This is a genomic window from Kytococcus schroeteri, assembly GCF_042433515.1.
GTDB lineage: Bacteria > Actinomycetota > Actinomycetes > Actinomycetales > Dermatophilaceae > Kytococcus > Kytococcus schroeteri.
This window is the reverse complement of the sequence record NZ_JBHLVH010000005.1, coordinates 1-54,850: the sequence shown is the minus strand read 5'-3', so window position 1 is coordinate 54,850 and position 54,850 is coordinate 1. Positions and strand designations below refer to the sequence as shown.

The following is a 54,850-nucleotide window of genomic DNA, read 5'->3' as shown; positions in this document are numbered from 1 at the left end:
GAAGTCCTCAGATCATGCCCGGGACCTCGACCCCTACCCCCAAGCACCCACGCTCAACTCCGAAGAGCCCGTGAAGGTGATCGGCGTCGACGAACACGTCTGGCGTCACACCCACCGCGGCGACAAGTTCGTCACCGTCGTCATCGACCTCACCCCGGTCCGCGACAAGACCGGGCCATCGCGGCTGCTGGCCATGGTGGAGGGCCGCTCCAAGGAAGTGTTCAAGACATGGCTCGCTGCCCGACCCAAGGCCTGGCGCGACGGCCTCGAAGTCGTCGCCATGGACGGGTTCACCGGCTTCAAGACCGCCACCACCGAAGAGCTCCCGCAGGCCGTCGCCGTCATGGATCCCTTCCACGTCGTCCGCCTCGCCGGCGACGCCCCCGACCGCTGCCGGCGCCGGGTCCAGCAAGAACTGCACGGCCACCGCGGCCGCAACACCGACCCGCTCTACAGATCCCGACGCACCCTGCACACCGGCGCCGACCTGCTCACCGACCGCCAGACCCAACGCCTCACCGCCCTCTTCGGGGACGACGACCACGTCCAGGTCGAAGCCACCTGGGGCATCTACCAGCGCATGATCGCCGCCTACCGACACCCCGACCGCACCGCAGGCCGACAGGCCATGAGCAACCTCATCACCAGCCTGACCTCCGGCGTCCCCGCCGCGCTCACCGAGCTCGTCACCCTCGGCCGCACTCTGTCCAAGCGGGCAGAGGACGTCCTGGCCTACTTCGACCGACCCGGCACCAGCAACGGCCCCACCGAAGCCACGAACGGCCGACTCGAACACCTCCGCGGCTCCGCCCTGGGCTTCCGCAACCTCACCAACTACATCACCAGAAGCCTGCTCGAGACAGGCGGATTCAGACCCCAACTACACCCTCGATTGGGATGAGCCGTGAACAACTGCATTTCGCCGAACGGGCGCTCCACCGCGGCGGCCATCTCACGGCCACCCCTCCGGAGAGCGACATCCTCCCGAGGGTCCCAATCTCGCTGGGAGATGCCATCGAGGCGACTGACAACGATGCGCCCACGGCCCTCGACGTTCATCACGGCTTCCGGGGTTCCTCCGGCCATGAAGGGCGCCCCACCCCACCCAGCAGAGCCAGCCCTGCACCGGGCGCGGCACACGTCATCAGCAGCGCAAGAAGCAAACCCTTGGCCGAACGCATCTGAACCCCCCTCAGCGACTCATCGAAATGAACGAGCCGGAGTATCCCCCCGAGGGGGGGACCGTCAAATCCTTGCGCGCCAACGCCCTTGGAGGCAGACCGAGGCAAAGGTGCCCCCGAGGTCACTGCACCGTGCGCTGCCAGAGGGCGGAGTAGGCCTCGAGGAAGGCCGTGTGCACGTGGTGCCAGTGCGGCGAGTCGGGGTCGATGAGGTCCGCGTGGTGGGCGCCCGGCAGCACATGGGTGGGGGCGTCGAAGTCCTCGCTGTGGGCGACGGGCACGGTGGCGTCGTCGGCGCCGTGGACGAGCACGGCATCCACCGGCTGGGCGTCGGCCCAGCGGCGGCGCGGGTCGAGGTGGTCGTAGGCCTCGGACGCCTCGTCCGGCCCGGCGCCCACCCAGTCGGTCACGGCGCCGTGACCGAGGCCCTCGCGCGCGCCGCGCGTGAGATCGGTGACGCCCGCCAGGGAGACGGCCGCCACCTCGGGCCGGCCGGGCTCCATCGCGCGCAGCAGCGCCAAGGTGCCGCCGGCGGAGTGGCCCACCCACACGCCGGCCACGGGCCCCTGCCCGTACCAGCCCTGCTCGGTGAGCAGCTCGTCCACGGCCAGCAGGTCGGCGAGGCTTCCCATCGGGTTGCCCGGCTCACGGCGGTACTCCGGCAGGGCCACGCGGAACCCGTGGTCGGCCAGCACATGGGCGGCGGCCCGCAGGTGGGTGCGGTCGATGCCGGGGCGCCAGAAGCCGCCGTGCACCAGCACCGTGGCAGTGGTGGCCTCCTCGGAACCGAAGGTCTCCACCACCAGGCCGTGGCTGCCGATGTCCGTGCCCGTCGGCGGGGCGTGGTCCTCCAGGCGGGCGATGACCTCGTCCTCGAGCACGGCGGTGTCCTGCGGGTTCTCGGCCATGCCCCGCACGCTAGCGGGGTCCGGCGCTCACCGGGGCCGACCCCGTCCCCCCTCACCCCCTCCGCAACTCGCAGTTGTCAGGTGTCCACTTTGACGCGACACGCCGGGGATCCGCGCACATCGCAGTGATCAGGTGTCGAGATCGCCGGGGCGGGTGGCGCGGAGGCCGGCCGCGAGCGCCGCACCCCAGAGGACGAACAGCGGGTCCCACAGCAGCGCGTGCCCCGCGAGCGCCGGGTCCTGCAGCGTGCCGCCACCGGCCAGACCCGCCCAGGCTCCCAGCATCCCGGCACCGCCCCAGAGGAGCAGCACCCCGGCGCCTGCCCACGAGGCCACCCGGATCCACCGCGGGGCGGGCTGGCTGCGGTGCCCCCACCAGGGCACCACGGCACCGGCAGCCTTCGCGAGGGTGACGGCACCCAGCAGCGCGCGGGTCGAGGCGGCACCCTCCTCCTGCATCTCGACGGCGAAGTCACCCACCGTGTCCAGCAGCCACGTACCACCGAGGGTCCAGAACAGGCTGGCGGCGGCGTGGACCAGCCCGGCCAGCATGGCCGTGGTGAACCACACCCTCCCGTCGCTCATGGGTCCAGCCTGCCGGAGTCGCGCGATCCCGCGCCACAGTCTTCTCGCCGGTCAATCCCGCAGCAGTGGCAGCACGTGGTCGGCCAGCAGCGGGGCCAGGAGCTCGGGGGCGATCTCGGCTTCGAGCGCGCCGGCATCCACCGGGAGCCAACGCAGCTCGTCGATCTCGGCGGCCGCCCGAGGCTCCCCCTCGGGACGGGCGTGGAAGACGGTGCTCTTCAGGAGGCGGCCCGGCTCATTGGCCGCCGGGCCGGAGAAGGCGCCGAGCAGCTGCATCGATGCGGGGTCCACCCGCAGCCCGAGCTCCTCACCCAGCTCCCGCGCCCCGGTCTGCGCCGGCGACTCCCCCGCCTCGGGCTTGCCGCCGGGCAGCATGAAGCGCTCGGTGCCGCGCTTGCGGACGGTGAGGACGCGGCCGGCGCCGTCGCGGACCACCACCCCGGTGACGACGATGGGCGGCTGGTCGGCGGACGTCGCAGTCATGGTCGCGAGGGTAGCGGCGGCGCCCGCTCAGTAACCGGTGCGGCCGTCGACGACCTCGCGCAGCAGGTCCGCATGCCCCAGGTGCCGGGCGTACTCCTCGATGAGATGCGCGTACACCCAGCGCAGGTTCACCGGGTCCCCGTGGCGGGTGCCGGCGACCGGGGCGTCGAGGTCGGTGACCCCCGCACACCAGGCGCGGGCGCGGTCCACCGCATCGGAGAAGGCGGCGACATCCTGTACGGCGGTCGCGGCCCCGGCATCGAGGAAGTCCCCGTCCGGTGAGGCGGGGGTGGAGTAGACGTCCGGCACCTCCGCACCCGCGACGACCTCACCGCACCAGTACAGCTCCACCTCGGTGAGGTGGCGGACGATGCCCGCCAACGACAGCGTCGATGGGGGGACCGCGCGCTGGGCGAGCTGCTCGCCGGTGAGCCCGCCGACCTTGAGCGGCAGGGTCTGTCGGTACAGCTCCACCCACCACTCGAGGTTCTCCCGGTCGCCGGCGAGGAAGGCCTGGTCGGGTCGGGTGTCCGGCGGGTCGGGGGTGGTGGCGGGGAGGTTCGGCGCTGCGGTGGTCATGGGGGGAGGCTCGCCGCTGGGGCACTGCCGGTCAAGCGGGTTTCACGGCGCCTGGGTGATGCCGTGCACGGCGGTGGCCACAGTGCGGGCGGCCAGGGCGTCGACCACCTCGTCCGGTGCGCTGCGCAGCGGGCCGGAGACGACCAGCATCGAGAACCCGTGCACGGCCGACCAGCACGGCGCCTCTGCGCCCTCGCGCAGCTCAGCGGCCAGCGAGCCGTCGGCGACCATGCGGTCGAGGGCATCGGACAGGTGCAGGAAGGGGGTGAGGCCCGAATCGCCAGCGGCCCGGGGGTCGGCGGAGAGCTCGAGGTCCGCCGGCTCGGTGAAGGCCGTGCGGAACAGCCCGGGCTCGGCCCGTGCGGCCTCGATGTAGGTGCGCCCCACGGCCGTGAGGTGAGCCGCCCCATCGGCCTGCGCGGGGAGGCCGGCCCGGGCGGCGTCCATCGCGCGGGCCACGGCCGCCTGGGCCCGGAAGGTGACCTCCTGCACCAGGGCGGCGCGGTCGGCGAAGTGGCGGTAGGCCGCGTTCGCACTCACGCCCACCTGGCGGGTGAGCGCCCGCATCGTCAGTGCCTCCGGACCCTTCTCCCGGGCCACGGCCTCCGCCTGCTCGATGAGGGCGGCGCGCAGGTCGCCGTGGTGGTAGCCCCCGCGCGGGGCGGGGTTCTCACCGGGATCGGATGGGGGGCTTGGCACGGGACTCCTTGATGTGTACGGTGAACACATCCTACATGTGGACACCGTTCACATTCCTCTGAAGGGACCTGCACCATGACCGCACGCACCACCACCCAACGCGCCGGGACGCCCATCTGGCGGGACTTCTGGACCACCAACCCCGACGGCACGGCCGCGTTCTTCCGTGCCCTGTTCTCCCGGGAGGTCGAGCCCGGACTGATCGCCATGGACATCCCCGCTGGTGGCCCGGAGATGGGCGGATACACCACGGCCCAGATCGACGGGCGCCATGTGTTCGGCATCGGCCCGGCACTGCCGTGCGGGGTCGACGTGGCCGCGGTCTTCCTGGCCACCGACGATGCCGACGTCACGCACGCGAAGGCCCTGGAGCTCGGGGCGACCGAGGAGATCGCGCCCACCACGGTGCCGGACCATGGACGCTTCTCGGCGATCGTGGACCCCGCCGGGGCTCTGGTGGCCTTCTACGAGAGCCACGGGATGCTGGGCTACGGCGCGGTCGACGAGCTGGGCTTCCCCTGCTGGCAGGACCTGCTGACCCCGGACGTGGCGGCCGCCGAGGCGTTCTACGGCGAGCTGTTCGGGTTCACCTTCGACCACCAGATGGCGCCCTACTCGGTGGCGCAGCTGGGTCAGGACGGGATCTTCGGCATCGGGCCGTTGGAGGCCGGCGCCGAGGCACTGTGGGTGCAGTACACGCTGGTGCCGCAACTCGACCCGGTGCTGGCGAGGGCGCGGGAACTCGGTGCCGGGCAGGTGGGTGAGGTGATGGAACTCGAGTTCGGTCGCTCGGCGCACCTGACCACCCCGGCGGGTGCGGCGTTCGGGCTGTTCGAGGGCTCGGAGGAGATGCAGCACCAAGTTCCCGAGGGTTGACCCGATCCCCCGCGTGCGCCCGCCGGACCTCCACATGTTCGTCAACCACCGACGGCCCCCTGCAGCGCCTGCCCGGTCGTAGTGCCGGCATGCACCATGTCGACACCGAGGCGCCAGTGCACCACCTCACCAACCCGGTGGCTTTCACTGGTCCACGACGAGGACCCTTCGGACTGGCTCACCACGTCGGGGGGCTCGTTCGCCACATCGGGACATCCGGCGGCCCACGCCCGACTGGCGCCCATCACCCGAAGATCAGACACATTGAGCCGTGGCGAGGATCCCTCCCATTGACGGCAACAAGCAGCTCGAGCGCGCGTCCTCCTTGTCGGCCATCGCCGCCATGTCCGAACCCACCAGCCGCGCCTACTTCTGCCGAAAGCGCGCCCAGGGCAAGACGCACGACGCCTCCCCGATCTGCCTGGCTCGACGTCGGCGCGATATCCCGCACGCCATGCTCCGAGACGGCATCACCCGGCGCAGCCGCTTGGCGAATCCCATAGTGACACCCCCCTTGACACTCCCGCACTCCCCAAGTATCTTGAAACTCTCGGGATCATCCCATACGTAACTTCTGCGCATCCTTCGCGAACGTCACCCTCCCGGGATCGCCGTTCCCAATGTTGTCTGCAACCTAAGGTTGCCTGCAACTTTTTCGAAAGGATGCTTCATGTTGCGTTCCCTGTCCACGATCACCGTGATCTCCTTAGCGTTGGCCGCACCCACCGCTGCTGCACCCACCGCTGACACACCGACCCAGCCATCTGGAATGGGGGCCGCCGAGTTGGCCACCCTTGTCACGCAAATCAACGAGAGCCAAGTTGCCGACGGGAGCATCCAGACGATCGGCGCATACTCTACCGCCGACGCCGAGACCAATGCGCAGTCCGTAAGGGCCGAGGCGAACAGGGTCGACGCCATGTATGACGCCATGCAGGAGGACGGTAGCCTCCTGGTCGTGAAGACGCAGTCGGCTGCCGTCTCCACCACCGCGCTCGAGGGCGGTCGCCTTGTCACGCTGCACACGGTCCGCACCCTGAACACTGGAACGACGTGGGAGGAGATGGAAACCTTCGTTATCGTCGACGAGGCCACGCAAGGCGTTCCGGCAGGTACGTTCTTTGCCGTCTCCCCTGAGATCGTCCGAACGGACCCCTCAGTAGCTTCCATGGCAGATTCACTCGGCATCGACTACACCGACGAGTCAGTAGAACCGTCCGACACCGAGTTGCCCCCTCTGCCGCCGGCCTTGCAGGTTCCTTCATCCTCGACGCGTCCCACCGGGGGCACCGCGGCGGGCATCTACACCGGATACTCGAACGTAGCCAACAACACCACCGTGCGCGACTACGGTCGCCGGCACGCCCTCTCCAGGAACAGCGCCTACAAGCCGTTCTCGAACGACTGCACCAGTTTCATCTCGCAAGCCCTTAAGGCAGGCGGGTGGCGGACCCGAAACGGGTGGTACAGAGACGACACGACGTGGTACTACTCTGGCGGCCTCGCGGTCAAGGCAAGTTGGACTTGGGCAGGCGCAGAGAACTTCTACCGCTTTGCCCGCAACAAGTCTGGCCAGGCAGGGCGACTCCCCAACGTCTATGACCTGCGCAATGGTGACATCCTGCAGTACAAGGAAGGTGGGTCGGCCAACATGAACCACACCATGGTGGTCACAAAGATCGATAACGGGGTCCCACTGCTCTCGTACCACACCACCGACACCCTCAACAAGCCCTTCACCGCCATGGGTAAGTCGGGACGCACATGGTTCGCCACCGCTGTCTGATCCGCATTACACTGATCGCGGCCCTGACAGCAGCCTCCATCACGGGGTGCTCCCAGGGCACGTGCGGGAGCGGGCGGGAGACGCCCACCGAGGTGGTCTCGGCCCTGTTGAAGGAAACCGGCCCCGAAGCCACTGTGGACTCGGTCTGTGAGTTCTCCGGGGAGGGCTTCGAGCCCAAGACCAGCAACTGGTTGAACGCCGTGCGCGAGAAGGCTGGAGGCGCTGACGCCGCCTCCGAGCTCACGGTCCGCGAGCTGACCGGGGAGCAGATGGCCCGCAACCACCAGGTGCAGGTCAGCACCGCCGACGGCCCCGTCGCGACGGTCACCGTGTGGGACGTGAGCGAGGACGGGGACCGTTACGTCGTGCAGCCCCACGACGAGGACATCCCCCGCTGAGCGGCGACCCTATCGACCGACGAGGCCCGGCCCCACCAGGGAGACCGGGCCTCGTTGGCCACGGTCACCGCGTCAGGCCGTGGCGGTCTTCAGCGCGCGGCCGGTGGCGGTGTCGGCCAGCGTGAGCTCCGCGGGGGTGCCGGTGAAGACCACCTCGCCGCCCTGGCGACCGGCGCCGGGGCCCACGTCGATCACGTGGTCGGCCTGGCTCACAACGTCCAGATTGTGCTCGATGGCGATGACGGTGGCCCCGCCCTTCACCAAGCCCTGCAGCATGTCCACCAGCTTCGCGGTGTCGGCCATGTGCAGGCCCGAGCTCGGCTCGTCGAGCACGAAGATGTCCGACTCCTTGAGCTGCGCGGCCAGCTTGAGGCGCTGGCGCTCACCACCGGAGAGGGTGGGCAGCGGTTGGCCGAGGCGGATGTAACCCAGGCCCACGTCCAGCATCCGCGTGATGAGGGTCCTGGCCTTGCCGCTGGTGAAGACCTTGGCGGCCTCCTCCACGGAGAGGTCGAAGACGTCGGCGATGGACAGGCCCTGGTACTCGTACTCCAGCACATCCTCGCGGAAGCGACGCCCGCCGCACACCTCGCACGGGGTCGGCGCGGCATTCTGCAGGGCGATCTCGGGGTAGATCACGCCGGCGCCCTTGCACTCGGGGCAGGCGCCCTCGGAGTTCGGGCTGAACAGCGCCGGCTTCACCCCGTTGGCCTTGGCGAACTCGCTGCGGATGGGGTCGAGCAGGCCCGTGTACGTGGCCGGGTTGGAACGGCGCGAGCCCTTGATGGGCGACTGGTCGATCACCAGCACGTCGCCCCGCTTGCCCAGGCTGCCGTGGATGAGCGAGCTCTTGCCCGAACCCGCCACACCGGTCACAGCCACGAGAACGCCGGTCGGCACGTCGACGTCGACGCCCTTGAGGTTGTTCGTGGTCGCGCCGCGGATCTCCAACGCGCCCTTCGGGGTGCGCACGTCGTCGCGGAGGGTGGGGCGGTGCTCGAGGTGCTGGGCGGTCACCGAGTCGCTGCCGGCCAGGCCCTCGAAGGGGCCGGCGTAGACCACCTCGCCACCGGCCGTTCCCGATCCGGGGCCGATGTCGATGACGTGGTCGGCGGCGGTGATGACCGCGGGCTTGTGCTCCACCACCAGCACGGTGTTGCCCGCATCGCGCAGGGAGCGCAGCAGACCCACCATCTGCTCGATGTCGTGCGGGTGCAGGCCCACGGTGGGCTCGTCGAAGACGTAGCTGATGTCCGTGAGCGACGAGCCCAGGTGGCGCACCATCTTGATGCGCTGCGCCTCCCCACCAGAGAGGGTGGACGACGCGCGGTCCAGGGAGAGGTAGCCCAAGCCGATCTCCGTCATCGCCTGCAGCATGCCGGTGAGCTTGGCGAGGGTGGGCTTGAGGCTCGGCTCGTCGAGGCCGGCGACCCACTGGGCGAGCTCGTCCACCTGCATCGCGCTCACCTCGGGCAGGGTCCTGCCGTGCACGGTGGCGGTGCGGGCGGCCTCGTTGAGGCGCGTGCCGTGGCACTCCGGGCAGGCGGCGGTGGTGGAGATCCTGTCGCGGTAGGCCTTGATGTGGGCCTGCTTGGGCTCGCGGTCGCCGAACCACGTGCGGCGGATGCGCACGATCAGACCCTCGTAGGTCATGTTGATGTCGCCGATCTTGACCTTGGTGGCGTCCTGGTACATCAGCCAGTCCCACTCCTTCTGGGAGTAGTCGCCCACCTTCTTGGCCGGGTCCAGGCCGCCGGACTCCGCGTAGTTGCGCCAGCCCCAGGAGTCCACCGGGTAGCCCGGCACGAGGATCGCACCGTCGTCCAGGGAGAGGTCGCGGTCCACGATGAGGTCCTCGTCGAGGCTGGCGACGGTGCCCAGCCCCTCGCACTCGGGGCACATGCCGCCGATCACCTCGAAGGTGGCCTTCTCGCCCTTCTTGGTCTCGCCCTTGGCGTTCTTCTTGTCCACCTTGAGGATTCCCGACCCCGAGGAGCTGGCGACGTTGAAGCTGAACGCCTGCGAGCCACCCACGTGGGGCTCGGAGAGGTGGCTCCAGACGATGCGGAGCATCGCGGCAGCATCGGTGGCGGTGCCGACGGTGGAGCGCGCGTTGGTGCCGATGCGCTCCTGGTCGACGATGACGGCGGCGCTGAGGTTCTCGAGGGAGTCGACGTCCGGGCGGGGGTTGGACGGCATGAACTGCTGCACGAACGAGGGGTACGTCTCGTCGATGAGGCGGCGAGACTCGGCCGCGAGCGTGCCGAAGACCAGGGAGGACTTGCCCGAGCCGGACAGGCCCGTGACCACGGTGAAGCGGCGCTTGGGGATGTCGACGTCGACGTCCTTGAGGTTGTTCACACGGGCGCCGCGCACCCGGATGGTGTCGTGGCGGTCGGCGGCGTGGGCGGACTGCTGGTCCTGGGTCACGGGGCGAGCCTATGACCCCGCGGGGACAACCTCGGGCGGCGTTGTGGGGCAGGGGTTTTGAGGAGGGCTCCAGTGTTGCTGGCAGGGCGGGTCAGGGGTTGGGGACGAGTTCGGTGACCAGGGTGGTGGGGGTGAGGGTGGCGGGGTCGCCCTTCACGGTGACCTCGATGCCGAGGGGGCGCCAGGGGCCGTTGTCCAGGGAGTAGCGGTCGGTGTAGGTGGCGGTGATGCGGGGGTGGAGGGTGCCGGCCTTGGTGTAGGTGTGGGTGATGTTGCCGTCGGGGTACTCGCCGCCGGTGTCGACGGTGGGGCCGTGCTGGTCGCCGTCGCCGAAGTGGTAGGTGACGTTCTTGAGCTCGGGGAGGATTTTCAGGTCGTGGCCGAGCATCTGTGATGGGGGGATGGTGCGGGTCTCGTTCGGCTCGTAGCCGGCCTTGGCGAAGGTGGTGGTGAAGTAGACGGGTTTGTTGACCAGGGGGTCAGTGCGGGGCGGGTCCCAGGTGGGGACGGGCAGGGCGAACTTCGTGACCTTGAAGGCCTTGGCGATGCGCTTGTCGGCCACCTCACCGGACCGGCCCGGGACGGCCTCGGGGAAGCAGGTGTCGTCCAGGTGGGACCACGGCTCGACCTCGGAGTCGCCCTCCGTGCGCATGACGCGCTGGGAGACCATGTAGAGCAGGCCACCAGAGGGTGTGCCGGCGCATCCGTGGTGGGTCTGGCCGCAGTCGTACCCGTCCCACGGGCCAGGTGGTTGGCCGCACGAGGGGAACACGACGTACTCGTAGTACAGCTTCGGCGGCTTCCCCGGTGCGGGTGGGGCACCACGGGGTGGCACCGCGTCCGCCAGCGCCTCCGCCTCCTCCACGGTCAGGCCGACACCGAAGCCGTCGTCGAAGTCTTCACAATCGATCTGGTGATCACAATCCGATCCGGCTGTGGCCATGAAGACGATCGAGGAAAGCACGTCAGGCACCCTCGGCGTGCCGCTGCAGGGGCATGTCCACGATGTGCCAACCGTCTTGGAACACCAGGCGCATGCTGAATCCAGAGTTCCGACTCCGGGGAACTGATTCAACAACGGCTCCAGACTCATCCACGTAGTCGGTCTTGAGCTGATCGAACCGCACCCCGACCATCCACTTCTTTCCCCCCAGCGGCGTGACACGGGCCGTGGGGCGAATCTTCATCGGGGAACTCGTGGCTCGGTGCCCCTCGGCCGCCGACTCACGCACCGTGGACTCAAGCTGGGCACAGGTTCCACAGGACGTCTCGGAGAACTCCTCGAGCACTCCCGCCTTGGGGTGCTGATAAAGGTGGTTGAGCGTTTTCAGGTACCAGATCCCGAAGGCCTCGGCACCCTCGGCGGTGTTCTCCTTCGCCGCGGCCGGCATCACCGGCGGAGCCGGAGTCTCACCGTCGGACGTGTTGGGCGCCGGCGACGTCGGCGCACCCGACCCGCCGGACGGCGACGCATCACTCGAGCCACCCCCACTCGGCTCGGGCGAGCCCGGCGCCGTCGCGTCGCTCGGTGACGACATCGGCGCGGAGGTCTCCACCGCATCAGGCGTGGTCGACGACGAGCCACCCCCCTCCGCATCGGAGGAGCACGCCCCCACCAACAGGGCCCCGCACACGGCGAGCACGGCGGTCTTCACGGGCAGCGAGCGAGCGGGCATGAGGGGTCTCCCGGTGCGACGAAGGGCAACACCGGCACCTTGGCACAGCGCACCACCCCACCGGCAGGGTTTTCCACAGGATCCCGATAACGATTCCCCCAAGACACGTCGACGGCCCACGCGCGCCACGTGTCCACAGGTGCACCCCTTCCACTCCCACCACCAGCCACTCGTCCACATGTTCGATCACTGTTGCACCTTGCTTGGATCATCTGTACGATGATGACTGTCGTCGAGGTGGACCAGACACGAAGGGAGGGGACATGGCCACACCGATCGAACTCGCAGGGCCCGCGCCCCTCGAAGCGCTCGAAGCCGCCTTCGAGGCAGCCCGCACCGCGGACGAGGCCGTGATGCGGGCCCTGGCAGAACTGGGCACCACCGGGGTGGATCTCGAACGCGCGCAGCTCGCCTGGGTGGTGGAGCAGAGCACCGTGCTGGCGAACCGCGGCGACCGCATCCGCACGCGCAGCATGGACGTGGTGCGCGGAGCGCGAGAGTCCGGACGGTCGGTGCACACCGACGACGGCCAGTTCGCCGGGCGCGCGGCCCAGAGGGACGCGCGCGACGCGAGTCGCGACCGCAAGCTCGCACACGCCCTCGGCAACGCGATGCCGGGTGGCCCGCTGCCCCACCCGGGTGCCGGCCTCGTGCCGGTCCAGAGCCCTGGTGTCCACGGGGCGGGCGCGACCCCGGACCGCTCCGCCGCGGTGCCCGGGCCAACGGATGCTGCACCCGCTGCGCGCTACCCACTGCTCGCGGACGCCTTCGACCAGGGACTGCTCAGCCACCGTCACGCCGTGATCGTGGTGGACGCACTCGACGGGCTCCCCGAAGGAACGCCCGAGGCTGACATGGCTCGTCTGGAGGCGCACCTCGTGGCCCTGGCCCAGCGCCGGTCTCCCAGCAGGTTGCGGGTCGAGGCCCGCCGGGCACCGGAGGTGCTGGGGATCGACGTGCGTCGGGTGGACGAGCACGAGAACACACAGGTCCTCGCGGAGGAGACAGCCGCGCTGGACGCCGCGTCGTTCTGGATGAAGGACAACCAGGACGGCACGTGGTTCGGCCAGTTCGTGCTGCCTGAGCTGCAGGCCCACATGCTCAAGAAGGCCCTGGAGTGCCTGGCCTCGCCGCGTCGACGCAACCGCCCCCAGAGCACTACCGGCGGTGCTGCGACCAGTGCAGCCAGCGGGAGCACCGGGGACGGCGGGTCGCGCCACCGGGAGCTGGAACGACGCAACGAGCAGGGGCGCGCCCTGGCCGAGCTCGTCGACCACCTGCCCACCGACCATCTGGGCACCAAGACCAACGCCATCCTGCTGGTGCGCACGGACCTCGAGACCCTGCGCGGCGAGACCGACCGGGCCGGCGTCACCGAGTCCGGCGCGGTCGTCTCCGCCGAGCAGGTGCGACGGCTGGCCAGCCAGGCCGGGATCGTGCCGGCAGTGATGGGAGGAGCCGGGCAGCTGACCGACCTCGGTCAGCAGCGGCGGTTCTTCAGCGAGGTGCAGCGTTCGGCGTTGGCGTTGAAGTACTCCCACTGCGCGGAGGAGGACTGTGACCGGCCCTTCGCCTGGACGGAGATCCATCACGCCGACCCGTGGGCACCCGTCCGGGGACCGAGCGGGCAGGTGCTCCGTCCGGGTGGCGGACCGACGGACCTCGCCAACGGGATCCCGCTGTGCGGCAGACATCACCGGCTGCTGGACGACAGACGACGGACCCACACGATCGAACGGGACGAGCACGGCGTGGCCACGGTGCGCTTCGCGTGGCGGACGGAGGGGTCGACATGGTGAGCCGACGGCTGAGGGAGCGGTGCGCCCAGGCGCCGAGCACCACCACGGCCCGCCACCGGAAGGTGCCGGGGACGGGCCGAGGCGGACGCGAGGATCTCCGGGACGCCATGGGGCGGGATCACCGCCCGGCGCACGCGGGTGCCGCGTCAGACGTGGCGGCGCGTGGTCACCACACGGAAACGGTTGCTCACGAACGCGGCGTCCGCGTAGGCGGCGTTCGCGGCCGGGTTGGCCCCCGTGCCGTGGAAGTCGCTGAACGCGGCCGTCTGGTTCACGAAGATCTGGCCCATGAGGTTCTCGCTCAGGGCCACGCCGGCATCCGCAGCGGCCTCGCGGGAGTCGGCCAGAACGCCCTCGTCCGTGGAGTACACGGCCATGGTCATGGCGCCGTGCTCCTGGATGGTGTCGCGCGCGATCTGCAGGGACTGCTCGGTGGACTCGGTGCGGATGACGAAGACCACCGGCCCGAAGCACTCCTGCGTGTAGGCGTCCTGCTTGTCGGCGTCGAGCAGGATGATGCCCGGCGTGCGCACGACCGCGTCGGGGAAGGTGGGGTGCTCGACCTCTCGCGGGGCCAGGACGACCTCGCCGCCGAGGCGATCGGCCAGGCCGGCGAAGTCGTTGGCGCGGGCACGGACGTCGTCGTTGACCGTGGCGCCGAGGATCTCGACGGCCTTGGCGTCCTCCTTGTTGAAGGCCGTGATGGCCTTGCCCAGGGAGGTGGCGAACTCCTCGGCGGTCAGCTCGCCGTCCGGGGTCGCGATGCCGGTGGCCTTGGCGTACACGTTCTGCGGCGCGGTGCACATCTGGCCGGAGTACAGCGAGAACGAGAAGGCCAGGTTGCCGGTGGCTGCGCGCAGGTCGGAGAACGAGTCCACGACGACCGTGTTGATGCCGGCCTTCTCGGTGTAGACGAGCTTGCCCGCCGACGCGGCCTCGGTCTCGAGCCAGTGACCGAAGCCCGGGCCGCCGGTGTAGTCGATGATCCTGACGGCCGGGTCCAGGGCCAGGTCCTTGGCGAGGGTGCCGCCCTGCTCCTCCGGGGCGAGCTGCACCAGGGCCGGGTCGAAGCCGGCCTCGGCCAGCACCTCACGGGCCACCTCCACGGTGATGGCCAGCGGCAGGATCGCCATCGGGTGCGGCTTCACGACCACGGCGTTGCCGGTGGCCAGCGAGGCGAAGATGCCCGGGTAGGCGTTCCAGGTGGGGAAGGTGTTGCAGCCGATGACCAGGCCCACCCCGCGACCGATGACGCGGTAGTCCTTCTGCATGCGGATCGGCTCGCCCTTGGCAGGCTTCTCCCAGACCACCGACTCGGGCACCTTGCGCTGCTCGGCCAGGGCGACCGTCACGGCCTCCAGGGCGCGGTCCAGTGCGTGCGGGCCTCCGGCCTGGAAGGCCATGACGAACGGCTGGCCCGAGGTGTGCATGACCGCGTGGGCCATCTCGAACGGGCGGGCGGCGATGCGGTCGATCACCTCGACACAGACAGCGGCGCGGGCCTCGGCGCCGGCATCGCGCCAGGCCTTCTGCGCAGCCGTGGCGGCCTGCATGGCGGCGGCCACGTCGAGCTGCGGGTAGGTGACGCCCAGCTCCGGGCCGTACGGGGACCTCTCCGCACCCACCCACGCACCGGTGGTCGGCTGCGACGACAGCGACTCGAACGTCGTGCCGAGCGTCTCCTGGTGGGCCTTGAGGCCCGTGGGGGCGGCGTCCTCGCCGTGGACCTTCGGGGAGGGCGACTCGGGGTAACGGCTGTGGAAGGAACGGGCCTCCAGGGCGGCCGTGGCCTCGGACAGGGCCTCGCGGTGCTTCTCCACGAGCGCCTGCGCCGCGGCCGGGACCTGGGGCGGGGTGGTGGAGGAGGGCTGCACGGTCGTCTCAGTCATACCCGTAGCGTAGTGACGTGGCACACGTCCGGTGACCGGTGTCAGCCGCTGCACGACAGACACCACCCCGGCCGCCACGCAGACCACGAGCAGGACGTCCACGACCACACCCACGACCACGACCACGACCACGAGGCGGACATGACCCAGACCCCCCAGCCCTCCGGCACGCCCAGCACCCCCGACGCGCTGCCGCCCGTCGCCGTCGTCGGCGCCGGGTCGATGGGGGCCGGCATCGCCCAAGTGGCCGCCCAGGCCGGACACGACGTGCACTTGGTGGACGTGCGCCCCGGCGCCGCCGCCGAGGCCGTGGAGCGGTTGACGTCCACCCTCCGCAAGCTCGCAGGCAAGGGCAAGATCACCGCGGACGCTGCTGAGGAGGCCATCGGCCACTTCGTGGTGGGCCCCGCCGCGGACGGGGATCTGACCGCCCTGCCACCGATGGGCCTGGTGATCGAGGCCGCCGTGGAGCGCCTCGACGTGAAGCAGGACATCTTCCGCACGCTCGGTTCCCACCAGCCCGCCGAGACCCTGCTGGCGAGCAACACCTCCAGCCTGGACATCGCCGCCATCGCCGAGGGTGTGGACGAGCCGGGCCGCGTGATCGGCCTGCACTTCTTCAACCCGCCGCCGCTCATGAAGCTCGTGGAGGTGGTGCGCGGCGGGAACTCCTCCCCCCAGGCACTGGACCGCGCCACCGCGCTGGTGCGGTCGTGGGGCAAGACGCCCGTGCGGTGCACGTCCACACCCGGGTTCATCGTCAACCGGGTGGCCCGGCCGTTCTACGGCGAGGCCCAGCGGATGGCGCAGCGCGGCTCGGCCAGCCCGGCCGACCTGGACCTGGCCCTCACGCGGTACGCCGGGTTCGCGATGGGGCCCTTCCGACTGACCGACCTCATCGGGCAGGACGTGAACTACGCGGTCGGAGAGAGCGTCTGGGAGCAGACCGACCGCGACCCGCGTTACGAGCCGACCGCCTACCAGAAGGACCTCGTGGACGCCGGCACGCTCGGCCGCAAGTCCGGCCGCGGCGTCTACGCCTACGGCGAGGACGGCGCACCCCAGGACGCCGAGGGCGACGAGTTCGCGGCCCGCGCGCTGGCCACCGGACCGGTGGAGTCGAACGTCGTGGCCCGCACGCTCTCGATGCTGGTGAACGAGGCCGTCGACCTGGTCCACCGTGGTGAGGCCACCCGCGAGGACGTGGACACCGCCATGAGGCTGGGCACGAACTACCCCAAGGGGCCGTTCGAGTGGCTCGACGAGCTGGGTGCAGCCACCGTGCTGGAGAACCTGCGCGTCATGGACGCCGCGTACCCGGGTGGGCGCTACCGGCCGAGCGAGGCCCTCGTGGCGCTCGTCGAGGGCGCGGTCGAGGACGGCGAGGCGCACACGCAGAAGCAGAACGCGAGGGGAGACGACGCATGACCTGGCACGACGGACTGCGCGACACCGCCACCGACGGCACCGACCTCGCCCACGTGCGCCGCATGTGGGAGACCGACGGGGCGTCGCGGCACATGGGCATCGACGTGCTCGAGGTCGACCGCGTGGACGGCCTGGGCCGCAGTGTGGCCCGGATGACGATCACCGAGTCGATGGTGAACGGCCACGGCACGACGCACGGAGGCATGGTGTTCGTGTTCTGCGACAGCATCTTCGCGCTGACCTGCAACAGCAGCGGGACCACCACGGTGGCGGCCCACTGCGACATCGACTTCCTGGCGCCCACGCGGCTCGGGGACGTGCTCGTGGGCGTGGGGACCGAGCGGTTCACATGGGGTCGCAGCGGCATGACCGACGTCGTGGTCCGCAAGGCTCCCGAGGGACACCCGCTGACGCAGGCCGGTGGGGGCGAAGGGGCAGGGGCGGAGAGTGAGGACGGCACCGGTGGCGTGCCCACGGACCTCGAGGAGTGGCCGGTCGTGGCGGTGTTCACCGGACGGAGCCGGGCACTGCCGGGGCGGTGAGATGAACGGCCCGGTCGGCGAGGAACACCGGCCGGGCCGACGGACGCCCGCGGGCGGTGCGGAGACCACGGGAAGACGGACGCCCGCGAGGCCGACGTCGAGGAGGGCACCGCCTGGACCGGCTGGCACGTGGCCGAGAAGGACCTGTGGGCCCCGGATGCCAAGGCCAACGGCGGCACGAAGTACGAGCCCCTCACCGACGCCGAGCGCGCGAAGATCGCCGACAAGCTGGTCAAGGACACCGAGACCCTCCACGACCGCACCCGGACGATGGACTTCACCGCCGACCAGATCTCCAACGGCGCCAAGGGCCTGCTCGACGAGGTGGCCACCGGCAAGGTGACCGGCGAGGAGGAGATCTGGAGCCACACCGACCTGTACGACTTCCAGGCCAACGTGGACGGCGCGAAGGTGGCCTACGAGAACCTCAAGCCGCTGCTGGAGAAGAAGGACCCGGAGCTCTCGGGCACCATCGCCAAGCGCTTCGACGCCCTGCAGGCCCTGCTCGACGAGCACCGCCAGGGCAAGGACGGCTTCGCCTCGTACACCGACCTCTCCGAGGCCGACGTCAAGAAGTTGTCCGATGCCGTGAACGCCCTGAGCGAGCCCCTCTCGCAGATGACGCCGGCGGTGCTCAAGTGACGCCCGAGGACGACCCGCGCGCCGCGTGGATGGCCGGCGGCTCCTGCCTAGTGGCGCGCAGCATCGCGATGGTCATCGAGACCTGGGACCGTGCCCCGCTGCGCGAGCAGGAGACCATCGTGGGCCGCACGCGCGAGGCCGGGGCGCCGATGTCGGGCGGCGAGGAGTTCACCGAGCCGGACTTCGCCGCCACCGGGCGCGACGAGCGCACCCCCATCGGCCCGCGCATGTGACCGGGGGCACACTGAGGCGATGAGCACCACGCCCCCGAATCCGCCCTCGCCCTCCTCGACCGCCGCCCAGCCCACCGGCCTCCCCCGGGTCGACGAGCGGCCCGACCTCTACGACGAGGCCGAGACCTGGTCGGTGGACCGGATGCGCGCCCACCAGCTGGAGCGCCTGCAGTGGTCGGTGCGGCACGCCTACGAGAACGTGCCGCACTACCGCCGGGCCCTGGACTCCGTCGGCGCCACCCCGGACGACCTCCGCGAGCTCTCGGACCTCGCCAGGCTGCCGTTCACGGCCAAGGCCGACCTGCGCGAGAACTACCCCTTCGGCATGTTCGCCGTGCCCCGCGAGCAGGTGGTGCGCGTGCACGCCTCGTCGGGCACCACCGGCCGCCCCACCGTGGTGGGCTACACCCGCGAGGACCTGGACACCTGGGGCCAGGTGGTGGCCCGCTCGCTGCGCGCCGCCGGCGTGCGCCCCGGTGACATGCTGCAGAACAGCTACGGCTACGGCCTGTTCACCGGCGGCCTGGGCGCCCACTACGGCGCGGAGAAGCTCGGGTGCACCGTGGTGCCCATGTCCGGCGGGCAGACCGAGAAGCAGATCCAGCTCATCCAGGACTTCAGGCCCCGCGCCATCACGGTGACGCCCAGCTACTTCCTGGCCATGCTCGACCAGATGGAGCTCATGCGCATCGACCCGCGCGAGACCTCTCTGGAGATCGGCGTCTTCGGCGCCGAGCCGTGGACCGAGGCGATGCGCCAGGAGATCCAGGAGCGCGCCGGCATGCACGCCACGGACATCTTCGGCCTCTCCGAGGTGATGGGGCCGGGCGTGGCCCAGGAGTGCGTGGAGACCAAGGACGGCCTGCACATCTGGGAGGACCACTTCTACCCCGAGGTGGTCAACCCCCTCACCGGCGAGCCGGTGGCCGAGGGGCAGGTGGGTGAGCTGGTGTTCACCTCGCTCTCCAAGCAGGCGATGCCGGTGCTGCGCTACCGCACGCGCGACCTCACCAAGCTGCTGCCGGGCACGGCCCGCCCGGGCATGCGCCGCATGGAGAAGGTCACCGGCCGCACCGACGACCTGATGATCGTGCGCGGCGTGAACGTGTACCCCACGCAGATCGAGGAGATCGTGCTCGGCATCGAGGGGCTGACGCCGCACTTCCAGTGCATCCTCACCCGTCCGGGGCGCATGGACGAGCTGACGGTCACCATCGAGGCGCAGCCCGACGTGGCGGAGCACCTGTACGACCACCTGGCGGGCGTGGTGCAGCACGAGGTGAAGAACCGCATCGGCACCACGGCCCGCGTGGTGGTGGGCGGCGTGGGCACCATCGAGCGGTCGGTGGGCAAGGCGCGGCGCATCGTGGACCAGCGCAACGGCTGAGACGGGGCGCGCGGGACCCGAGGGGCCAGGGTGCCGAGGGGGGTGGGTGCAGAGGGTGCACCCACCCCGCTGCGATGTGGTGAGGTGGGCCTGTGCTACGGCGCAACTACGAAGCGGCGTAGTATTTGATCGTCAACAGGTCGCTCGGAGATCCCGATCGCACCGGCCGACCCCTTGGGCCCACTACCTCTGCGGGAGCAGACATGGATGCACTCGAACTCGCCCGGTGGCAGTTCGGTATCACCACCGTCTACCACTTCTTCTTCGTCCCCATCACCATCGGCCTGAGCTTCGTCGTCGCGCTCATGCAGACCCTCTGGATCCGCACGCGCCACGAGGACTGGCTCCGCCTCAGCAAGTTCTTCGGCAAGCTCTTCACCATCAACTTCGCGCTCGGCCTGGTCACCGGCATCGTGCAGGAGTTCCAGTTCGGCATGAACTGGTCGGACTACTCCCGCTTCGTCGGCGACATCTTCGGCGCCCCACTGGCCATCGAGGCCCTCCTGGCCTTCTTCCTGGAGTCGACCTTCCTCGGCCTGTGGCTCTTCGGCTGGGGACGCATCCCCGAGGCGCTGCACAACGCGGCCATCTGGCTGGTGCACATCGGCACCCTGCTGAGCGCCTACTTCATCCTGGCCGCCAACTCGTTCATGCAGAACCCGGTGGGCTACCGCAACAACCCGGAGACCGGGCGCGCCGAGCTCGTGGACTTCTGGGCCGTGCTCACCAACCCGGTGCAGCTCGTGACCTTCCCCCACGTGGCCACGGCCGCCTACGCCACCGGCGCCGGCCTCGTGGTCGCCGTGGCCGTGTGGCACCTGTGGCGCAAGAAGTTCCCGGCCGACGAGGGCATGTACCGCAAGGGCGCCCGCCTGGGCGCCTGGATCATGCTCGTCGCCTCGCTCGGCGTGGTCGTCACCGGCGACGTGCAGGGCAAGATCATGACCGACGTGCAGCCCATGAAGATGGCCGCCGCCGAGGCCCTCTACGACACCGAGGACTCCTGCGCCTCCTTCTCGATCCTCACCATCGGCACCCCCGACGGCGAGCACGAGAAGTTCGCCATCACCGTGCCCTGCGTGCTGAGCTTCCTGGCCACCGGCGACGTCGACGGCAAGGTCGAGGGCATCAACCAGCTGCAGGAGGAGTACGCCAAGGTCTATGGCGGCTCCGGCGACCCGCTGCTGGAGGTCCGCGACTACCGGCCCAACATCATGGTGACCTACTGGTCCTTCCGCTACATGATGGGCGCCGGAGCCCTGGGCATGCTCGCCGCGGCCGCCGTGCTGTGGGGCACCCGTGGCGGTCGCTCCCTCACCAGCCGCTGGTGGTACCCGGCCGCCCTGGCCGCCCTGTTCGGGCCGCTGCTGGGCAACAGCTTCGGCTGGATCTTCACCGAGATGGGCCGCCAGCCGTGGGTGGTGTTCGGCCTCATGAACACCGAGGACGGCGTGAGCCCCGGCGTGGGCGTCGCCGAGGTGCTCACCTCGATGGTCGTCTTCACCCTGCTCTACGGCGCGCTGGCCGTCATCGAGGTGAAGCTCATGCTCCGCTACGCCTCCGCCGGCGCCGAGCACGCGGACGCCGGGAAGGCGCAGCGCATGACCGCCGACGACGAACCGCACGTGTTCGCCTACTGAGCCACGAGACCTACGGGAGACACGGAATCGTCATGGAACTGTCCATCATCTGGTTCGTCCTCATCGCCGTCCTGTGGATCGGCTACTTCGTCCTGGAGGGCTTCGACTACGGCGTGGGCATGCTCGTGCCCGTGCTGGGGCGCGATGCCGACCCGGCCACCGCGGAGCGCCGCCGGCGCACCGTCATCAACACCATCGGCCCGCACTGGGACGGCAACGAGGTGTGGCTGCTGACCGCCGGTGGCGCCACCTTCGCGGCCTTCCCGCACTGGTACGCCACCCTGTTCAGCGGGTTCTACCTGCCGCTGCTGCTCATCCTCGTGGGCCTCATCCTGCGCGGCATGGCACTGGAGTACCGCCACAAGGAGGACTCCGACACCTGGCGCTCGCGCTGGGACGTCGCCCTCGTGGTCGGCTCGTTCGTGCCGGCGCTGCTGTGGGGCGTGGCGTTCACCAACATCGTGGTGGGCGTGCCGATCGACGCCGACATGGAGTACACCGGCACCCTGTGGACGCTGCTCAACCCGCTGGCGCTGCTGGGCGGCCTGGCCACGCTGACGGTCTTCCTCACCCACGGCGCGCTGTTCGTGGCGCTGAAGACCACCGGCGACGTGCGGCACGACGCCCGCGGCATCGCCCTCAGGGTGGGGCTGGTGGCGGCCGTGCTCACCGTGGCCTGGACCGTGCTGGTGATGCTGCAGACCGGCAACACCGCCAGCTGGGTGCTGCTGGTGGCCGGTCTGCTGGCCTTCGTGGCCGCCCTGGCCCTGGTGGCCACGGCCCAGAAGCAGGGGCGCGACGCGGCGCACGAGGCCCTGGCCGGCCGGGAGAAGGGCGCCTTCTGGTGCAGCTTCCTGGCCATCGCCCTGGTGGTGGCCGCGCTGTTCACCGCCCTGTTCCCCGACGTGATGCCGTCCACCACGGACGCGGCCTTCTCGCTCACGCACGAGAACGCCTCGGCCACGGACTACACGCTCGGCATCATGACCGTCGTGGCGCTGGTGCTCACCCCGGTGGTGCTGCTCTACCAGGGCTACACCTACTGGGTGTTCCGCAAGCGCATCAGCACCGCGAACATCCCCGACCCGAAGGCCTACGGCACCGAGGCCACCCGCCCCCTCGAGGGAGCCCACCGGGCCTGAGAATGACCCCGTGAAGCCCTTCGACCCGCGACTGCTGCGCCTCCTCCCCACCGCACGGAAGGAGGTCGCAGCAGTCGCGCTTCCCGTGGTGCTGCAGGGCGTGGTGGCCGTGCTGCAGGCGCTGGCCGTGGCGTGGCTGGCCACCTCGGTGGTGGCTGCGGCCTACCGGGGCGCCACCGGGCAGCCGGTGCCGCCCGGCATCGGGCCGGGGGTGGCCGCGCCGTCGCTGGGCCACCTGGGGCCGATGGGGGCGGGCACCGACCTGCTCGTCCCCGCGCTGGCGGTGGCCGGGCTGCTGGCGGCACGCGGCCTGCTGGCCGGGTGGGTGCACCGCCGGGCGGCCGTGGCGGGGGCGCGGGTCACCGGGGCGCTGCGCGAGGCCCTGGCCCGGCGGTGGCTGGACGGCGGGCCGGGGCGCTCGGCCACGCGGCTCACGGCCGGCGTGGGGCAGGTGGAGCCGTACGTGGCCAGCTACCTGCCCTCGCTCGTGGCCGCGGGTGCGGTGCCGGTGCTGGTGGTGGCGGCGCTGGCGTGGGTGGACCTGTCCAGCGCCGTGGTGGTGCTGCTGACGCTGCCGCTGCTGCCGGTGTTCGCGGCCCTCATCGGGCAGGCCACGGCCGCCGAGACCGACCGCCGCTGGCGCGCCCTGGACGCCCTGGCCGGGCACTTCCTGGACGTGATGCGCGGGCTGCCCACGCTGGTGGCCCTGGGCCGGGCGGAGCGGCAGGTGCGCAGCATCGAGGAGGTGGGGCAGGCCCACCGGCGGGCCACGGTGCGCACGCTGCGCACGGCCTTCCTCACCACGGCGGCCATGGAGCTGCTCTCCACCATCTCGGTGGCCATCGTGGCCGTGTTCGTGGGGCTGCGGCTGGCGCACGGCGAGCTGGGTCTGATGGTGGGACTGGCCGCCATCCTGCTGGCGCCGGAGGCGTACTGGCCGGTGCGGCGCGTGGGGGCGGACTTCCACAGCGCGGCCGACGGGGCGCAGACGCTGGAGGAGGTGCTTCCGCTGCTCGAGGGGGACGCGGCCGGGCGCGCGCCGGCGGCCGGGGGTGCGCGCGACGGCGTGCGGGCGGCGGGCGTGCGGTTTGCCCACGCACAGGGTCCCGCCATCGAGCTGCCGGACGGGTGGGGGCTGCCCGGGCGGGGGCTGGTGGCGGTCACCGGTCCGTCGGGCTCGGGCAAGTCGACGCTGCTGTGGCTGCTGGCCGGGCTGCTGGACCCGGCGACCGGACGCGTGGAGGCACCGCGCACGCACCTGGTGACGCAGCGGCCCTTCCTGCCCCGCGGCGACGTGGAGGATGCGCTGCGACTGGTGCCGGCTGCTGCCGCGGCGCCGTGCGAGGAGCTGGCCGCCGTGCTGGATCGGGTGGGCCTGCTCGAGGTGGTGGAGGCGCTGCCGCAGGGGTGGTCCACGCCGCTCGGTGACGACGGGCAGGGGCTCTCCGCCGGCGAGCGCGCCCGGCTGGGGCTGGCCCGTGCGCTGCTCGACGACGCCCCGGTGCTGCTGCTCGACGAGCCGACCGCCCACCTCGACGCCGACACCGCCGCCGTGGTGCACCGCGTGCTGCGCGAGGAGTCCGCCCACCGGCTGGTGGTGGCCGTGACGCACCGCGACGCCCTGGCCGCGGTGGCCGACCTGCAGGTCCGCGTGGCCGACGGGCGCGTGGGCGCCCCCGTGGCCCAGGCGCCGGCGCCCCAGCCCGCCCCGCGCAGAGATCCGTCTGCGGTCCAGAGGTACGCCTCCCGGCCCGGACCTCTGGACCAGAACCGGACATATGCGGGCGCGCAGGCCACGCCGGGCGCGCAGGCCGGCCCGTCCACACCCCCCGGCCGGCCCCGCATCGTGCGGCCGACGCCGCAGCTGTGGCGCGCCGCCCTCGTGGGGGCCCTGTCCTCGATGGCGGGCGTCGCCCTGACGGCCACGTCCGGCTGGCTCATCGTGCGGGCCTGGGAGCAGCCGATCGTCCTGCTGCTCATGGTGGCCATCGTGGGGGTGCGCACCTTCGGCATCGCCCGGCCGGTGCTGCGCTACGCCGAGCGCCTGGACAGCCACGACGTGGCCTTGGACCAGCTGGTGGGCCGCCGCGCGGAGACCTACCGCCGCCTCGTGCCGCTCACCCCCGCCCGCCTGGGCCAGCGTGGCCGCGCCCGGGTGCTCACCGGGGTGGTGGCCGACCTCGACGACGTGGTGATGGCCACCGTCCGCTGGTGGGTGCCGACGGTGGGCGCCCTGGCCACGGGCCTCGTCGCCGCTGCCCTGCTGGCCGTGCCCTCCCCCGTGGTGGGGCTGCTCGTGGCCGCGCAGACCGGGCTGGTGGTGGCCGGCGCCGCGTGGGCGGAGCGCCGCACCGCCGGCACGCAGGCCGCCGAGCTGGCCGCCCGCGAGCGCACCTGGGAGGCCGCCCACACGCTGGCCGACCGCTGCGACGAGGTGCGCGCCATGGGCGCCGGCCCCACCCTGCTGCGCGCCCTCACCGAGGCCGAGGCCGCCGTGGCCCGCCACGTGGGGCGCCGCGCCCTGGCGCAGGGGCTGGTGCGCGCCGGCAGCTGGGTGCTGGCGGGGCTGGTGGTGGCCGTGGCCGCGTGGGGGGCGCCGTCCACCGGGCTCGGCGGGCCGCTCACCGCGCTGCTCGTGCTCACCCCGCTGGCCCTGGCCGACGTGCTGGCCGGCGTGCCCGATGCCGCGAGCGCCCACGCCCGTGCCCGGGTGGCCGCCGACCGTGTGGAGGCCCTGCTGGCGCAGGAGCCGGCCGTGGCGCAGGCGGGGGACGCGCCGGCGAGGACGACGCAGCCCGACCCAACGCAGCCCGACGCGGGCCGACCCGACCCCGCGCAGCCCGTCTCCGCCCGCCCGCACCTCCGTCTGGAGGGCCTCTCCGCCCGCTGGACCCCGCAGGCCGAGGAGACCCTCCGTGGCCTCGACCTGGACCTGCCGCCCGACCGCCGCATCGCCCTGACCGGTCCCAGCGGCTCCGGCAAGTCCACCGCCCTGGCCGTGCTGGCCCGCCACCTGGACCCCTCGGCCGGCCGCTCCACCCAGGACGGCCACGACGTGCTCGACCTGCCCCTGGCCACCACCCGCGCCGCCGTGGCCTTCCAGGACGACTCGCCCCACGTGTTCGCCTCGTCGCTGCGCGAGAACCTGCGTGCCGCCCGCCCGGGTGCCGACGACGCCGTGCTCACCGACGCCCTGCAGCGCGCCGGGCTGGGCCCCTTCCTCGCCGACCTGCCCGACGGCCTGGACACGATGCTGGGCGCCGGCCACCGCGCGGTGAGCGGCGGCGAGCAGGCCCGCATCGGCCTGGCACGGGTGCTGCTGGGCGACCGGCCGGTGGTGCTGCTCGACGAGCCGGTGGCGCACCTGGACGGGCCCACCGCGTCGGCCGTGATGGACGAGCTGGGCGCGGCCACCCGGGATCGCTCCGTGGTGCTGGTGAGCCACCGCGAGGAGGGCCGCGACTGGTGCGACGCCACCGTGCGGCTCGAGCGCGCGGCCGGGTGACGCACCACCCCCTGCCACACCTACGACGGCCGGGCGTACTATGCACAGTCGTGGCCAACCGGCCCGTCGACCACCGGGGAGAGCTGACATGTCGAACACCGCATCGGGTCTGGGCGATCTCGAGCAGGCCATCATGGACCACCTGTGGGACCACGAGGCCCCGCAGCCCACGGGCTTCACCGTGCGCGACGTCCACGAGACGCTCGGCGCCGCCCGCGACATCGCCTACACCACCGTGATGACGGTGATGGACCGCCTGAGCCGCAAGGGCTTCCTCGACCGCACCAAGCAGGGCCGCGCCTACGCCTACAACCCCGCCACCAGCCGCGAGGGCTTCGTGGCCCGACTCATGTCCGAGACCCTCGGTGAGCTGCGCCCCACCGACCGCCGCGCCGCCGTGCTGGCCTTCGTGGACGACGCCGGCGCCGAGGACGTGGACGCCCTCCGCGAGGCCCTGGCCCGCCTGGAGTCCGCCGCCGACTGACCGGCCCAACCTGGACCGCTACGACGCCGTGCACCCCGGGGTGCACGGCGTCGTAGCATGCGTGCGATGTCCCCCACCCTGGTGCTCGCAGCACTGGCCGTGCTGCTCACCCTGGGCACCCCCGTCCTGCTCCCCCTGCTCACCGGCCTCCGCGCCACCCCAGCCGCGGGGCTCCTGCTGTGGCAGGGCAGCGCCGTCGGCGGCCTGGCCTCCATCGTGCTGCTGCCCCTGGTGGCCGCCCACGAGTTCGGTGGCCTGTTCACCACCGACGACGGCGTGCACCCCGGTGTGGTGGTGGGCGCGGCCCTGCTCTCGGCGGTGCTCGTGGCTCGGCTGCTGCTGGCCGCCCACCTGGTGGGCACGGACCTGCGCGCCCTGCGCCGCCGCCACCGCGAGGCCGTGGACCTGCTCGACCCCCGCCACGGCGTGCGCGACCGGCTGCGCGTCATCGACGCCGACGCCCCCGTGGCCTGGTGCCTGCCGGGGCGCCGCGCCCGCATCGTGATGTCGCGCCCGGTGGTGGAGGGGCTGAGCCAGCTCCAGCTGCACGGGGTGTACTGCCACGAGCGCGAGCACCTGCGCCGCCGCCACGACCTGGTGCGCGAGTTCTTCAGCGTCATGGACGCCGCCGTGCCCGCCCCGTTGCGCCACCCGCGGGCCCTGGCCGAGGTGGAGCTGCTGGTGGAGCTGCTCGCCGACCGCGCCGGCGCCCGGGAGGTGGGGGCGGTGACGATGGGGCAGGCGCTGGCCCGCGTGAGCACCGGCAGCGCCTCGGCGGTGGCGCGGATCGACGCCCTCGCCGGGGTGGGGCGCACCCACCCGCTGCGGGCCGCGCTGGTGGCGGTGGCGGCCGGGGCACTGGCGGTGGCCCCCGCACTGGTGGCCGCCGGAACCCTGCTGCCCACCTGAGCGGCTCGCCGGGCCCGGCCCCGGGCCGACGTCTAGGCTGTGGCCATTGATCGCGGCCCCTCCCCGGGTGCCCGTGGTTGCTGACCGAGTGATCGACCCCGAGACGCGTTGGAGGAAACCGCATGGGCGAGTGGGGAGCACTGGAGTGGATCGTCGCCGTCGTGCTGCTGGCACTGGTGGTGGGGATCGTCTGGTTCATGACCCAGGGCGGGGCGGTCCAGGACCGCCTCTCGCGCCGGGGCGAGGACTACCCGGAGATCGACGAGCACGACGGGCTGGACGACTTCGGCCGGGACGCCGACGAGGACGAGCTCGAGGGGGGCGCCCGCCCGGCGGCCCGCCGCACCACGGCGTCCGCCCAGCCGGCGACGTCGGGCACGGCCGGCAGGCGCGGCAAGGGCACCCGGGCCGCCGCCACGGCCGGCACGTCCGGCGCGTCCGGCGCGGCTGCCGACGAGGTGGTGGGGCACGAGCCCACCGACCTGTTCGACCAGGACTCCGACGACGACACCCAGGTGGTGGACATCGCCGACCTGCCGGACACCGCCGACGGCGCGCACGCGCTGGGTGACGACGAGGCCGTCGAGCGTGACGAGGACGAGGACCGCGAGGCCGCCCCGGCCGCCGTGCACACCCTCGAGGACGAGGGCGACGAGTCCGACGCCACGACCGACTCCGAGACCGAGCTGCGCACCGTCGACGGCACGGACACCACCGTGCGCAGCACCACCGTGGACGAGCACACCGACGGCCCGCGCGACGCCGTGGTGCAGGACCCCGACGGCGCCCTGACCGATCTCGACCCGGACGACGAGATCACCGTGGCCGGCGAGCACGACCACGCCGCGGCCCCGCTGGCCGACACCGACCCCGACGACGACCCGAGCGACATCGAGGCCGGCACCAGCACCGACCCGGGCGAGCTGCACAGCATCGAGGCCGAGGACGCCGACGACATCGAGTTCCCGGACTACCGCGAGCCCGGCACCGAGGACGCGCAGGACGAGGAGCTCACCGACTTCGTGGGCCCCGGCGGTGACGACGACACCCTGCCGGCCGACACCACCGGTCAGGACGTGCCCACCACCGCCGGCGGCGACGACGACCTGGTCTCCGACGAGGACGACTGGGACGACGTGCAGCCCACCGACGAGCGCGAGGCCGTGGAGCCCGGCACCGTGGACGCCCCCGAGGCCGACTTCCCCGAGGACGACCAGCTGCCCGACGTGGCCCCGTCCACCTGGGGCACCGAGGACGACGCCGCCGAGGGCGAGGAGCCGGTCGCGGCCGACCCGGAGGACGCCTCCCCGGTGGTGGCCACCTCCACCCAGGAGTGGCTGGGCCGCGGCGAGCTGCCGGCCGGCATGGACGCCGACGAGCTGGACCCGTACTCCGACTGGCAGGAGCGCCGCTGAGGCAGCCCCCGCCCCACCCGCGCCGAGCCCGTGCCCCCGAGGGGGTGCGGGCTCGGCGGCGTTCGGGGGCACCCGGCGGCCCTGCGAGAATGCGGCCATGGTCGATCTCTCCACGCTGCAGCCCGCCCTCGCCCTCGGCCCGCTCGACGGCCGCTACCGCCGCCAGGCCGCCCCGCTGGTGGACCACCTCTCGGAGGCGGCCCTCAACCGGATGCGCCTGCACGTGGAGGTGGAGTGGGTGCTGCACCTGACCGACGCGCGGGTGTTCGACGGCATCGAGCCGTTCACCGACGAGGAGCGCGCGGCCCTGCGCAGCATCGTCACGGACTTCGACGGCGAGGACATCGCGGCGCTGGCGGAGATCGAGAAGGAGACCGTCCACGACGTCAAGGCCGTGGAGTACCACCTCAAGAAGCACCTGGCGGAGGTGCTGGCCGGCCGTGGCGAGGACCAGGTGGCCCGGATGACCGAGCTGGTGCACTTCGCCTGCACCAGCGAGGACGTGAACAACCTGTCCTACGCGCTCATGATCCAGGGGGCCGTCCAGCAGGTGTGGCTGCCCGCCGCATCGGGCGTGGTCGACCAGCTGGCCGCGATGGCGCGCGACCTGCGCGACGTGCCGCTGCTCAGCCGCACCCACGGCCAGACCGCCACCCCCAGCACCATGGGCAAGGAGCTGGCCGTGCTGGCCCACCGCCTGGGCCGTCAGGTGCGCCGCGTGGAGGGTGCCGAGTACCTGGGCAAGATCAACGGCGCCACCGGCACCTACGGCGCGCACACCGTGGCCGTTCCCGGCGCCGACTGGGTGGAACTCTCGCGCACCTTCACCGAGGGGCTCGGTCTGGACTGGAACCCGCTGACCACGCAGATCGAGAGCCACGACTGGCAGGCCGAGGTGTACGCCGACGTCGCGCGCTTCAACCGCGTGCTGCACAACCTCTGCACCGACGTGTGGACCTACATCTCGATGGCGTACTTCGCCCAGGTGCGCGGGCAGGGCACGGTCGGCTCGAGCACGATGCCGCACAAGGTGAACCCGATCCGCTTCGAGAACGCCGAGGCCAACCTGGAGGTGAGCTGCGCGCTGCTCGACGTGCTGGCCTCCACGCTGGTGACCAGCCGCCTGCAGCGTGACCTGACGGACTCCTCCATGCAGCGCAACATCGGTGTGGCGCTGGGCCACTCGATGCTGGCGCTGGACAACGTGCGCAAGGGCCTGGACGGGCTGGACGCGGTGCCGGAGCAGATGGCCGCCGACCTCGACGCCAACTGGGAGGTGCTGGGCGAGCCGGTGCAGTCCACCATGCGCGCGCTGGCCGCCCAGGGCGTGCCCGGCATGGAGCAGCCGTACGAGCGCCTCAAGGAGCTGACCCGCGGCCGCCGCGTGGACGGGGAGGCGATGCGGGACTTCATCCGCGGGCTGGGTCTGCCGGCCGAGGACGAGGCGCGCCTGGTGGAGCTCACCCCGGCGACGTACACGGGCCTGGCCAGCCAGCTGGTGGACCGGCTGGAGACGCCGAGCGAGGCCGCCGGGCGCGAGGGCTGAGCGGCCCACCGCTCAGCCGCGGCGGACGAGGTCCCGGCCGACGCCTCGACGACGCGTCCGCCGCCGGCCGCCGGCCGGCTCGTAGCCGCGGGCCAGCAGGGCGTCGGCGAGCATCTCCGAGGCCCGCACGGCCCGCACCACCACCGGGATGGCGAAGCTCCGCACCGAGAGCGGACGCCCCCGGGCGATGCGGGCCTCGTTGGCCTGCTGCGCCGCATCGACCATGAGCGGCACCGACCGCACGGCCAGCGAGAGCACCAGCGCCCAGTGGTCGGTGTCGACCCCCAGCCGGCGCAGCGGCCGCAGGGCGCGCTCCAGCACGGCGAGCACCTGGGCCACGGGCGTGGTGAGCGAGACCGCCCAGGCCAGCAGCACGGCCGCCCCCACCCGGCCCACGGCCCGCAGGGCGGTCACGCCGTCCACGAGCCACCACTGCACCAGGCCGAGCACCACCAGCAGCACCAGCACCGCCCGCACCGGGCCGCGCAGGGCACTCCACGGCAACCGCGCACTGGCCAGCACCAGCACGGCCACTGCGAGCGCCGTCATCGCCACCGGCCAGGTGCCGACGAGGTACATGCCCACCGTGGCCACGGCCAGGCCGCCGAGCTTCCACGCCGCGGGCAGGCGGTGCAGCCAGGAGTCCCCCGGCACCGCGATGCCGATGCTCACGCCCGCCCCCGCCCGGGCCACGCACGTCCGCTCACGCCATGAGCCGCTCGTAGAACGGCACCGCCACCGCCGGCACGTCGTCGCAGACCACGCGCCCCTCGTCGAGCACCACCACGCGGTCGAAGCCCTCCAGCAGGTCCAGGTGGTGGGTCACCATGACCACCTGCTGCGGCAGGGCCATCAGCTCGGCGCCGATGCGGCGGCGGTTGCGCAGGTCGAGCAGCGTGGTGGGCTCGTCGGCCACCAGCACGCTCGGACCGGCCATGAGCACGGCCGACAGCGCCAGCAGCTGCTTCTGCCCTCCGGAGAGCAGGTGGCAGGGGTGGTCGGCGTGGTCCTGCAGCCCGGCGCGCTGCAGGGCGGCGTCCACCGCATCGGCCCGCTGCTCCGCCGACCACCCGCGGCGCCGCGCGGAGAACTCGAGGTCCTCGCGCACCGTCGGCATGACCACCTGATGGTCGGGATCGCTGAACAGGAAGCCCACGTCACGCCGCACCCGCCGGGCGTGGCGCCGCACGTCGAGCCCGTTGACCAGCACCCGCCCTGCCGTGGGCCGCTCGAGCCCGATGACGCATCGTGCCAGGGTGCTCTTGCCCGACCCGTTGGCCCCGATGAGGGCAATGCGGTGCTCGGTGAGCTCCAGCGAGACACCGTCGAGCACACGACGCCCCTGCCGTTCGAGGGTCACGCCCTCGAACCGGATGCCGCCGCCGGGGGCCACCGGGGTCAGCGGCGCGCCGGGTCGGCCGGCAGCGAGCCGGGCAGCGCACGGGCCACGGCCGAGACCACCACGGCGGCCAGGGCGGCCTTGAGCAGGTCACCGGGCACGAAGACCGCCGCCCCCAGCTGCCAGGCCTTGTCCCACGGCATGCCGGTGGCCACCTGGAGCCACGGCACGCCCACGGCGTAGAACAGCGGCAGCCCGGCCAGACCGGCCACGAACAGCCACAGCCCCACCATGCGCCCGCCGCGGCGCAGGGCCACGCGCGAGAGCAGGCCGATCACCACCGCACCCAGCACGAAGCCCACGAGGTACCCGCCGGTGGGGCCCGTGAGCACGCCCAGTCCGCCGGCACCGCCGCTGCCCACCGGCAGCCCGACGGCGATGAGCGCCAGGTACACCACCACCGCCGCGGCACCCGCCCACGGGCCGAGCGCCAGGGCCGCCACCGTCACGCCGAGGGTCTGCAGGGTCACCGGCACCTGCCCGCCGAAGATCATCAGCCCGGGCACCACCGCCAGCGCGGCGATGAGGGCGGCGAACACGGCCACCTGTGCCCCGGTGCGCACGGCGGACTCGCCACGCCGGTCGTCACGGCCGTCGAGCTCGTCGGGGTCGTCGGGGGCGGTGCGCTGCAGGGCCTCGTCGGGCAGCAGCATGTCGGCCTGGGTGTTCATGGGTCTCCCGTCAGCGTGCGATGCGGGCGACATTCCATCACGCGCCGGGAGCCCCACCCCCGACCAGTACGGTTGCCCCATCATGGCCAGCTCCCCCGCACCCGTCCCCGAGGCCGGGAAGACCCCCGAGGCGGCCCACCACGCCGCGCCCGAGCCCGCCCCCACCACGGCCGGACGCCGTTCCCCGGCACGCCGGGTGCTGGCGGCCGTGCCCGTGGCGGCCCCGGTGGTGCTGGCCCTGACGGCCTGGGCACTGTCCCTGGTGGGCTTCACGCCCAGCGGGTTGGCGGTGTGCGCCCTGCTGGCCTGGTTCGCGGCCCGCCGCCTGGTGCTGCCGGAGCTGCGTTCGTGGCGCTCGGTGCTGTGGCTCCCCGTGGCCGCCGCCCTGGTCTCCGCCGTGCAGGCCGCCGCCGACGTGGCCACCGGCGGTGCCGGCACCGCCCTGGTGGCCACCACGGCCGCCGCGGCACTGGCCGCCGGCGTGCCGTGGCTGGTGTCCCGGGCCCGGGCCGACCTCGTGGTGCGCCTCCTGCACGCCCGGCGCACGCTGGGCGTGGTGGCCACCCGCATCGTGGAGCACGACGGCGCCCGCCGCCGCGTCCGGGTGCCCCGCGCCGACCTGCGCCCCGGCGACGAGGTGCTCGTCCGCGCCGGCGAGGTGGTGCCCGCCGACCTGCGGGTGACCGACGGGGAGGGCATGGTCACCCTGGAGCGCATCACCACCCGCGCCGACGCCCACCCGGTGGTGCCCGGCGACGTGGTGGTGGCCGGCGCCGTGCCGCGCCGCAGTCTGGTGGGCACCGTGGTGCGCGCGGGCGACGACACCGCCATCGCCCGGGTGCTGCGCCCCGCCCTCGACGCCGTGCGTCCCACCGGTGGCCCGGTGCTGCCCGTGCCCGCCGACCCCCAGACCTCCGCGCCCGGGGCGCCCACGCTGCCCATCCACCGCACCACCGACTCCGTGGCCCGCTGGGCGGTGCCGATCGTGCTGGCCGTGGCCGCGGTGGCCGGGCTCGCCCACGGCGTCCCGCACGGCGCCGACGAGGGGGCGGCCGTGGCCACGGCCGTGCTGCTGGCCGCCAGCCCCGCCGCCGCACTGGTGGCCGTCACCGGCGCCCTGCGGGCCGGCCGACTGCGGGGCGCCCTGCTGGGTCTGCGCATGAAGGGCGCCCGCCCGCTGCGCTCGGCCCGCGACATCGACCTCGCGCTGGTGGACCCGTCCTCGGCCATCGCCACCGGGCACCCGCGGCTGGTGGAGGTGCTGCCCATGAAGGGGCTGGACCCCGACGCCGCCCTGCTGGCCGCGGTGTCCGTGGCGCAGGACGCCGACGGCCCCATCCCCCGCGCCCTGGCCAGCGCCGCGCGCGCCCGCAACATGACCCCGCGCACCATCAGCGGGCAGAGCACCGAGGGGGGCCGCCTCTCGGCGCTCATCAAGGGCATGGAGGTGACGGTGGGCGCCGAGGACGCGTTCGAGGCCGTGCCGCCCACCCTGCGCCCGGAGCCCGACGACGACGCGCTGGTGACCTACGTGGGCTGGGGTGGGCGCCCCACCGCGATGCTGCGCTTCCGCGACCGCCTGCGCCCCGGGGCCGCCGACGAGGTGCAGCGCCTGCTGCGCGCCGACGTGGTGCCCCACCTCATGTGCTCCGAGCCGGCCGCCGTCGCCCGCCGCATGGCCGACCGGGTGGGCGTGCACGCCTCGGAGGTGACCGGCGGGCTCGACGACGCCGGCCGCGTGGCCCTGGTGGCCGAGATGCTCGACGAGGGCCACCGGGTGGCGCTGCTGACGCGCGACACCCCCGACCCGGCGGCCGAGCAGGCCGACCTGGTGATCGCCTCCACCTGGTCGGACGCGCACAACCGGGAGCTCGCCCAGGTGGAGACCGTGCGCCCGGAGATGGCCGCCATCGCCGATGCGGTGAGCCTCACCCGGCACACCGGCGCCGTGGTGGGTCAGAACGTGATGCTGGTGGCGGCCTACCACGCCATCGTGCTGGTGCCGGTGGTGGCCGGGTGGGTGGTGGCCCCCGCCGCGGCGCTGTTCTCGCTGGTGCCGCTGGCCGGTGTGCTGGCCGGCAGCCACCGCATCTCGTTGGGTACCGGCAGCGCCGTCTGAGCGGGGGCCTCAGAGCCTGACCAGGGGCACGGTCACGCACTCGCGGTGCGGCCCCGGTCCACTCCACCCGATCCCCGTCGCGGGGGCCTCGAAACCCGGCGCCTCCTGCAGCACGGTGCAGATGTCCGACGCGAGGTCACGCATCCGACCATGCACGACAGCAGCAGCGTCCAAGGGCGCCCGCCCTGGGTCAGTGACCGTTCGGGGGAGCACGTTGGTCAGACCACACTCCGAGTAGCCGTACACCCCGGTCAGTCCGTGCCGCGTGTAGACGACCTGCAGGCAGTCCGCCAGCTCGTCGAGGCGGATGCGGAGGATGTCTACCTCCTCGGCCAGGTGACGCTCCCGTGCGAACGTCCGCAGGAACTCCAGCAGGACGTCGCGGGGGTCAGCGGGCCAGAGTCACAGGCCATCGCCGTCCTCGTCCTCCGCCGGCGGCTCCGCCCGGGAGATCACACCCACCGCCCAGAGGACCGTGCCCCCGACGACCGCCGCCACCGACAGCACCAGCACCGCGTCACCCACCGGGCGCCACCCGCCGTCGGCCAGGTCGAGCAGCGCGCAGACGAGCGCGACGACGGAGAAGGCGAGCAGCAGCCCCAGCGTCACCAGGCCGACCAACCACCAGGTGCGGCGTCCGCCGCCCCGGGGCGGGACGGCCCCCGGCACCACGGTCTCGGGTCCGTCCACGTCGGGGGTCTGCACGGCCTTGCCCAGTCGGCGGCGTGAGCGGGTCGGGTCAGATGGTGACGGGCCCGTTGGCCGTCTCGAAGGTCACCGACATCAGACCCGGGGTGCCGTTCGGGGCCACGAAGTCGAACTCCACGTCCGGCTCCCAGTCGTCACGGTCCACGCCCGGCACACCGGAGAGACCCAGCCACTCGCGCACCCGGTCGGGGTCGCCCGCGAGCTGCAGGCGGGCCAGGCACACGTCGGACTCCCCGCGCTCGGAGGGGTGCAGCTGGCCGTCGTCCCAGCGCAGGAAGAAGGGCAGCTGCGGGTCGGCGATGAGTCCCTTCACGCCGATCTGGCGCCAGGTGAGCTCCGTGCCGTCGGGGCGGTGGCGGTTGCCCATCACCGAGTCGCGGCCGAGGCGCTCCTCCACCGGGGCGAGGTCGTCCATGGCCACCACCCAGCCGAGCCAGCCGCCGCCGGCCTCGCTGCGCGCCTTCACGGCCTGGCCGAAGGGCACCTTGTCGGTCACCGGGTGCTGCAGCGGCTCGACCACCTCGAGGAAGCGGCCACCGGTCAGCGGCAGCACCATGTTGCGGGTGCCGAAGCGGGGGTGGTGCCCGCCGTCGACGACCTCGATGCCGAGCGCCTCACCCAGGCGGGCGGCGGCGGCGTCCAGGCCCTCGGGGCCAGCGGCGAAGGCGACGTGGTCGATGCGCATGGCGACATCGTGCCACGCGGCAGTGGCGCATCACACACCGCCCCGGGGTGCTCAGGCCCCGCGCTGGCGCACCGCCTCGAAGAGCACGATGGCCGCGCTCGTGGCCACGTTGAGCGAGTTGGCGCGTCCCACCATCGGGATGCGCACGCGCACGCCGGCGTCCATCGCCGCCTCGGTGAGCCCGGTCTTCTCGGCGCCCACGGCCACGGCCACCGGGCCGGTGCAGTCCACCTCGGTGTGCAGGCGCTCGGTGTGCGGGGTGGCCGCGAGCAGCTCCACGCCCCGCGCGCGCAGGAAGTCCAACACCTCCGCGGTGGGCGCAGTGGCCACCGGCACGGAGAACACGGTGCCCTTGGAGCCGCGCACCACGTTGGGGTTGCCCCAGTCGGTCACCGGGTCGGCGGCGATGACGGCGTGCACCCCCGCCGCGTCGGCGGTGCGCAGGATGGCGCCCAGGTTGCCGGGCTTCTCCAGCCCCTCGGCCACCAGGTACAGCGCCGGCCCGTCGGGCTCCGGCAGGTCGGCCAGGGCCACGCCGGGGGTGGGCACCACGGCCAGGAAGCCGTCCGGCCCCTCCCGGTAGGCGGCCTTCTCGAACACCGCCCGGCTCAGGGTCACGATGCCGGCGCCCCGCTCGGCGGCGGTGTCCACCACGTGCCGCTGGGCGGCCGGGTCGGCCATGAGCTCGTCGCACAGGTACAACTCGCGGGGCCGCACGCCGGCGGACAGGGCCAGCTCCAGCTCCTCGAAGCCCTCCACCAGCGTGCTGCCGGTCTGCTCGCGCACACGGCGGCGGCGCAGGTCGCGCAGCGCCTTGACGCGCGGGTTGGCCGGGCTGGTCACGTGCAGCGGCGCGCCCCTCATCGGGTCAGGGCCTCCTCCACGCCCTCCAGGGTGCGCAGCACCTGCGCCAGGCCGTGCTCCTCGACGGTGCCGGTCACCTCGTCGGCGGCGGCCTTCACCTCGTCGGGGGCCTGCCCCATCGCCACGCCGCGGGCCGCCCAGTCGAGCATCTCCAGGTCGTTGCGCTGGTCGCCCACGGCCACGGTGTCGCAGGGCTCCACGCCCAGCGCGCGGCGCACCTGCTCCAGCCCGGACGCCTTGGACACGCCCTCGGGCGTGAGGTCCAGCCACGCCGTGTAGCCCACCGACCAGTTGACCCCGTGCAGGCCGATGCGGTCGAGCGCCTCGAGGAACTCCTCCTCGCTGCTGCCCGGGTCGTGGAAGGTCAGGCGCGTCACCGGCTCGGAGCCCAGCTCCTCCCAGGTGGCCAGCGTCAGCTCGCCCTGCAGCGCCTCCTCCGGGAACCCCTCGATGATGCGGTGCCCCACCCCGATGACCTCGGCGGCCACGTAGGCCCCCGGCAGGTGCTGGCGCAGCAGCTCCAGCGCCGGCGCGGGGTCGAAGGTGACCACCTCCAGCAGCTCGTAGCCCTCGTCGGCCGCCGGGTCGATGCGCAGCAGCACCGCCCCGTTGGAGCACACCAGGTAGGTGTCGCGCAGCCCCAGCTCACGGGCCAACGGCAGGGTGGCCCGCAGGGTGCGCCCGGTGGCGACGACCACGGTGTGCCCGGCCGCCGAGGTGGCACGCACGGCATCGCGTACCGGGGGGTGCAGCACGCTGGAGTAGTCGATGGTGGTGCCGTCGAGGTCGAGGCAGACCATCTGCGGGCGCGTGGCCCGCGCCACCACCTCCGGCCCGGCCGACGCCACCGCGGTCCCCACCGGGGCGTCCGTCATCGGGCGACCGGCTCGAGCACCTCGAGGCCGCCCAGGTAGGGCTGCAGGGCGGCCGGCACCCGCACCGAGCCGTCGGGCTGCTGGTGGTTCTCCAGGATGGCCACGAGCCAGCGCGTGGTGGCCAGCGTGCCGTTGAGGGTGGCCACCACCTGGGTGCCCTTGCCTCCGGCGACGCGCTCACGGGTGCGCAGGCGGCGCGCCTGGAAGGTGGTGCAGTTGGAGGTGGACGTGAGCTCACGGTAGGTGCCCTGGGTGGGCACCCACGCCTCGCAGTCGAACTTGCGCGCGGCCGGGCCGCCCAGGTCTCCCGCGGCGACGTCGATGACGCGGTAGGGCAACTCCATCGCGCCGAGCATCTCCTGCTCCAGGGCCAGCAGCTTCTCGTGCTCGGCCTCGGCCTCCTCGGCGGTGCAGTAGATGAACATCTCCAGCTTGTTGAACTGGTGCACGCGGATGATGCCGCGGGTGTCCTTGCCGTGGCTGCCGGCCTCGCGGCGATAGCAGGTGGACCAGCCGGCGTAGCGGCGGGCGCCGTCGGACAGGTCGAGGATCTCGTCGGCGTGGTAGCCGGCCAGGGCCACCTCGGAGGTGCCGGTGAGGTACTGGTCGTCGTCGCGCAGGCGGTAGACCTCGTCCTCGTGGGCGTCGATGAAGCCGGCGCCGGCCATGACGTCGGTGTTCACCAGGGTGGGGGTGATCATCGGCGTGAAGCCGTTCCTGAGCGCCAGGTCGAGGGCCATGTTCATCATGGCGATCTCGAGGCGCGCCCCGATGCCGGTGAGGAAGTAGAAGCGCGCGCCGGAGACCTTGGCGCCGCGCTCCATGTCGATGGCGCCGAGCAGCTCGCCGAGCTCGAGGTGGTCGCGGGGCTCGAAGCCCTCCGCGGCGAAGTCGCGCGGGGTGCCCACGGTCTGCAGGGTGGTGAAGTCGTCCTCGCCACCGGCGGGCACCTGCGGCTTGACGATGTTGCCGATGCTGCGCAGTAGGCGCTGGGCCTCGGCGGCCAGCTCGCCGGCCTCGGCCTCCAGGGCCTTGACGCGCGCGGCCATCTCCTTGCCCTGCGCGGCCAGCTCGGCCTTCTGCTCCGCCGGCGCCTGGGCGATCTGCTTGCCGAAGACCTTCTGCTCGGCCCGCAGCGCCTCGAACTCGGCCTGCTTGGAGCGGGATCGTGCCTCGACCTCCAGGACGCGGTCCACCACGGACTCGTCCTCACCTCGGGTGCGCTGGCTGGCGCGCACGACGTCGGGGTTCTCGCGGAGCTCTCGGATGTCGATCACGATCCCAAGACTACGAGACGCCCGGCGCGTACCGTGGGCACCCGCGAGCAGCCCACCCGACGGACCAGGAGGTCACCGTGAGCAGCACTCCCCGCGGCACGGGATCGACCACCCCCGGGGGTCCTGGCGGCGCCGGTCGGCGCCGGGTCGGGTTCGTCATCAACCCCATCAAGTTCGACGACCTGCAGGGCGCGCGCGAGGAGGCCGACACCATCTGCCGCATCCTCGGCTGGGACGCCCCGCTGTGGCGCGAGACCACCGAGGCGGACCCCGGCGCCGGCCAGGCCCGCGAGCTGCTGGAGGCCGGGTGCGAGCTCGTCGTGCCCATCGGCGGCGACGGCACCGTGCGCAGCGTGGCCAGCCAGCTGGTGGGCACCGAGGTCCCGCTGGGCCTGGTGCCCGGGGGCACCGGCAACCTGCTGGTGCGCAATCTGGACCTGCCCTTCCTCTCCCGCCGGCAGGCCCTGCGCATCGCCCTCACCGGGGACGAGCGCCGTATCGACGTGGGGCAGGTGCGCTGGTGGGACCCCGACGGCGGGGTGCACGAGGACGTCTTCCTGGTGATGGCCGGGGTGGGCATGGACGCCGACGTCATGGAGACCACCGACGACGACGTGAAGAAGCGGATGGGGTGGCTGGCCTACCTGGCCTCCGCGGTGCGCCACGGCGGCGACACACCCGTGCCGGCGCGGTTCCGCGTGGACGACGAGGAGCCTGTCTCCACGGCCGTGCGCAGCGTGGTGTTCGGCAACGTGGGCAAGCTGCAGGGCGGGGTGGCCGTGCTGCCCGAGGCCCGCATCGACGACGGGCAGCTCGACACCTTCGTGGTCTCCCCGCGCGGCGTCACCGGCTGGGCCGGCGTGGTGGCCGCGGTGGCCACCCGCGGGCGCCTCGGCGGTGAGAACGCGAGCTACTGGCAGAGCCGCACCATCGACGTGGAGCTCGGCGAGCCCACGCGCGCCCAGCTGGACGGCGACGGGATCGGGCGGGTGACGCGCATCGCCGGGCGGATCCTGCCCGGGGCGCTCACCGTGCGGGTGCGCGGCAAGGGCGCCACCTCCTGGCGCAGCACGCGCTCCGACCACGCGGAGGGATGGCTGCTCGGCGGCTGAGGGCGCGCCCCCTCCCGGCAGTGCCCCCGCCTGCTCCCGCCCCGGCCACGCCTCCGGGTCTCCCCGTCAGCGGGTCTCGGCGTCAGCGGCGGGCCTGACGCAGCGGCCGCACCGCCTCGGTGGCCGGCGACTCCGCCTCCAGCCCGCGGGCGGCGGCCACGGCCTGCGCCTCCTCGTCGGTGAGCGCGGTGGTGCCGCGGCCCTCGGTGACCGACTTGGCGTAGGTCTGCGAGTGGGCACGGCCGTTGAGGCTGGTGATGACCAGGCCGTCGCCCACGCCGTCGAGCAGCGCCACCGAGAAGGACATGCGGCCCCCCATGTCGCCGAAGGCGTCGTAGCGCACCAGGGCCACCTCGGTGAGGGCGGAGGTGGTGGAGTGCTCGAGGCGCTTGAGGCGCTGGTCGAGATTGTCGGCGTTGCCCGAGAGCTGTCGCAGGGCCTGGTCGAGACCCTCGGTGCGCTCGGTGATCTGGCTGGCACCCCCCTCGAGGCGCTCGACGCGGGCGCCGTGCTCCTCCATCGAGCCGCCGAGGGCCCCCAGGCGCTCGTCCACGGCGGTCACGCGCGTGCCGTGCTCGGAGGTGGTGCGCTCCAGCTGGTCCACGATGTCGGCCACGCCCCCCAGGCCGCGGTCGAGCGTGTCCAGGCGGGACCGGTCGGCGGTCTGCTCCTCGCCGAGGGCGGCGCGGCGGGCCTCCAGCTGCTCCACCTCGGCGGACAGCTCGGCCAGGCGCTCGTGCACCTCGGCCACGGTGCGCCCCACGCGCTCGTCCAGGTCCGAGACCTTGCCGTCCACGCGCTTCTCCATGGCCTCCACGGAGGCGGTCATGCGCTGCAGGTTCTGCGTGGCGTCGCTGTGCACCCGCTTGATGGACCGCGTGTCCGTGGACGCCTGCTGCTGCACCTTGCCGAAGCCCTCGCTGACCCCCTTCATCTCGCCCTTGAGGCGCTCCACCTCAGCACGCATGGCGGACAGGGACTTCTCTTGGCGGGAGGCGGCGCGGTCCAGGGCGCGCTTCAGGGTCACGGAGTCCACTCCGGTGCGCACGGCCGGCGCGGTGTAGCGGCGCGCCTGGCCCTGGCGGCTCGACATCGACCGGCGCTGGGAGCCCCCGCCGCCGGTGGCGCCGGCCAGCACACGGGCCGAGATGAAGCGGTGCCGGCGCAGCGAGCTGACCTGCACGGCCAGCCACAGTCCGACGAGCAGGGCGAGCACCGCGCACACGACGGCGGCGATCAGCAGGGAACTCTGGACGGGCTCTGGCACCCGCACAGGATACGCAGGTGGCCCCGCCGCAGCAGGTGCGCCGGGATGTCGGTGCGTCCGGGCACCATGGGGGCATGAGCACCCCCCGCTTCCCCGTGGCCGCCTTCCTCGAGTCCGACGAACCCCTGGCCGTGGTGCCCCTGGCCGAGGCCGAGGAGGCTGCCGCCGGCGCCCGCATCGCCGACTGGGCGGTGGCGCTGGGCGCGAGCCCCGACGGCAGCTCCGTGCGCACCCTGCAGGCCGGCCTGGCCGAGAGCCTCGACCTGCCCGGCAACGCTGCCACCAACCTGGACGCGCTGGCCGACACGCTGCGCGACCTGCCCGACCGCGCCGAGGGAGGGGCCGGGACCCTGCTGGTCTGGACGCCCGCCGAGGGGCTGGGGCTCGAGGACGACGGGCTGGGCACTCTGCTGCAGCTGCTGCTCGATGTGGTGGACGACATAGGGCGGGCGCGTCTCGCCGTGCTGGTGGCCAGCGACACCGTGGCCCGCCAGATCGAGGAGGACGAGGCGTGAGCCCCCGCATCGGGCCGGGCGGGGTGAGCCACGGCGCGCCGCGGGGACGCGGGCGCTCGCGGCTGCTGCTGCGGTTGGTCTTCCTGCTGGCCATGGCCGCTGCCGTCGTCTGGGGCGGTGGTGGGCTGTTCGGCCGGTCCGGTGACGGAGGTGGATCGGGCGAGGACGGCCACCCGAAGCCTCCCCCGGCCACCGGGTCGGACGGGTCCAGCTCGGCCGACCCGCGGCCGCGGGGACCGGCCAGCAGCACCGCCGGGGCCCCGGGCGCGAGCGGCCTGCCCCGGTGCGTCGAGGGCGAGCTGACCGCCGAGGCACGCGACGTCATCGAGACCATCACCGACGGCGGGGAGTTCGAGTACCCCGGCAAGGACGGCAGCACCTTCGGCAACCGCGAGGGCCTGCTGCCGGACGAGTCCTCCGGCTACTACGCGGAGTACACCGTGCCCACGCCCGGTGAGGACGACCGCGGCGCCCGCCGCATCGTCACCGGCGGGGACACCACCCCCACCAGCCCCGACACCGCACCGGAGCACTGGTACTGGACCGACGACCACTACGAGAGCTTCTGCGAGTTCTCCGCCTGAGCGGCGCCTGACACCGCCCGACACGCGGACGGCCCCACCACGACGATGCGTGGTGGGGCCGTCCTGCGCGTCGGCGCAGGTCAGCGGATGGTGACCTGCCGGCTCGAGAAGCCCTCCCGGGCCCGGCGCTCGTCGTGCGTCAGCGGCGCGTCGTCGCCCAGGCGGGCCTCCAGGCGCGCGGCCAGCTCGCCCAGCGGGGCGTTCCAGGACTGGGGGTCGGCGGCCGGGTCCACCTCGAACACCGGCACCAGCAGGCCCGCACCGCGGAAGGCACCCAGCAGCGTGGACTGCCCGCCGAGGGTGTGCTCGCCGGCCGCCTTGAGGCGGGCCAGGGCGGTGGTGGCCGCGTCCTCGTCGTGCGGCAGCAGCCAGCGCACGTAGGCCCGGTCGCCCATGAGGCACCAGAAGGCCGACTCCACGGCATCGAGACGCTGGGTGGGCACGATGGCCTCGTTGGCGCGCTCCATGGAGAGCTGGCCGGCCTCGTCGAGGGCGTCCTCCTTGCCGGTGAGCCAGAAGTCGAAGCTCTCGTGCAGCTCGGCGGTCATCGTGTCGCTCACGAGCACGTCCTGCAGGCGGGGCGTGTGCGCCATGGCCTGCGGCAGACCCACGGTGGGCTGGCCCGGCTCGTTGGCCAGCGAGGTGAGGATCGCCTGGGCGATGTCGCGGCTCGCGTCACCGGTGGAGGAACCGGTCTGCAGCGCGGAGAGCACGTCGCCCTCGCCGCGGTTCAGGCCCGGCCACGCCAGCGGCAGCACGGTGGCCAGCGTGACCTCGTGCTCGGAGCCGACCTCCAGCGAGGACCACGCCGGCGCCGGAGTGCCCTCGGGCGCCTCGACGGCGGGGACCTTCACGCGGATGGTCGCCGTGGCCGCCGGGAGGATCTCCCGCATGGCCACCCACTCGGTCTCGTTCGGCAGCCCCTTGAACGGACGGGCCTCGAACGGCGCCGGAATCTGCTTCGGTCCCTTGACGTCGCGGTTCTTGCGACGAGATGCCTTACCCATGGGGCCGGAGTCTACGGGCGCGGGTCAGCGCTGGGCGCGGGCGCGGCGCAGCGTGGCGGCGGTGTCCACGCAGGCCAGCGCGGCCTCGGCGCCCTTGTCCTCGCTCGAGCCCTCCAGGCCGGCGCGGTCCAGGGCCTGCTGCTCGTCGTCGCAGGTGAGCACGCCGAAGCCCACCGGGGTGGCGGTGCGCACGGCCACGTCGGTGAGGCCCGTGGTGGCGGCCTGGCAGACGTAGTCGAAGTGCGGGGTGCCGCCGCGGATGACCACGCCCAGGGCCACCACCGCGTCGTGGTGCGGGGCCAGGCGGGCCGCGGCCACCGGCAGTTCGAAGGTGCCCGGCACGCGGATCTCCAGCGGGGTGATGCCCAGGTCGGCCAGCGCCCGACGGCTGCCCTCGAGCAGGCCGCCCATGACCTCCTCGTGCCAGCTGGCGGCCACCACGGCCACGCGCAGCGGCAGGGCGCCGTCCTCGCGGTCGGCGGCCAGCTCGCGGCGCAGGCGGTCGGCGATGGCCTCGGTGGGGGAACCGTGTCCACTCATGGGTGTCTCCTCGGGTTCAAGGGGGGGGGGCGATGGGGGCCGGCGGGGGTCCTGCTGTCCACCGTGGCCTGCCGGCGGGGCGGGGTCCACCCCCGGCAGCGTGGCATGCCTCACCCGGCGGCGGTCCCCGGGGTCAGATCGGCCGGCAGGGTGTGGCCCATGCGGTCGCGCTTGGTGCGCAGGTAGGGCAGGTTCTGGGGCGTCACGCCCACCACGCTGGGACGGGTGGCGACCACGTCCACGCCGAGCTCCCGCAGGGCCTCCACCTTGGCCGGGTTGTTGGTGGTCAGCTCGATGCGGTCGATGCCCAGGTGGGCGAGCATCGCCGCGGCCACGCCGTAGTCGCGGGCGTCCACCGGCAGGCCCAGGGCGTGCTGGGCGTCCACCGTGTCGGCGCCGGCGTCCTGCTGGGCGTAGGCCGCGATCTTGGCCGCCAGCCCGATGCCGCGCCCCTCGTGGCCGCGCAGGTACAGCACCACGCCGCCGCGGGCCTGCGTGTCGGCCAGGGCGTCGGCCAGCTGGGCGCCGCAGTCGCAGCGCAGCGAGCCGAGCGCGTCGCCGGTGAGGCACTCGCTGTGGGCGCGCACCGGCACCGGGGCGGCGGGGTCGCGCAGCGGGCCGGGGGCCACCAGGGCCAGGTGCTCCACCCCGGTGAGGCGGTCGGTGAGGGCGTGCACGGTGAAGTCGCCGTGGGCGGTGGGCAGCTGCGCGGTGGCCACGGCGTCCAGGCGGTCGTGCACGGCGCGCCAGGCGGCCAGGGCCTCGATGGTGAGCACCGGCAGGTCGTGCTCGGCGGCCAGGGCGCGCACGGCCTCGGAGCGCATCATCGTGCCGTCGTCGTGCACCAGCTCGGCGATGACGCCCACCGGCTCCAGCCCGGCCAGGCGGCACAGGTCCACCGCGGCCTCGGTGTGGCCGGCCCGCTCCAGGACCCCACCGTCCCGGGCGCGCAGCGGCACCACGTGCCCGGGGCGGACGAGGTCGGCGGCCGTGCTCCCGGCATCAGCCAGGACGTGCAGGGTGCGGGTGCGGTCCGTGGCGCTGATGCCGGTGGTCACGCCCTCGGCGGCGTCCACGGTGACGGTGTACGCGGTGCGGAAGGGGTCGGCGTTGTCGCGCACCATGAGCGGCAGCTCGAGGGCGTCGGCGCGCGCGGCCGTCATCGGGGCGCACACGTAGCCCGAGGAGTGGCGGACGGTCCACGCCATCCACTCCGGGGTCAGCCGCTCGGCGGCGAGGATGACGTCGCCCTCGTTCTCGCGATCCTCGTCGTCCAGCACCAGCACGGGGCGGCCGGCGCGCAGGGCCTCCAGGGCGGCGGCCAGCTGGGGGGTGAGGGTCTGGTCCCGGGTCATCGCGTGGCTCCCACCATCTTCTCGACGTACTTGGCCACCACGTCCACCTCCACGTTCACGGTGGTGCCCACGGGCGCGTCGCCCAGCGTGGTGCGGGTGAGGGTCTCGGGGATGAGGCTGACCTCCAGCCAGGGGGCGGACGCCCCGGCATCGGACAGGTCGCTCACCGTGAGCGAGACGCCGTCGAGCGTCACCGACCCCTTGTGCACCACGTAGCGCGCCAGCTCGGCCGGCACGCCCACGCGCACCACCTCCCAGCGGTCGCCCGGGGTGCGGGCCAGCACCTCGCCCACACCGTCCACGTGCCCCTGCACGATGTGGCCACCCAGCCGTCCCCCGGCCCGCACCGCGCGCTCCAGGTTGACCGGGCTGCCCACCTCCAGGGCTCCGAGCGAGCTGTGGGTGAGGGTCTCGGGCATGACGTCGGCGGTGAACCAGCCGGGCGCGCCGTCGGGCCCGCCCGACCCGCCGCCCAGCTCCACCACGGTGAGGCACACACCGTTCACCGCGATGGAGTCGCCGTGCCCCGCGTCGCTGGTGACCACGGCGCCGGACACCCGCAGGCGGATGTCGTCGCCCGCCGGTTCGACGGCCTCGACGCGGCCGATCTCCTCGATGATGCCGGTGAACATCAGGCGTCTCCTTCGGTCGGGTTCGGGTCGGTGGGGGTCAGGGTGAGGCGGACGTCGTCGCCCAGGCGGGCCACGTCCTCCAGATGCCAGCGCAGGGCCTCCTCGACGGTGCCGATGCCGAGTTCGGCCACGAGCGGGGCGCCCGCACCCAGCAGTGCGGGGGCCAGGTAGGTCACGAGGCGGTCCACCAGCCCGGCGCGCAGGAAGGCCGCACCCAGGGTGGGGCCGCCCTCCAGCCAGACGTGGTGCACGCCGCGCTCGCGGAGGGCCGCGAGCACCTCGGCGGGGTCGTGGGTCGCGAGCAGCAGGGTCTCGGCGGCGTCGTCGAGCACCCGGGCCGGTGCGGGGAGCTGCCGAGTGCCCACCACCACGCGCAGCGGCTGGCGGTCCACCTGCTCGCCCTCGGGCAGACGCACGGTGAGCCGGGGGTCGTCGGCGAGCGCGGTGCCCGTGCCCACCACCACCGCCCCGGCCTGCGCGCGCTGGCGGTGCACGTCCCGGCGGGCGTCGGGGCCGGTGATCCACTGGCTCGTGCCGTCGGCGGCGGCCACGCGGCCGTCCAGGGTGGCGGCCAGCTTGAGCGTCACCACCGGGCGCCCGAGGTGCGCCGAGGCGGTGAACCACCGGTTGAGCGCCTCGGCCTCGTCGGCCAGCACGCCGGTGGTGACCTCGAGGCCGGCGGCACGGAGGCGATCGGCGCCCCCGGCGGCCAACGGGGTCGGGTCCGGTTGGGCGACGACGACGCGGGCCACCCCGGCCTCACACAGCGCCTCGGCGCACGGGCCGGTGCGGCCGGTGTGGTTGCACGGCTCCAGGGTGACCACGGCGGTGGCGCCGCCGACGTCCAGGCCGCGCTGCTCCGCATCGGACAGGGCGGCGACCTCCGCGTGCGGGGTGCCGGCGCCGCGGTGCCACCCCTCGCCCAGGGTGCGGCCGGCGGCGTCGAGCAGTACGCAGCCCACGCGGGGGTTGGGGTCGGTGGCCGGTCCACGGGCCGCCAGCTCCAGGGCGCGGCGCATCGCGGGCTCCCAGGCGGTGGACTCGGCGGGGCGGGCGGTCACGGCGGTTCCTCACTGCGGTCACGGCGGCGGGCGGTCCGGTCGGACGGCCCGGGTGAACCGGGGGAACGGGCGTGGGCCCGGAGGAGTCGGCAGGTGCACCACGCACCGAGGGGCCACGGGCCGCTCGGCAGCGGGACTGCCGCCCACGGCGTCGCGGGGCGACGCCGCACGTGCTCCTCCCTTCCGGACTCTCACCGTCGGTCTGGGAATTCCACCCAGTCAACCGGCCGCTGGCTGCGGACGGGTCGCGGACTGTCACCGCCGGTTCGGACTTGCACCGACCCCGGAACACGTGGGGCCGATTCTACGCCCGGGCCGCCGGGGCGGGCGTCGGGCGGGGGCACCGAGCCCGGCACACCATCGGCCGTGTGGAACGCTGTGGGCCGGACCACACCCGAGACCCCGAGGAGCACCCATGGCCCCCACCGAGCTCTCCCCCCTGGACGGCGGCACCGAGGACGTGCTGTTCGGCGTGCGCGACGGCATCGCCCGCATCCACCTGAACCGGCCCAAGGCGCTCAACGCGCTGACCCGGGACATGTGCGCGGCGATGCTCGACCAGCTGCACGCCTGGCAGAACGCGCAGGGCGAGGACCGGCCGCGCGCCGTCGTGGTCTCAGGTGAGGGCAAGGGCCTGTGCGCCGGCGGCGACATCAAGGTGCTGCGCGAGTCCGCCACCTCCGGCGACCTCGGTCCGGCGCAGAACTTCTGGCGCACCGAGTACGCGCTCGACCAGCTCGTGGCCGACTACGAGATCCCGTACGTGGCGCTCATGCACGGCGTGGTGATGGGCGGCGGCATCGGCATCAGCGCCCACGGCAGCCACCGCCTCGTGGCCGCCGACGCCAAGGTGGCCATGCCCGAGACCGGCATCGGGCTGTTCCCGGACGTGGGCGCCATGCACCTGCTCTCGCGCGCGCAGCACGAGTTGGGCACGCACGTGGCCCTGACCGGCGACCGCTTCGGCGGCGCGGACGCGGTGCTGCTGGGCCTGGCCGATGCCGTGGCGCCGGCCGAGCTGCTCGACCCCGAGACCGTGGTGGACCGGCTGGCCGGCGGCGAGTCCGCGGACGACCTGGTGGCCGCCGCCCGCGAGGCGACCGGCGAGGCGGAGGCCCCGCTGGCCGCCGCCGCGCAGTGGACCGCGGAGTGCTACGAGGGCGAGGCGCCGGCCGCGGTGCTCGAGCGCCTGAAGGGCCACTCGGCCGAGGGGGCGCAGAAGGCGGCCGAGCTGCTGGAGAGCCGTTCGCCGCTCTCGGTGGCGGTGACCCTAACGGCGCTGCGCCTGGCCGCCGGGGACACCCTGGCCGGCGTGCTGGAGCGCGACCTGAGGATGGCCACCGGCATGCTCTCCAGCGGTGACTTCGCCGAGGGCGTGCGCGCCGTGCTCATCGACCGGACCAACGACGCCGCGTGGCGCCACGGCAGCATCGCCGAGGTGCCCGAGGACGAGGTGAAGGCCGTGCTGGCCGGGGAGCGCCTGGACCAGCAGGGCTGAGGCCCGGGCGCCGCAGGGCCCGCCGCGGGGGACTCCCCGGCGGGCCCGCGTCAGCGGCGGAGTCGGGCGCGCAGTTCCTCACTCAGCTCCACCTCGATGGGCAGGGCCTGCAGTCCCTCGGCCGTCACCACCAGTCCGCGATGCGCCGCGACCTGGGCCAGTTCTCCATAGTGGAAAGCGGTTGCGTCGTCCTGCGTCATGCCACCCCACGGCTCGTCCGGGCCGGTGGAGAGGAGGGAGTCCGCCACCACGCTGTCCTCGGTCACCTCGCTCCAGGCGGCCGATGTCCCCCACCCGCGGTCCTCGAGCAGCAGGACGCGGCCCAGGGAGTCCTCCGCCCACAGATGACACACACAACCCGCTGTGCCGTGGGGTCCGGGATCGCTGGCGACCGTCACCACGAGGCGATTCGGCACACGGCCTGGCCCACTCACACCCGACACCCGACCCGGGCCTCCTTGAAGGGCTTGTCAGCGGTGTCCCATCGCCCGTGGACATCAACGTCGACGTGGTTCCTCCACGATGTCACCGCACTCGAGCGGCACCGGGCCCGGGCAGTGCTGCGCTTCCCTCGCCCTCCCCCGGGGCAACAGTCACCACCGCGTTCCCAGTACCCGTGCCCAGAGACATCCGCCCCGGAACGATGCGGCCTGTCCGGTTTGGCCTCCAGCCTGCAGGGCCCGATGCCCAGTCCCGCTGTCGCCTGACCTGCGGGCTGGATCTCTCGACCGTCTCTGGACAGGTACACGGAGGTCACGTTCACGGGTCCCGTGACACCCGCGTGGTCTGCGTACTGAACATCCTGTCCGTCGATCGCCACGTAGGTGGCGGGGCCATCCCTCAGGACAGCTCCAGCCCGCTCCGGCGAGAAGAAGACCAGCGTCGAACCGATGATCGCGCCGCGCGCGTGTCGCGACGCCCTTGTGTGTCCACCGTTTTCCATGAGCCCAAGGGTCCCCCCCCACCAAGATGCGAGCATCATACCCAAGCATGACGTTCCCCTGGCGTCCTTCGCAGCGGGCAAGCGAGGACACCTTGCCCCACCCCGGGGCGCGGCCCCACCACGTCAGCGGCGGGCCAGGCCCTCGCGGATGCTCGTGGGGTCGTGGTGGTCCACGTCGCCGGAGGGCAGGTGCTGGAACGCCTCGTCACCCTTGCCGCACGCGATGACCAGGTCGTTCTCCCGCGCCATGGCCACGGCCTCCAGCAGCGCCTCGCGCCGGTCGAGCGTGATGTGGGTGTCCGCCGGGTCCGCGCCGGCCATCACCTCGTCGGCGATGGTCACCGGGTCCTCCCCGTAGGGGTCGTCCGTGGTGATGATGCCGACGTCCGCGATGCGGGAGACGACCTCGCCCATCAACGGGCGCTTGGCCGCATCGCGCTCCCCGGCCGCGCCGTACACGCAGATGAGGCGCCCGCCGGCCATGTCCGCGATCTTGCGCGCCACGGTGAGCACCACCTCCAGCCCCACCTCGGTGTGCGCGTAGTCCACCACCGCCATGAACCCGTGCTCGGCGGCCTCCGGGATGCGCTGGAAGCGGCCGGGCACCTGCCCCAGGTGCTTCACCGCCTCCACCACGGCGAGCGAGTCGTGACCGGACTCCAGCGCCACGGCCACCGCGCCGGCCACGTTGAGCGCGTTGTAGTCGCCCACCAGCGGCGGCTCCAGGCGCAGCTCGCCGTGGCGCGGCGTGTCCAGAGTGAACTGCATGCCCTCCAGGGTGAGGTCGGTGGGCTCCACGATGCGGTAGTCGGCTGCCTCGTCGAAGCCGAAGGTCAGCGCCCCGGGGAACTCGCGGGCCAGCCGACGGCCGTAGGTGTCGTCCACGTTGGCCAGGCGCGGGCCGGAGGTGCGCTCGAAGAGCTGGCGCTTGACCTGGAAGTAGGTCTCCATGTCGCCGTGGATGTCCAGGTGGTCGCGCGTGAGGTTGGTGAAGATGGCCGAGGCGTACTCCACCCCCGTCACGCGGTGCAGCTCCAGGCCGTGGCTGGAGGTCTCGAGCACGGCGTCGGAGGCACCGGCCTCCACCATGCGGCGCAGGTTCTCCTGCACCAGCGGGGCCTCGGGGGTGGTGCGCATGGCCGGCCGGCCCACACCGTCGACGATGACCTCCACCGTGGTGGACAGGCCCACCTTGTCGGTGCCCAGCACGCCGGCCAGCAGGTTGTAGAGCACGTAACTGGTGGTGGTCTTGCCGTTGGTGCCGGTGATGCCGTGCACGCGCAGCGAGCGGCTCGGGTTGCCGTTGACGGCCGCGGCCAGGTGGCCCAGGGCGGCGCGGGCGTCGCGCACCCGCACCACGGGCAGGGGGCCGGCTGCCTCCAGCTCGGCGATGCGGGGGTCGGCCTCCCGGTCGGCGGCCGTGGGCCACTCGCGCTCGACCACCACGAGGCCCGCCCCGGCATCGAGGGCACCGGGGGCGAAGCGCAGGCCGTCGTTCTTGAACCCGGAGACGGCCACGAACGCGGCGCCCGGCGTGACGGCGCGGGAGTCGTGGGTGACCGCCGTGATGCCGGGGGTGCCGGAGAACTCCTCGGGCACCTCGCGGACGGGCAGGGCCAGGGCGGTCGCGATGTCGTCTCGGGTCAGCACCCCGTCAGCCTAGGTGGTGCGTCGCCCGGCGGCACGGGTGCGGGGGCGCGGGCCGGCACGCGGCGAGGCCGCCGCCCCCATCGGGGACGACGGCCTCGTGGGTCGGTGCTGGCCGGGCTCAGGCGAACGGGTTGGCCGGGTCCGGGCCCCCGGCGGCAGTGCCCTCGTCGGCCGAGTTGGCCGGCTGGGCGGGCGCCTGCTGGGCCTGCTGCTGCGCGGCGGCCTGCTCCTGGGCCACCTGCGCGCGCACCTGGTCCATGTCCAGGCCCTTCACGGCCTCGAGCACCTCGTCGAGCGCGCTGCCGGGCATGGCGCCGGGCTGGGCGAACACGCCGATCTGCTCACGGAAGGCCATGGTGGTGGGCACCGACTGGATGCCCAGTGCCCCGGCCAGCTGCGGCTGCGCGTCGATGTCGACCTTGCCGAACACGACGTCCTCGTGCTTCTCGGAGGCCGCCTCGTAGACGGGGGCGAACTGCGTGCACGGGCCGCACCAGGTGGCCCAGAAGTCCACGACCACCATCGGGTTGTCCTTGATGGTCTGCTCGAAGTTCTCAGCGGTCAGCTCAACGGTGGCCACGGGGCCTCCTCGGATGTCAGCGGGCACCGGCGCCGGACGGCGCGGTGCGTGGTCGCCCGGTTCAACCGCGACGCCCGGGCGCTTGTTCCACCGGCCGCTCCCCCGCAGCCACACCCCCGGCGGCCCCGCCCCCAGCCGCCCGCGCCGCCACGGCGTTACGGTCCTGCCATGAGTGATGCCGCCCACACCCCCAGCCCGCTGCGTCCGGACACCGTGCGCACCCTGCGCCGCACCGCCCTGGAGCGCCAGCGCACCGGCCGCGTCCCGGCCCTGTTCGCCGGCGTGCAGCGCGGCGGGCGCTACGTGTGGAGCGAGGGCATCGGCACCACCGGCGCGGGTGAGGACCGCGACCGCGCGGCCACCGCCGACGACCAGTACCTCGTGGCGTCCAACACCAAGACCTTCACCGCCGTCATGGTCATGCAGGCCCGCGACGAGGGGCGCCTCTCCCTGGACGACCGCCTGGGCGACCACCTGCCCGGCGCCGCGCCCTCGCCCGCGCTCGGCGCCACCGTCCGCTCCGCCCTGGCGCACGTCTCCGGCGTGCAGCGCGAGCCCCACGGCGACGTGTGGGAGACCCTCCTCTTCCCCGATGCCGCGGGCCTGCTCCGCGAGTCCGCACAGGCCGAGCAGGTGGGCCGCCCGCACACGCGCTGGCACTACTCCAACCTCATGTACTGCCTGCTGGGCGAGGTGGTGGCCCATCTGGACGGGCGCTCGTGGGCGGAGTCGCTGCAGGCCCGGCTGCTCGACCCGCTGGGTCTGGCGCGCACCACGGTGGGCTTCGACGGCGCGCACGTGCAGGGCTACTTCGTGCCCCCGTTCAGCGACGTGCCCGTCATCGAGCCGGTGCCGGACTTCCGCGGCACCGCACCCTGCGGCGGCCTGGCCTCCACCCCGGCAGACATGGCGCGCTGGTCGGCCTTCGTGGCCGACCCGGACCCCGCCGTGCTCTCGCCGGACACGCTGGAGGAGATGACCCAGCCGCAGGCCGTGGTGGACCCCCGTGGGTGGTCCCAGGCGATGGGGCTCGGGTTCTTCCTGCTGCGCCGTGGCCAGCGCGTCTGGGTGGGGCACACCGGCGGCATGCCCGGCCACATCACCGGGGTGTTCACGCACCGCGAGTCCGGCACCGGCGGACTGGTGTTCATGAACAACTCCGCCTCGCCCGACCCGAGCGCGTTCGCGGTGGACCTGGCCGATGCCGTGGAGGAGGCCGAGCCCGCAGAGGAGGCGGTGTGGGCACCCGGCACCGAGGTGCCCGAGGAGCTGGCCGGCCTGCTGGGCCACTGGTACACCGAGGGCAGCCACGTGGTGTTCAGCGTGCGGCAGGGGCAGTTGGAGGCCCGCATGGCCGGGGCCCCGGCGGACGCGCCGCCGTCGGTGTTCGAGCGGGTCGAGGGCGACCTCTACCGCACCGTCTCGGGCCGTGAGCGCGGTGAGCTGCTGCGCATCACGCGGCGTGCCGACGGCTCGGTGCTGAAGCTGAACTGGGCCACGTACCTGGTGAGCCGGGAACCGCTCGCCTTCGGCCAGCACCCCGCCTGAGCCGCGGCGGAGCGGGTGGCACCCCCTCGACGGGGGTCCACCTGCCGCCAGGTGGCCCGCAGCAGCCGCTGCACCACGCGGCGCCCCGGACTGTGCCACCACCGGTCGCCCCAGAGCACCAGGCGCAGGAGCACACCGCCCACCACCACGCCGGCCACGAGGTCGAGCACCCAGTGGTAGCCCAGCAGCTGGGCGACGGTGGTGGTGGTGCCCACGAGCGCCAGCCAGCCGGCCACGAGGGCGGCCTGCCCCCATCGGGGGAGGACGACGGTGCGGTGCACCAGCAGCACGCCGGTGCCGTAGAAGAGCACCGCGGCGGCCGTGTGGCCCGAGGGGTAGCTCACGCCGTGCGCGCCGTTGACGAGCAGACCGCCGGTGAAGAAGCCCGGGTCACCGATGGTGGGCGAGGACCGGGCCAGGAGCGTCTTGAGCGAGCCGACGCCGGCGTAGAAGAGGAGCTCGGCCCAGACCACGAGGCGCAGCGGGTGGAGGCTGCACTGGCGGCGGCAGGACCACACGGCCACACCGAGCAGCACGGGCAGGGCCACCACCTGGCCGGCCACGTTGTCCAGGGCGTGCAGCAGCTCGTACTCCCGCGGGTCGCGGCCGGCCATGCGCACGCCGTGCAGCTGGCGGTCCACCGCGGCGGCCGGACCCATGGCCGCCAGGGTGAGCGCGCACAGCAGGGTGGCCAGCACCGGCAGGCGCGTGATCCGGTCGAGGGAGCTCATGCCTCGAGGCTAGGAAAGCGACTGCAGGGCAGGGTCTTCGTTGCGCCCGGGGTTGGTGCGGAAGCAGTCAGGCCTCCGCCAAGAGCCCTTCAGGCCGTGGCATGGGTCACGACGAGGCCCCCGGGGACGCGGGTCCTCGGAGGCCTCGTGGCGTGCTGGGAGGTCAGCTCTGCGCCGGGATCTCCTGGGTCACCGTGCCCCACGGGGAGGTGACGGTGATCGTGTACTGCGACAGGCGCTGCTGGCCGTCGGCGGTCAGACCCTGCGACTTGAAGCGGAGGTCGAAGGTCACCGGGTCGGACCCGCAGGCGCGGATGTCCTGCAGCATGGTGATGGTCCAGGTCCAGCAGTTCGTCCCGTTGTACGCGCCGTACGCGGCACCGCTGGTGACCACCTGGCCGTTGTAGCCGCTGAGGTCGTACATGCCCGAGTCGCGCACGATGACGTCCGGCCAGGCCGCCGGGCCGGGCTCGGTCTCGGACGTCTCCACGGGGGTGTCGCCGTAGTAGGTGCCCAGGTTCTCGGTGATGGTGATGGTGATGGTGTCGCCGACACCGTAGGGGGTGGTGGCGGCAGCCGGGTCGCACTCATAGGCGCCCGTGCCGTCGTTGTCCCAGGTCTGGGCGACCGGGGTGGTCTGGTCGTAACTGGCGGCACCGGTGGTGTCGGTGGTGCCCATGATGATGTACGGCACCATGCCACCGGAGTCACCGTTGGTGGGCACAGCGGCGCCCTCCCAGGTGTTGTACCAAGGGCCGGCGGCGAGCTTACCGGTAGGCGAAGAAGCGACGGCGGGAGCAGCGGATGCCACGGCCACCACCGGGGCGGCCCAGGCCGCGCCCTTGACGACGGCGCGACGCGAGGTCTGCGTGTTCACGGTTCCTCCAGGGAGAAGTCAGTCGGCAAAGGATCTGGGGGTGCGGGCACGCCCCGGCCCCTCGACCAAGGCGCACCCCAACGCGGCGAACTCGCCGCCCGGCGAAAATAGGTGTATTTCCGGCTCTTCGGAGTTGAGCGTGGGTCATGGGGTGAGTCCTCCGCCGATGAGGAGCATGCGGAGTCGGTAG

49 protein-coding genes, 2 pseudogenes and 1 riboswitch are annotated in these 54,850 nt (G+C 73.1%); of the genes and pseudogenes, 23 read left to right on the top strand and 28 right to left on the bottom strand.

What is annotated here, in order from left to right; genetic code table 11:
• Nucleotides 1-901 (top strand): ISL3 family transposase (locus tag ACFFHC_RS03440; protein ID WP_379803104.1); only part of this gene is annotated, 901 nt, incomplete at its 5' end.
• Between the two features lie 402 nt (nucleotides 902-1,303).
• Here ACFFHC_RS03440 and ACFFHC_RS03435 read toward each other — a convergent pair.
• From ACFFHC_RS03435 to ACFFHC_RS03415, 5 genes are all read right to left on the bottom strand, one after another.
• A complete protein-coding gene (locus ACFFHC_RS03435; protein WP_379803101.1) occupies nucleotides 1,304-2,089 on the bottom strand; it encodes an alpha/beta hydrolase family protein in 786 nt (261 codons plus the stop codon).
• Nucleotides 2,090-2,218: 129 nt separating this feature from the next.
• Nucleotides 2,219-2,674 carry a DUF3995 domain-containing protein gene (locus ACFFHC_RS03430; RefSeq protein WP_070706130.1) on the bottom strand — a complete coding sequence of 152 codons (456 nt, stop codon included), beginning with the start codon at nucleotides 2,672-2,674 and terminating at the stop codon, nucleotides 2,219-2,221.
• Nucleotides 2,675-2,725: 51 nt separating this feature from the next.
• Entirely contained in the window at nucleotides 2,726-3,157 is a 432-nt protein-coding gene (locus ACFFHC_RS03425) for an NUDIX hydrolase (protein ID WP_070706128.1), read from the bottom strand.
• Between the two features lie 27 nt (nucleotides 3,158-3,184).
• Complete coding sequence (locus ACFFHC_RS03420) at nucleotides 3,185-3,736, bottom strand: DinB family protein (RefSeq protein WP_070706126.1); 552 nt, start codon at nucleotides 3,734-3,736, stop codon at nucleotides 3,185-3,187.
• A 42-nt stretch (nucleotides 3,737-3,778) separates the two neighbouring features.
• Nucleotides 3,779-4,435 carry a TetR/AcrR family transcriptional regulator gene (locus tag ACFFHC_RS03415; protein WP_237769852.1) on the bottom strand — a complete coding sequence of 219 codons (657 nt, stop codon included), beginning with the start codon at nucleotides 4,433-4,435 and terminating at the stop codon, nucleotides 3,779-3,781.
• 75 nt (nucleotides 4,436-4,510) lie between these two features.
• Here ACFFHC_RS03415 and ACFFHC_RS03410 point away from each other — a divergent pair, with 75 nt between their 5' ends.
• From ACFFHC_RS03410 to ACFFHC_RS03400, 3 genes are all read left to right on the top strand, one after another.
• Nucleotides 4,511-5,311, top strand: coding sequence for a VOC family protein (locus tag ACFFHC_RS03410; RefSeq protein WP_070706123.1), 801 nt, complete (start codon nucleotides 4,511-4,513; stop codon nucleotides 5,309-5,311).
• Between the two features lie 670 nt (nucleotides 5,312-5,981).
• Nucleotides 5,982-7,097 carry an amidase domain-containing protein gene (locus ACFFHC_RS03405; RefSeq protein ID WP_070706121.1) on the top strand — a complete coding sequence of 372 codons (1,116 nt, stop codon included), beginning with the start codon at nucleotides 5,982-5,984 and terminating at the stop codon, nucleotides 7,095-7,097.
• 134 nt (nucleotides 7,098-7,231) lie between these two features.
• Nucleotides 7,232-7,495: a hypothetical protein gene (locus ACFFHC_RS03400; protein WP_070706119.1), complete on the top strand. Its 264-nt coding sequence runs from the start codon at nucleotides 7,232-7,234 to the stop codon at nucleotides 7,493-7,495.
• A gap of 72 nt (nucleotides 7,496-7,567) precedes the next feature.
• On the opposite strand, the gene ACFFHC_RS03395 is transcribed toward ACFFHC_RS03400, so the two are convergent.
• The 3 genes from ACFFHC_RS03395 to ACFFHC_RS03385 form a co-directional block, all read right to left on the bottom strand.
• A complete protein-coding gene (locus tag ACFFHC_RS03395) occupies nucleotides 7,568-9,925 on the bottom strand; it encodes an excinuclease ABC subunit UvrA (RefSeq protein WP_070706117.1) in 2,358 nt (785 codons plus the stop codon).
• Between the two features lie 91 nt (nucleotides 9,926-10,016).
• Nucleotides 10,017-10,889, bottom strand: a complete 873-nt coding sequence (locus ACFFHC_RS03390) for a hypothetical protein (protein WP_379803092.1) — start codon at nucleotides 10,887-10,889, stop codon at nucleotides 10,017-10,019.
• Nucleotide 10,890: 1 nt separating this feature from the next.
• Nucleotides 10,891-11,580 carry a DUF6318 family protein gene (locus ACFFHC_RS03385; protein WP_379803089.1) on the bottom strand — a complete coding sequence of 230 codons (690 nt, stop codon included), beginning with the start codon at nucleotides 11,578-11,580 and terminating at the stop codon, nucleotides 10,891-10,893.
• Nucleotides 11,581-11,864: 284 nt separating this feature from the next.
• Here ACFFHC_RS03385 and ACFFHC_RS03380 point away from each other — a divergent pair, with 284 nt between their 5' ends.
• The gene (locus ACFFHC_RS03380) at nucleotides 11,865-13,400 is read left to right on the top strand and encodes an HNH endonuclease signature motif containing protein (RefSeq protein WP_379803085.1); all 1,536 of its coding nucleotides are present in this window, start codon (nucleotides 11,865-11,867) and stop codon (nucleotides 13,398-13,400) included.
• A gap of 146 nt (nucleotides 13,401-13,546) precedes the next feature.
• On the opposite strand, the gene paaN is transcribed toward ACFFHC_RS03380, so the two are convergent.
• The gene (paaN, locus tag ACFFHC_RS03375; protein ID WP_101849967.1) at nucleotides 13,547-15,289 is read right to left on the bottom strand and encodes a phenylacetic acid degradation protein PaaN; all 1,743 of its coding nucleotides are present in this window, start codon (nucleotides 15,287-15,289) and stop codon (nucleotides 13,547-13,549) included.
• Nucleotides 15,290-15,430: 141 nt separating this feature from the next.
• On the opposite strand from paaN, the gene ACFFHC_RS03370 reads away from it, so the two are divergent.
• From ACFFHC_RS03370 to purB, 12 genes and pseudogenes are all read left to right on the top strand, one after another.
• Nucleotides 15,431-16,717, top strand: coding sequence for a 3-hydroxyacyl-CoA dehydrogenase NAD-binding domain-containing protein (locus tag ACFFHC_RS03370; RefSeq protein ID WP_070705294.1), 1,287 nt, complete (start codon nucleotides 15,431-15,433; stop codon nucleotides 16,715-16,717).
• On the top strand, nucleotides 16,714-17,259 hold the full coding sequence (locus tag ACFFHC_RS03365) for a hotdog fold thioesterase (protein WP_202816718.1): 546 nt from the start codon (nucleotides 16,714-16,716) through the stop codon (nucleotides 17,257-17,259). Before ACFFHC_RS03370 ends, ACFFHC_RS03365 begins: the two co-directional genes overlap by 4 nt.
• Before the next feature lie 129 nt (nucleotides 17,260-17,388).
• The gene (locus ACFFHC_RS03360; RefSeq protein WP_070705293.1) at nucleotides 17,389-17,901 is read left to right on the top strand and encodes an EfeM/EfeO family lipoprotein; all 513 of its coding nucleotides are present in this window, start codon (nucleotides 17,389-17,391) and stop codon (nucleotides 17,899-17,901) included.
• A gap of 14 nt (nucleotides 17,902-17,915) precedes the next feature.
• A pseudogene (locus tag ACFFHC_RS03355) lies at nucleotides 17,916-18,104 on the top strand (deferrochelatase/peroxidase EfeB); the annotation flags it as partial.
• Between the two features lie 49 nt (nucleotides 18,105-18,153).
• The gene (gene paaK / locus ACFFHC_RS03350; RefSeq protein WP_083323579.1) at nucleotides 18,154-19,521 is read left to right on the top strand and encodes a phenylacetate--CoA ligase PaaK; all 1,368 of its coding nucleotides are present in this window, start codon (nucleotides 18,154-18,156) and stop codon (nucleotides 19,519-19,521) included.
• Nucleotides 19,522-19,724: 203 nt separating this feature from the next.
• Entirely contained in the window at nucleotides 19,725-21,161 is a 1,437-nt protein-coding gene (locus tag ACFFHC_RS03345; RefSeq protein WP_141494805.1) for a cytochrome ubiquinol oxidase subunit I, read from the top strand.
• Nucleotides 21,162-21,193: 32 nt separating this feature from the next.
• Complete coding sequence (cydB, locus tag ACFFHC_RS03340) at nucleotides 21,194-22,303, top strand: cytochrome d ubiquinol oxidase subunit II (RefSeq protein ID WP_070705290.1); 1,110 nt, start codon at nucleotides 21,194-21,196, stop codon at nucleotides 22,301-22,303.
• Between the two features lie 10 nt (nucleotides 22,304-22,313).
• Complete coding sequence (gene cydC, locus ACFFHC_RS03335) at nucleotides 22,314-25,808, top strand: thiol reductant ABC exporter subunit CydC (protein ID WP_379803069.1); 3,495 nt, start codon at nucleotides 22,314-22,316, stop codon at nucleotides 25,806-25,808.
• Between the two features lie 88 nt (nucleotides 25,809-25,896).
• A complete protein-coding gene (locus tag ACFFHC_RS03330) occupies nucleotides 25,897-26,292 on the top strand; it encodes a BlaI/MecI/CopY family transcriptional regulator (RefSeq protein ID WP_070705664.1) in 396 nt (131 codons plus the stop codon).
• Between the two features lie 66 nt (nucleotides 26,293-26,358).
• A complete protein-coding gene (locus ACFFHC_RS03325) occupies nucleotides 26,359-27,201 on the top strand; it encodes a M56 family metallopeptidase (RefSeq protein WP_144043075.1) in 843 nt (280 codons plus the stop codon).
• Between the two features lie 122 nt (nucleotides 27,202-27,323).
• Nucleotides 27,324-28,616: a hypothetical protein gene (locus tag ACFFHC_RS03320; RefSeq protein ID WP_379803064.1), complete on the top strand. Its 1,293-nt coding sequence runs from the start codon at nucleotides 27,324-27,326 to the stop codon at nucleotides 28,614-28,616.
• Nucleotides 28,617-28,713: 97 nt separating this feature from the next.
• On the top strand, nucleotides 28,714-30,162 hold the full coding sequence (gene purB / locus ACFFHC_RS03315) for an adenylosuccinate lyase (RefSeq protein ID WP_379803059.1): 1,449 nt from the start codon (nucleotides 28,714-28,716) through the stop codon (nucleotides 30,160-30,162).
• A gap of 12 nt (nucleotides 30,163-30,174) precedes the next feature.
• Here purB and ACFFHC_RS03310 read toward each other — a convergent pair whose 3' ends face one another.
• Genes ACFFHC_RS03310 through ACFFHC_RS03300 form a run of 3 tightly spaced genes read right to left on the bottom strand, consistent with a single transcriptional unit; the run spans nucleotide 30,175 to nucleotide 32,232 of the window.
• Complete coding sequence (locus ACFFHC_RS03310) at nucleotides 30,175-30,834, bottom strand: energy-coupling factor transporter transmembrane component T family protein (RefSeq protein WP_379803056.1); 660 nt, start codon at nucleotides 30,832-30,834, stop codon at nucleotides 30,175-30,177.
• A 31-nt stretch (nucleotides 30,835-30,865) separates the two neighbouring features.
• On the bottom strand, nucleotides 30,866-31,555 hold the full coding sequence (locus ACFFHC_RS03305) for an energy-coupling factor ABC transporter ATP-binding protein (protein ID WP_379803053.1): 690 nt from the start codon (nucleotides 31,553-31,555) through the stop codon (nucleotides 30,866-30,868).
• Nucleotides 31,556-31,560: 5 nt separating this feature from the next.
• Entirely contained in the window at nucleotides 31,561-32,232 is a 672-nt protein-coding gene (locus tag ACFFHC_RS03300; RefSeq protein ID WP_379803050.1) for a biotin transporter BioY, read from the bottom strand.
• 82 nt (nucleotides 32,233-32,314) lie between these two features.
• Between ACFFHC_RS03300 and ACFFHC_RS03295 the strand changes: the two genes are divergently transcribed.
• The gene (locus ACFFHC_RS03295) at nucleotides 32,315-34,351 is read left to right on the top strand and encodes a P-type ATPase actuator domain-containing protein (RefSeq protein WP_379803047.1); all 2,037 of its coding nucleotides are present in this window, start codon (nucleotides 32,315-32,317) and stop codon (nucleotides 34,349-34,351) included.
• Between the two features lie 402 nt (nucleotides 34,352-34,753).
• Here the strand turns inward: ACFFHC_RS03295 and ACFFHC_RS03290 are convergent, their stop codons facing one another.
• From ACFFHC_RS03290 to serS, 5 genes are read right to left on the bottom strand one after another with little or no spacing between them, the layout of a single operon-like run.
• Nucleotides 34,754-35,056 (bottom strand): hypothetical protein, encoded by a 303-nt coding sequence (locus tag ACFFHC_RS03290; RefSeq protein WP_379803043.1) that lies wholly within the window; start codon nucleotides 35,054-35,056, stop codon nucleotides 34,754-34,756.
• Nucleotides 35,057-35,090: 34 nt separating this feature from the next.
• The gene (locus ACFFHC_RS03285) at nucleotides 35,091-35,744 is read right to left on the bottom strand and encodes a VOC family protein (protein ID WP_379803040.1); all 654 of its coding nucleotides are present in this window, start codon (nucleotides 35,742-35,744) and stop codon (nucleotides 35,091-35,093) included.
• A 51-nt stretch (nucleotides 35,745-35,795) separates the two neighbouring features.
• Nucleotides 35,796-36,608, bottom strand: coding sequence for a TrmH family RNA methyltransferase (locus ACFFHC_RS03280; protein WP_379803036.1), 813 nt, complete (start codon nucleotides 36,606-36,608; stop codon nucleotides 35,796-35,798).
• On the bottom strand, nucleotides 36,605-37,483 hold the full coding sequence (locus tag ACFFHC_RS03275; protein WP_379803031.1) for an HAD family hydrolase: 879 nt from the start codon (nucleotides 37,481-37,483) through the stop codon (nucleotides 36,605-36,607). The genes ACFFHC_RS03280 and ACFFHC_RS03275 overlap by 4 nt, the downstream gene beginning before the upstream one ends.
• Nucleotides 37,480-38,760 carry a serine--tRNA ligase gene (serS, locus tag ACFFHC_RS03270; RefSeq protein ID WP_379803028.1) on the bottom strand — a complete coding sequence of 427 codons (1,281 nt, stop codon included), beginning with the start codon at nucleotides 38,758-38,760 and terminating at the stop codon, nucleotides 37,480-37,482. Before serS ends, ACFFHC_RS03275 begins: the two co-directional genes overlap by 4 nt.
• Before the next feature lie 77 nt (nucleotides 38,761-38,837).
• On the opposite strand from serS, the gene ACFFHC_RS03265 reads away from it, so the two are divergent.
• Nucleotides 38,838-39,872: a diacylglycerol/lipid kinase family protein gene (locus tag ACFFHC_RS03265; RefSeq protein ID WP_379803022.1), complete on the top strand. Its 1,035-nt coding sequence runs from the start codon at nucleotides 38,838-38,840 to the stop codon at nucleotides 39,870-39,872.
• Between the two features lie 82 nt (nucleotides 39,873-39,954).
• Here ACFFHC_RS03265 and ACFFHC_RS03260 read toward each other — a convergent pair whose 3' ends face one another.
• Nucleotides 39,955-41,139 carry a DUF4446 family protein gene (locus ACFFHC_RS03260; protein WP_238138216.1) on the bottom strand — a complete coding sequence of 395 codons (1,185 nt, stop codon included), beginning with the start codon at nucleotides 41,137-41,139 and terminating at the stop codon, nucleotides 39,955-39,957.
• Between the two features lie 74 nt (nucleotides 41,140-41,213).
• On the opposite strand from ACFFHC_RS03260, the gene ACFFHC_RS03255 reads away from it, so the two are divergent.
• Both ACFFHC_RS03255 and ACFFHC_RS03250 read left to right on the top strand, forming a co-directional pair.
• The gene (locus ACFFHC_RS03255; protein WP_141494810.1) at nucleotides 41,214-41,654 is read left to right on the top strand and encodes a barstar family protein; all 441 of its coding nucleotides are present in this window, start codon (nucleotides 41,214-41,216) and stop codon (nucleotides 41,652-41,654) included.
• Nucleotides 41,651-42,238: a guanyl-specific ribonuclease gene (locus ACFFHC_RS03250; protein ID WP_237769695.1), complete on the top strand. Its 588-nt coding sequence runs from the start codon at nucleotides 41,651-41,653 to the stop codon at nucleotides 42,236-42,238. The genes ACFFHC_RS03255 and ACFFHC_RS03250 overlap by 4 nt, the downstream gene beginning before the upstream one ends.
• A gap of 80 nt (nucleotides 42,239-42,318) precedes the next feature.
• On the opposite strand, the gene ACFFHC_RS03245 is transcribed toward ACFFHC_RS03250, so the two are convergent.
• The 5 genes from ACFFHC_RS03245 to ribD all read right to left on the bottom strand — a co-directional run bounded on the left by ACFFHC_RS03245 (nucleotide 42,319) and on the right by ribD (nucleotide 46,833).
• Nucleotides 42,319-43,245, bottom strand: coding sequence for a DUF5926 family protein (locus ACFFHC_RS03245; protein WP_070703451.1), 927 nt, complete (start codon nucleotides 43,243-43,245; stop codon nucleotides 42,319-42,321).
• A gap of 24 nt (nucleotides 43,246-43,269) precedes the next feature.
• The gene (gene ribH / locus ACFFHC_RS03240) at nucleotides 43,270-43,785 is read right to left on the bottom strand and encodes a 6,7-dimethyl-8-ribityllumazine synthase (protein ID WP_070703450.1); all 516 of its coding nucleotides are present in this window, start codon (nucleotides 43,783-43,785) and stop codon (nucleotides 43,270-43,272) included.
• Between the two features lie 110 nt (nucleotides 43,786-43,895).
• Entirely contained in the window at nucleotides 43,896-45,140 is a 1,245-nt protein-coding gene (gene ribB / locus ACFFHC_RS03235) for a 3,4-dihydroxy-2-butanone-4-phosphate synthase (RefSeq protein ID WP_070703449.1), read from the bottom strand.
• Nucleotides 45,137-45,772, bottom strand: a complete 636-nt coding sequence (locus ACFFHC_RS03230; protein WP_070703448.1) for a riboflavin synthase — start codon at nucleotides 45,770-45,772, stop codon at nucleotides 45,137-45,139. The genes ribB and ACFFHC_RS03230 overlap by 4 nt, the downstream gene beginning before the upstream one ends.
• Nucleotides 45,772-46,833 (bottom strand): bifunctional diaminohydroxyphosphoribosylaminopyrimidine deaminase/5-amino-6-(5-phosphoribosylamino)uracil reductase RibD, encoded by a 1,062-nt coding sequence (ribD, locus tag ACFFHC_RS03225; RefSeq protein ID WP_379803009.1) that lies wholly within the window; start codon nucleotides 46,831-46,833, stop codon nucleotides 45,772-45,774. The genes ACFFHC_RS03230 and ribD overlap by 1 nt, the downstream gene beginning before the upstream one ends.
• A gap of 167 nt (nucleotides 46,834-47,000) precedes the next feature.
• Nucleotides 47,001-47,128, bottom strand: a riboswitch (FMN riboswitch).
• Between the two features lie 120 nt (nucleotides 47,129-47,248).
• Here ribD and ACFFHC_RS03220 point away from each other — a divergent pair.
• Nucleotides 47,249-48,331, top strand: a complete 1,083-nt coding sequence (locus ACFFHC_RS03220; protein WP_379803006.1) for an enoyl-CoA hydratase/isomerase family protein — start codon at nucleotides 47,249-47,251, stop codon at nucleotides 48,329-48,331.
• A gap of 50 nt (nucleotides 48,332-48,381) precedes the next feature.
• Here the strand turns inward: ACFFHC_RS03220 and ACFFHC_RS03215 are convergent, their stop codons facing one another.
• The 3 genes from ACFFHC_RS03215 to ACFFHC_RS03205 all read right to left on the bottom strand — a co-directional run bounded on the left by ACFFHC_RS03215 (nucleotide 48,382) and on the right by ACFFHC_RS03205 (nucleotide 51,504).
• Nucleotides 48,382-48,684, bottom strand: coding sequence for a hypothetical protein (locus ACFFHC_RS03215; RefSeq protein ID WP_070705286.1), 303 nt, complete (start codon nucleotides 48,682-48,684; stop codon nucleotides 48,382-48,384).
• A 713-nt stretch (nucleotides 48,685-49,397) separates the two neighbouring features.
• The gene (locus ACFFHC_RS03210) at nucleotides 49,398-50,924 is read right to left on the bottom strand and encodes a UDP-N-acetylmuramoyl-L-alanyl-D-glutamate--2,6-diaminopimelate ligase (protein WP_070705285.1); all 1,527 of its coding nucleotides are present in this window, start codon (nucleotides 50,922-50,924) and stop codon (nucleotides 49,398-49,400) included.
• A gap of 118 nt (nucleotides 50,925-51,042) precedes the next feature.
• A complete protein-coding gene (locus ACFFHC_RS03205; protein ID WP_379802999.1) occupies nucleotides 51,043-51,504 on the bottom strand; it encodes a thioredoxin family protein in 462 nt (153 codons plus the stop codon).
• Nucleotides 51,505-51,672: 168 nt separating this feature from the next.
• Here ACFFHC_RS03205 and ACFFHC_RS03200 point away from each other — a divergent pair, with 168 nt between their 5' ends.
• Nucleotides 51,673-53,052 (top strand): serine hydrolase domain-containing protein, encoded by a 1,380-nt coding sequence (locus tag ACFFHC_RS03200; RefSeq protein ID WP_379802995.1) that lies wholly within the window; start codon nucleotides 51,673-51,675, stop codon nucleotides 53,050-53,052.
• A 122-nt stretch (nucleotides 53,053-53,174) separates the two neighbouring features.
• Here ACFFHC_RS03200 and ACFFHC_RS03195 read toward each other — a convergent pair.
• Both ACFFHC_RS03195 and ACFFHC_RS03190 read right to left on the bottom strand, forming a co-directional pair.
• Nucleotides 53,175-53,666, bottom strand: a pseudogene (locus ACFFHC_RS03195) (phosphatase PAP2 family protein); the annotation flags it as partial.
• A gap of 280 nt (nucleotides 53,667-53,946) precedes the next feature.
• Nucleotides 53,947-54,660, bottom strand: a complete 714-nt coding sequence (locus ACFFHC_RS03190) for a hypothetical protein (RefSeq protein WP_144043076.1) — start codon at nucleotides 54,658-54,660, stop codon at nucleotides 53,947-53,949.
• Nucleotides 54,661-54,850 lie beyond the last annotated feature (190 nt).

Excerpts from the sequence above, each read along its gene's own strand:
- ACFFHC_RS03380 (WP_379803085.1), top strand. The coding sequence starts at position 11,865 with ATGGCCACACCGATCGAACTCGCAGGGCCCGCGCCCCTCGAAGCGCTC.
- ribH (WP_070703450.1), bottom strand. The coding sequence starts at position 43,785 with ATGAGTGGACACGGTTCCCCCACCGAGGCCATCGCCGACCGCCTGCGC.
- ACFFHC_RS03345 (WP_141494805.1), top strand. The coding sequence starts at position 19,725 with ATGGATGCACTCGAACTCGCCCGGTGGCAGTTCGGTATCACCACCGTC.
- ACFFHC_RS03325 (WP_144043075.1), top strand. The coding sequence starts at position 26,359 with ATGTCCCCCACCCTGGTGCTCGCAGCACTGGCCGTGCTGCTCACCCTG.
- ACFFHC_RS03420 (WP_070706126.1), bottom strand. The coding sequence starts at position 3,736 with ATGACCACCGCAGCGCCGAACCTCCCCGCCACCACCCCCGACCCGCCG.
- purB (WP_379803059.1), top strand. The coding sequence starts at position 28,714 with ATGGTCGATCTCTCCACGCTGCAGCCCGCCCTCGCCCTCGGCCCGCTC.
- ACFFHC_RS03365 (WP_202816718.1), top strand. The coding sequence starts at position 16,714 with ATGACCTGGCACGACGGACTGCGCGACACCGCCACCGACGGCACCGAC.
- ACFFHC_RS03295 (WP_379803047.1), top strand. The coding sequence starts at position 32,315 with ATGGCCAGCTCCCCCGCACCCGTCCCCGAGGCCGGGAAGACCCCCGAG.
- ACFFHC_RS03220 (WP_379803006.1), top strand. The coding sequence starts at position 47,249 with ATGGCCCCCACCGAGCTCTCCCCCCTGGACGGCGGCACCGAGGACGTG.
- ACFFHC_RS03275 (WP_379803031.1), bottom strand. The coding sequence starts at position 37,483 with ATGACGGACGCCCCGGTGGGGACCGCGGTGGCGTCGGCCGGGCCGGAG.
- ribB (WP_070703449.1), bottom strand. The coding sequence starts at position 45,140 with ATGACCCGGGACCAGACCCTCACCCCCCAGCTGGCCGCCGCCCTGGAG.
- ACFFHC_RS03435 (WP_379803101.1), bottom strand. The coding sequence starts at position 2,089 with ATGGCCGAGAACCCGCAGGACACCGCCGTGCTCGAGGACGAGGTCATC.
- ACFFHC_RS03230 (WP_070703448.1), bottom strand. The coding sequence starts at position 45,772 with ATGTTCACCGGCATCATCGAGGAGATCGGCCGCGTCGAGGCCGTCGAA.
- ACFFHC_RS03425 (WP_070706128.1), bottom strand. The coding sequence starts at position 3,157 with ATGACTGCGACGTCCGCCGACCAGCCGCCCATCGTCGTCACCGGGGTG.
- cydB (WP_070705290.1), top strand. The coding sequence starts at position 21,194 with ATGGAACTGTCCATCATCTGGTTCGTCCTCATCGCCGTCCTGTGGATC.
- ACFFHC_RS03370 (WP_070705294.1), top strand. The coding sequence starts at position 15,431 with ATGACCCAGACCCCCCAGCCCTCCGGCACGCCCAGCACCCCCGACGCG.
- paaN (WP_101849967.1), bottom strand. The coding sequence starts at position 15,289 with ATGACTGAGACGACCGTGCAGCCCTCCTCCACCACCCCGCCCCAGGTC.
- ACFFHC_RS03330 (WP_070705664.1), top strand. The coding sequence starts at position 25,897 with ATGTCGAACACCGCATCGGGTCTGGGCGATCTCGAGCAGGCCATCATG.
- ACFFHC_RS03200 (WP_379802995.1), top strand. The coding sequence starts at position 51,673 with ATGAGTGATGCCGCCCACACCCCCAGCCCGCTGCGTCCGGACACCGTG.
- ACFFHC_RS03255 (WP_141494810.1), top strand. The coding sequence starts at position 41,214 with ATGAGCACCCCCCGCTTCCCCGTGGCCGCCTTCCTCGAGTCCGACGAA.
- paaK (WP_083323579.1), top strand. The coding sequence starts at position 18,154 with ATGAGCACCACGCCCCCGAATCCGCCCTCGCCCTCCTCGACCGCCGCC.
- ACFFHC_RS03245 (WP_070703451.1), bottom strand. The coding sequence starts at position 43,245 with ATGGGTAAGGCATCTCGTCGCAAGAACCGCGACGTCAAGGGACCGAAG.
- ACFFHC_RS03405 (WP_070706121.1), top strand. The coding sequence starts at position 5,982 with ATGTTGCGTTCCCTGTCCACGATCACCGTGATCTCCTTAGCGTTGGCC.
- ACFFHC_RS03280 (WP_379803036.1), bottom strand. The coding sequence starts at position 36,608 with ATGAGGGGCGCGCCGCTGCACGTGACCAGCCCGGCCAACCCGCGCGTC.
- ACFFHC_RS03285 (WP_379803040.1), bottom strand. The coding sequence starts at position 35,744 with ATGCGCATCGACCACGTCGCCTTCGCCGCTGGCCCCGAGGGCCTGGAC.
- ACFFHC_RS03410 (WP_070706123.1), top strand. The coding sequence starts at position 4,511 with ATGACCGCACGCACCACCACCCAACGCGCCGGGACGCCCATCTGGCGG.
- ACFFHC_RS03430 (WP_070706130.1), bottom strand. The coding sequence starts at position 2,674 with ATGAGCGACGGGAGGGTGTGGTTCACCACGGCCATGCTGGCCGGGCTG.
- ACFFHC_RS03320 (WP_379803064.1), top strand. The coding sequence starts at position 27,324 with ATGGGCGAGTGGGGAGCACTGGAGTGGATCGTCGCCGTCGTGCTGCTG.
- ACFFHC_RS03300 (WP_379803050.1), bottom strand. The coding sequence starts at position 32,232 with ATGAACACCCAGGCCGACATGCTGCTGCCCGACGAGGCCCTGCAGCGC.